Annotated in this window: 46 protein-coding genes and 1 pseudogene (2 of these 47 running past the window's edge); 34 read left to right on the top strand and 13 right to left on the bottom strand. The window is 71.0% G+C overall.

The features are described 5' to 3' along the window. Positions 1-544: the 5' portion of a 2-keto-3-deoxygluconate permease gene (locus ACPYN5_RS12575; RefSeq protein WP_424449454.1), read on the bottom strand. The gene continues 485 nt to the left of window position 1, outside the view; the window shows 544 of its 1,029 coding nt (coding positions 1-544); its start codon is at positions 542-544; its stop codon lies beyond the left edge, outside the window. 112 nt (positions 545-656) lie between these two features. Between ACPYN5_RS12575 and ACPYN5_RS12570 the strand changes: the two genes are divergently transcribed. Next, positions 657-1,454: a GntR family transcriptional regulator gene (locus tag ACPYN5_RS12570; protein ID WP_424449327.1), complete on the top strand. Its 798-nt coding sequence runs from the start codon at positions 657-659 to the stop codon at positions 1,452-1,454. A gap of 34 nt (positions 1,455-1,488) precedes the next feature. On the opposite strand, the gene ACPYN5_RS12565 is transcribed toward ACPYN5_RS12570, so the two are convergent. After that, positions 1,489-2,031 carry an ECF transporter S component gene (locus tag ACPYN5_RS12565; RefSeq protein ID WP_424449326.1) on the bottom strand — a complete coding sequence of 181 codons (543 nt, stop codon included), beginning with the start codon at positions 2,029-2,031 and terminating at the stop codon, positions 1,489-1,491. A 192-nt stretch (positions 2,032-2,223) separates the two neighbouring features. Here ACPYN5_RS12565 and ACPYN5_RS12560 point away from each other — a divergent pair, with 192 nt between their 5' ends. Continuing rightward, positions 2,224-5,835, top strand: a complete 3,612-nt coding sequence (locus ACPYN5_RS12560) for a S8 family serine peptidase (RefSeq protein WP_424449325.1) — start codon at positions 2,224-2,226, stop codon at positions 5,833-5,835. 108 nt (positions 5,836-5,943) lie between these two features. Here the strand turns inward: ACPYN5_RS12560 and ACPYN5_RS12555 are convergent, their stop codons facing one another. Continuing rightward, on the bottom strand, positions 5,944-6,591 hold the full coding sequence (locus tag ACPYN5_RS12555) for an FMN-dependent NADH-azoreductase (RefSeq protein WP_424449324.1): 648 nt from the start codon (positions 6,589-6,591) through the stop codon (positions 5,944-5,946). Between the two features lie 72 nt (positions 6,592-6,663). On the opposite strand from ACPYN5_RS12555, the gene ACPYN5_RS12550 reads away from it, so the two are divergent. Continuing rightward, positions 6,664-6,993: a winged helix-turn-helix transcriptional regulator gene (locus tag ACPYN5_RS12550; RefSeq protein ID WP_424449323.1), complete on the top strand. Its 330-nt coding sequence runs from the start codon at positions 6,664-6,666 to the stop codon at positions 6,991-6,993. Positions 6,994-7,297: 304 nt separating this feature from the next. Further along, the gene (locus tag ACPYN5_RS12545) at positions 7,298-7,834 is read left to right on the top strand and encodes a GNAT family N-acetyltransferase (protein ID WP_424449322.1); all 537 of its coding nucleotides are present in this window, start codon (positions 7,298-7,300) and stop codon (positions 7,832-7,834) included. Here ACPYN5_RS12545 and ACPYN5_RS12540 read toward each other — a convergent pair. The 3 genes from ACPYN5_RS12540 to ACPYN5_RS12530 all read right to left on the bottom strand — a co-directional run bounded on the left by ACPYN5_RS12540 (position 7,811) and on the right by ACPYN5_RS12530 (position 9,474). After that, positions 7,811-8,653, bottom strand: coding sequence for an acyl-CoA thioester hydrolase/BAAT C-terminal domain-containing protein (locus ACPYN5_RS12540; protein WP_424449321.1), 843 nt, complete (start codon positions 8,651-8,653; stop codon positions 7,811-7,813). The two genes, ACPYN5_RS12545 and ACPYN5_RS12540, sit on opposite strands and share 24 nt — an antisense overlap. A 118-nt stretch (positions 8,654-8,771) precedes the next feature. Further along, on the bottom strand, positions 8,772-9,176 hold the full coding sequence (locus tag ACPYN5_RS12535; protein ID WP_424449320.1) for a hypothetical protein: 405 nt from the start codon (positions 9,174-9,176) through the stop codon (positions 8,772-8,774). A 43-nt stretch (positions 9,177-9,219) separates the two neighbouring features. Next, complete coding sequence (locus ACPYN5_RS12530; RefSeq protein WP_424449319.1) at positions 9,220-9,474, bottom strand: hypothetical protein; 255 nt, start codon at positions 9,472-9,474, stop codon at positions 9,220-9,222. 170 nt (positions 9,475-9,644) lie between these two features. Here ACPYN5_RS12530 and ACPYN5_RS12525 point away from each other — a divergent pair, with 170 nt between their 5' ends. Further along, the gene (locus ACPYN5_RS12525; RefSeq protein ID WP_424449318.1) at positions 9,645-10,520 is read left to right on the top strand and encodes an AraC family transcriptional regulator; all 876 of its coding nucleotides are present in this window, start codon (positions 9,645-9,647) and stop codon (positions 10,518-10,520) included. Positions 10,521-10,607: 87 nt separating this feature from the next. Here ACPYN5_RS12525 and ACPYN5_RS12520 read toward each other — a convergent pair whose 3' ends face one another. The 3 genes from ACPYN5_RS12520 to ACPYN5_RS12510 all read right to left on the bottom strand — a co-directional run bounded on the left by ACPYN5_RS12520 (position 10,608) and on the right by ACPYN5_RS12510 (position 12,482). Further along, positions 10,608-11,045 (bottom strand): hypothetical protein, encoded by a 438-nt coding sequence (locus ACPYN5_RS12520; protein WP_424449317.1) that lies wholly within the window; start codon positions 11,043-11,045, stop codon positions 10,608-10,610. Positions 11,046-11,136: 91 nt separating this feature from the next. After that, the gene (locus tag ACPYN5_RS12515; protein ID WP_424449316.1) at positions 11,137-12,135 is read right to left on the bottom strand and encodes a pirin family protein; all 999 of its coding nucleotides are present in this window, start codon (positions 12,133-12,135) and stop codon (positions 11,137-11,139) included. Next, positions 12,132-12,482 carry a GNAT family N-acetyltransferase gene (locus ACPYN5_RS12510; protein WP_424449315.1) on the bottom strand — a complete coding sequence of 117 codons (351 nt, stop codon included), beginning with the start codon at positions 12,480-12,482 and terminating at the stop codon, positions 12,132-12,134. The genes ACPYN5_RS12515 and ACPYN5_RS12510 overlap by 4 nt, the downstream gene beginning before the upstream one ends. A gap of 129 nt (positions 12,483-12,611) precedes the next feature. Here ACPYN5_RS12510 and ACPYN5_RS12505 point away from each other — a divergent pair, with 129 nt between their 5' ends. From ACPYN5_RS12505 to ACPYN5_RS12425, 17 genes are all read left to right on the top strand, one after another. After that, the gene (locus tag ACPYN5_RS12505; RefSeq protein WP_424449314.1) at positions 12,612-14,867 is read left to right on the top strand and encodes a carbon starvation CstA family protein; all 2,256 of its coding nucleotides are present in this window, start codon (positions 12,612-12,614) and stop codon (positions 14,865-14,867) included. An 81-nt stretch (positions 14,868-14,948) separates the two neighbouring features. Next, entirely contained in the window at positions 14,949-15,164 is a 216-nt protein-coding gene (locus tag ACPYN5_RS12500) for a YbdD/YjiX family protein (RefSeq protein WP_424449453.1), read from the top strand. 18 nt (positions 15,165-15,182) lie between these two features. Continuing rightward, positions 15,183-16,409: a glycoside hydrolase family 3 N-terminal domain-containing protein gene (locus tag ACPYN5_RS12495; RefSeq protein WP_424449313.1), complete on the top strand. Its 1,227-nt coding sequence runs from the start codon at positions 15,183-15,185 to the stop codon at positions 16,407-16,409. Positions 16,410-16,423: 14 nt separating this feature from the next. Next, positions 16,424-18,931 carry a DEAD/DEAH box helicase gene (locus ACPYN5_RS12490; protein ID WP_424449312.1) on the top strand — a complete coding sequence of 836 codons (2,508 nt, stop codon included), beginning with the start codon at positions 16,424-16,426 and terminating at the stop codon, positions 18,929-18,931. 56 nt (positions 18,932-18,987) lie between these two features. Then, the gene (locus ACPYN5_RS12485) at positions 18,988-19,524 is read left to right on the top strand and encodes a DUF1697 domain-containing protein (protein ID WP_424449311.1); all 537 of its coding nucleotides are present in this window, start codon (positions 18,988-18,990) and stop codon (positions 19,522-19,524) included. Positions 19,525-19,567: 43 nt separating this feature from the next. Further along, a complete protein-coding gene (gene recQ, locus ACPYN5_RS12480) occupies positions 19,568-21,700 on the top strand; it encodes a DNA helicase RecQ (RefSeq protein WP_424449452.1) in 2,133 nt (710 codons plus the stop codon). A gap of 178 nt (positions 21,701-21,878) precedes the next feature. Further along, positions 21,879-23,999 (top strand): acyl-CoA dehydrogenase family protein, encoded by a 2,121-nt coding sequence (locus ACPYN5_RS12475; RefSeq protein ID WP_424449310.1) that lies wholly within the window; start codon positions 21,879-21,881, stop codon positions 23,997-23,999. 51 nt (positions 24,000-24,050) lie between these two features. Continuing rightward, entirely contained in the window at positions 24,051-24,698 is a 648-nt protein-coding gene (locus ACPYN5_RS12470) for a DNA-3-methyladenine glycosylase I (RefSeq protein WP_424449309.1), read from the top strand. Continuing rightward, the gene (locus ACPYN5_RS12465) at positions 24,679-27,036 is read left to right on the top strand and encodes an ATP-binding cassette domain-containing protein (RefSeq protein ID WP_424449308.1); all 2,358 of its coding nucleotides are present in this window, start codon (positions 24,679-24,681) and stop codon (positions 27,034-27,036) included. Before ACPYN5_RS12470 ends, ACPYN5_RS12465 begins: the two co-directional genes overlap by 20 nt. A gap of 170 nt (positions 27,037-27,206) precedes the next feature. Continuing rightward, positions 27,207-33,278 carry an Ig-like domain-containing protein gene (locus ACPYN5_RS12460; protein WP_424449307.1) on the top strand — a complete coding sequence of 2,024 codons (6,072 nt, stop codon included), beginning with the start codon at positions 27,207-27,209 and terminating at the stop codon, positions 33,276-33,278. A gap of 52 nt (positions 33,279-33,330) precedes the next feature. Then, positions 33,331-34,302, top strand: coding sequence for an AAA family ATPase (locus ACPYN5_RS12455; protein WP_424449306.1), 972 nt, complete (start codon positions 33,331-33,333; stop codon positions 34,300-34,302). After that, positions 34,302-35,735: a DUF58 domain-containing protein gene (locus ACPYN5_RS12450; protein WP_424449305.1), complete on the top strand. Its 1,434-nt coding sequence runs from the start codon at positions 34,302-34,304 to the stop codon at positions 35,733-35,735. The genes ACPYN5_RS12455 and ACPYN5_RS12450 overlap by 1 nt, the downstream gene beginning before the upstream one ends. Further along, positions 35,732-38,026, top strand: coding sequence for a transglutaminase-like domain-containing protein (locus ACPYN5_RS12445; protein WP_424449304.1), 2,295 nt, complete (start codon positions 35,732-35,734; stop codon positions 38,024-38,026). The genes ACPYN5_RS12450 and ACPYN5_RS12445 overlap by 4 nt, the downstream gene beginning before the upstream one ends. Continuing rightward, on the top strand, positions 38,023-38,412 hold the full coding sequence (locus ACPYN5_RS12440) for an FHA domain-containing protein (RefSeq protein WP_424449303.1): 390 nt from the start codon (positions 38,023-38,025) through the stop codon (positions 38,410-38,412). Before ACPYN5_RS12445 ends, ACPYN5_RS12440 begins: the two co-directional genes overlap by 4 nt. Then, positions 38,409-39,233 carry a PP2C family protein-serine/threonine phosphatase gene (locus ACPYN5_RS12435; protein ID WP_424449302.1) on the top strand — a complete coding sequence of 275 codons (825 nt, stop codon included), beginning with the start codon at positions 38,409-38,411 and terminating at the stop codon, positions 39,231-39,233. The genes ACPYN5_RS12440 and ACPYN5_RS12435 overlap by 4 nt, the downstream gene beginning before the upstream one ends. After that, on the top strand, positions 39,233-40,615 hold the full coding sequence (locus ACPYN5_RS12430; RefSeq protein WP_424449301.1) for an FHA domain-containing protein: 1,383 nt from the start codon (positions 39,233-39,235) through the stop codon (positions 40,613-40,615). The genes ACPYN5_RS12435 and ACPYN5_RS12430 overlap by 1 nt, the downstream gene beginning before the upstream one ends. Continuing rightward, positions 40,612-42,282 carry a serine/threonine-protein kinase gene (locus ACPYN5_RS12425; RefSeq protein ID WP_424449300.1) on the top strand — a complete coding sequence of 557 codons (1,671 nt, stop codon included), beginning with the start codon at positions 40,612-40,614 and terminating at the stop codon, positions 42,280-42,282. The genes ACPYN5_RS12430 and ACPYN5_RS12425 overlap by 4 nt, the downstream gene beginning before the upstream one ends. Positions 42,283-42,343: 61 nt before the next feature. Here ACPYN5_RS12425 and ACPYN5_RS12420 read toward each other — a convergent pair whose 3' ends face one another. From ACPYN5_RS12420 to ACPYN5_RS12410, 3 genes are read right to left on the bottom strand one after another with little or no spacing between them, the layout of a single operon-like run. Then, the gene (locus ACPYN5_RS12420; RefSeq protein ID WP_424449299.1) at positions 42,344-42,799 is read right to left on the bottom strand and encodes a recombinase family protein; all 456 of its coding nucleotides are present in this window, start codon (positions 42,797-42,799) and stop codon (positions 42,344-42,346) included. 46 nt (positions 42,800-42,845) lie between these two features. After that, a complete protein-coding gene (locus ACPYN5_RS12415; protein ID WP_424449298.1) occupies positions 42,846-44,546 on the bottom strand; it encodes a cation:proton antiporter in 1,701 nt (566 codons plus the stop codon). Between the two features lie 16 nt (positions 44,547-44,562). Next, complete coding sequence (locus ACPYN5_RS12410; protein WP_424449297.1) at positions 44,563-45,567, bottom strand: malate dehydrogenase; 1,005 nt, start codon at positions 45,565-45,567, stop codon at positions 44,563-44,565. Between the two features lie 111 nt (positions 45,568-45,678). On the opposite strand from ACPYN5_RS12410, the gene ACPYN5_RS12405 reads away from it, so the two are divergent. From ACPYN5_RS12405 to pip, 8 genes and pseudogenes are all read left to right on the top strand, one after another. Further along, the gene (locus tag ACPYN5_RS12405) at positions 45,679-46,506 is read left to right on the top strand and encodes a MurR/RpiR family transcriptional regulator (RefSeq protein ID WP_424449296.1); all 828 of its coding nucleotides are present in this window, start codon (positions 45,679-45,681) and stop codon (positions 46,504-46,506) included. A 176-nt stretch (positions 46,507-46,682) separates the two neighbouring features. Next, a complete protein-coding gene (locus ACPYN5_RS12400) occupies positions 46,683-47,354 on the top strand; it encodes a tyrosine-protein phosphatase (protein WP_424449295.1) in 672 nt (223 codons plus the stop codon). Next, complete coding sequence (locus ACPYN5_RS12395) at positions 47,351-48,139, top strand: metallophosphoesterase family protein (RefSeq protein ID WP_424449294.1); 789 nt, start codon at positions 47,351-47,353, stop codon at positions 48,137-48,139. The genes ACPYN5_RS12400 and ACPYN5_RS12395 overlap by 4 nt, the downstream gene beginning before the upstream one ends. Positions 48,140-48,156: 17 nt before the next feature. Further along, complete coding sequence (locus tag ACPYN5_RS12390) at positions 48,157-49,194, top strand: ABC transporter substrate-binding protein (protein WP_424449293.1); 1,038 nt, start codon at positions 48,157-48,159, stop codon at positions 49,192-49,194. Beyond that, a complete protein-coding gene (locus tag ACPYN5_RS12385) occupies positions 49,191-50,858 on the top strand; it encodes an ABC transporter permease (RefSeq protein WP_424449292.1) in 1,668 nt (555 codons plus the stop codon). Before ACPYN5_RS12390 ends, ACPYN5_RS12385 begins: the two co-directional genes overlap by 4 nt. Before the next feature lie 101 nt (positions 50,859-50,959). Next, positions 50,960-51,943 (top strand): annotated as a pseudogene (locus ACPYN5_RS12380) (ABC transporter ATP-binding protein); the annotation flags it as partial. Continuing rightward, on the top strand, positions 51,940-52,479 hold the full coding sequence (locus ACPYN5_RS12375) for a histidine phosphatase family protein (protein WP_424449291.1): 540 nt from the start codon (positions 51,940-51,942) through the stop codon (positions 52,477-52,479). The pseudogene ACPYN5_RS12380 and the gene ACPYN5_RS12375, both read left to right, overlap by 4 nt. 111 nt (positions 52,480-52,590) lie before the next feature. Next, positions 52,591-53,568, top strand: a complete 978-nt coding sequence (pip, locus tag ACPYN5_RS12370) for a prolyl aminopeptidase (protein ID WP_424449451.1) — start codon at positions 52,591-52,593, stop codon at positions 53,566-53,568. 79 nt (positions 53,569-53,647) lie between these two features. Here pip and ACPYN5_RS12365 read toward each other — a convergent pair whose 3' ends face one another. After that, on the bottom strand, positions 53,648-54,634 hold the full coding sequence (locus ACPYN5_RS12365) for a LacI family DNA-binding transcriptional regulator (protein WP_424449290.1): 987 nt from the start codon (positions 54,632-54,634) through the stop codon (positions 53,648-53,650). Positions 54,635-54,839: 205 nt separating this feature from the next. Here ACPYN5_RS12365 and ACPYN5_RS12360 point away from each other — a divergent pair, with 205 nt between their 5' ends. From ACPYN5_RS12360 to ACPYN5_RS12345, 4 genes are all read left to right on the top strand, one after another. Further along, complete coding sequence (locus ACPYN5_RS12360) at positions 54,840-55,661, top strand: ABC transporter permease (protein WP_424449289.1); 822 nt, start codon at positions 54,840-54,842, stop codon at positions 55,659-55,661. Next, positions 55,658-56,455 carry an ABC transporter permease gene (locus tag ACPYN5_RS12355; RefSeq protein WP_424449288.1) on the top strand — a complete coding sequence of 266 codons (798 nt, stop codon included), beginning with the start codon at positions 55,658-55,660 and terminating at the stop codon, positions 56,453-56,455. Before ACPYN5_RS12360 ends, ACPYN5_RS12355 begins: the two co-directional genes overlap by 4 nt. Beyond that, positions 56,452-57,444: an ABC transporter ATP-binding protein gene (locus ACPYN5_RS12350; protein WP_424449287.1), complete on the top strand. Its 993-nt coding sequence runs from the start codon at positions 56,452-56,454 to the stop codon at positions 57,442-57,444. The genes ACPYN5_RS12355 and ACPYN5_RS12350 overlap by 4 nt, the downstream gene beginning before the upstream one ends. Before the next feature lie 118 nt (positions 57,445-57,562). Further along, positions 57,563-57,671: the 5' end (the start) of an extracellular solute-binding protein gene (locus ACPYN5_RS12345; protein WP_424449286.1), read on the top strand. 974 nt of this gene lie beyond the right edge of the window; only the first 109 of its 1,083 coding nucleotides appear in the window; the start codon lies at positions 57,563-57,565; its stop codon lies off the right edge, out of view.

The raw sequence follows: 57,671 nt of genomic DNA, 5'->3' as shown, positions 1-57,671 counted from the left end.
GGGCGGCGACGAAGGCGATGATCGGGATGTCGCCGAGGCCGGAGGCGCCGAGGAAGATGAGCGCGAGGAACGGGCCGTCGTCGAATGCGCTGGCCACGTATGCGCCGCGGTCGCGTTCATCGCCGTACTGTCCGGCGAAGGCGAGCCACAGCGCGCCGTTGCTGTTGCCGAAGATCGTGATGAGCGCGAGCACCGAGACGCCCAGGATGCCGTCGATGCCCACCGTCAGCCCGAGCGTCACCGCGAGGGTGATCGGGACGAGGGTCTTGGCGAAGAGGACCACGAGCGTCGTGCTGGCGGCCGCCTTGCCGCTGCGACTGCCGGTGATCTGCGCGCCGGTGGCGACGATCAGGACGGCGATGAGCGTGAGGGTGCCGTCGCGGAACAGGGCCGTCGTGAACCCGCCGATTCCGAGGGCGTCGGGGGCCAGGTTGCCGAAGGCGATGCCGAGTGCGAGGGGAATGAGCATGAGTCCGCCGGGGATGCGGCTCATGAAACCGAACATGGGGAACCGCGACTTTCCGCCGCCGTCGAAAGAGTGCATGGTCACATCTCCGTTGATGTCGTCCGTACGATTTGTACGTACCTTTTGTACTGGAAGATTCGCGCGTGGTCAAGGGAGAATGGTGAGACATCGAGCAGGAGAGGTGACGACGATGGCCGGGCCTCATACGACGGTGGACCGTCGCTCGGGCGAACCGCTGTACGCGCAGATCGCGGCCGACCTGCGCGAGCAGATCAGGACCGGGCTGCGCTCGCCCGGGTCACCGCTGCCGCCCGAGCAATCGCTGCAGGAGATCTACGGCGTCTCTCGGAGCGTCGTTCGTCAGGCGCTCGACCAGCTCGCCCAAGACAGGCTCATCAGCCGCGAGCGCGGCCGCGGCACGATCGTGCTGCCCTCCGACCACTACCGCAGGCAGGCGCGACGAGCCGGCGGGCTGAGTCAGCAGATCGCCGCGCTGGGCGGGGAGCTGTCGACGCGCATCGTCTCGCTGGAGTGCCTGCCCCCGTCGGCGGAGGTCATCGAGACGCTCGGCGAGCAGTCGGCATGGCGGCTGGAGCGCGTGCGCTTCGTCGACGGCGAACCGCTCATCCACATGGTGACGTGGATCCCCCTCGCGCTCGCGCCGACGCTCGACGAGCGCTCTCTCGACGGGGGCTCGCTGCACGACTGGATGCGGGCGCAGGGTCTCGACCCGCGGGGTGGTCCTCGTCAGCTGCGGGCCACGGCCGCGAGCGTCGAGACCGCGGGATTCCTCGGTGTCGAGCCGGGCAGCCCGGTGACGCTGCTGGAGGGCGTCACGCGCGACGAGTCCGGTCGCGCGATCGAGGTCTTCTCCGCCTGGCATCACCCTCGCACGGTCTTCGACCTCGACGCCGAGGTCGAGCAGCAGGCCGTGCCGACGCGCGCGGAGGAGCTGCTCCGCGAGATCCGCTCCATGCTGTCGGAGTGAGCGCTTCCGCCCCCCGCAATCCGGTGAGCGGGCCTCAGCGCCGCGCGACCCCGGCGCGGCGCAGGCCGACGCCGATCCACAGGCCGACCGCGGTCCACGCGACGGGACCGAGCAGCGCCAGAGCGAGGTAGGCGATCTGCGCCCACGGGGCCAGCGCGCCCAGGTCGGCGATGAAGAACACGGCCAGTGCGACCACGATGCCGATGACGACGCCCGAGACGAAGAACCGCCACGGGGCCCACGAACGGTAGCGGACGAGAGCCGCCACGCCTTCCTGCAGCGCACCGAACAGCAGCGCGGTGCCGAGGAACCGGAACGTGTAGGGCGGCGCGATGGCCGACGACGCCAGCGCCGCGACGAGGTGCGACACGAGCGCGACCCACGGCAGGCGCAGGGTCTCCTGCGCGATGATCCCCGGCAGCACATGGACGCCGAGCACGAACCCGTACAGGATCGGGACGGCCGCGATCACCGGAGCGGCGAGCCAGCCTTCGAGGCCGCCGAGCAGACCGGTCGCAACGCCGATCGCAGCGCAGACGAGCAGGACGCGCGTCGAGAGGCGGGATGCCGGGGCCACCCGACCAGCCTATGGGACGCCGCATCCGGGCCGCCCGCCCAGCCCCCGTGACAAATCGGAGAGTCACCCCTGTCGATGGCGACCTGAATGAAAGCCGAGGGTTCCTTGTGTCGGACCTGTGAGCTAGGTTGACTTCACCGCGCGCCGACGACGCCGCGCGGACTGCTCATCCATCCCCCCACTGGAGCGCATATGGTTCGCACCACCCTGCGAACAGTCGCGGCCGTATCCCTGGCCGCCCTGTTCACAAGCTCTGCCGCAACGGCATCGTTCGCTGCAACGGGAGAGGGGGTGAACATCCCGGTTCCGATCGAGAGCGAGAGCGGGCGCTACATCGTCCTGCTCGACGAGGCTCCCGTCGCGACCTACGAGGGCGGCGAGGCCGGACTCGCGCCGACCAAGCCCGATGAGGGCGAGCGTCTCGACGTGCAGTCGCGTGCGGTCACCGACTACTCCGGCTTCCTCGAGCAGCGTCAGGAGGAGATCGCGAGTGAGGTCGGCGCCACGCCCGACGCGAGCTACCAGACCACTCTCAACGGGTTCGCGGCGCAGCTGAGCGCCGATCAGGCGGGCAAGCTCGCCGCGAAGAAGGGCGTGCTCGGCGTCTTCCCCGATGAGATCCGGCACGTCGACGCTGTGCCGTCGACGGAGTTCCTCGGACTCGAGGGTGCCGGCGGGGTGTGGGACAAGGTCGGCGGCATCGACGCCGCGGGCGAGGGCGTCGTGGTGGGTGTCGTCGACACCGGCATCGCGCCCGAGAACCCCTCCTTCGCAGGCGACGCCCTGGGCACCTCGGCGGGCGATCAGCCCTACCGTGACGGTGACGAGGTCGTGTTCACCAAGAGTGACGGCGGCGAGTTCCGCAGCACGGTCGTCGATCAGGGTGCCGGCACGAAGGATGCCTGGGACCCGTCGCTCCTGAACACCAAGCTCATCGCCGCGCACTACTTCGGCGACGGCGCCGCGGCCAACGGCTTCTCGTTCGCCGACGACCACCTGTCGCCGCGTGACGGCGACGGCCACGGCTCGCACACGGCGAGCACCGCCGCCGGTAACAACGGCGTCGAGGCGAGCGTCGAGGGCGTCGATTTCGGCTCGATCTCGGGCGTCGCCCCGGCCGCCAAGGTCGCCTCGTACAAGGCGTGCTACGTCGGGCCCGACCCGCTCGTCACGACCGATGACATCTGCGCCCTGAGCGACCTGCTGGCCGCGATCGACCAGGCCGTCGCCGACGGCGTGGACGTCATCAACTATTCGATCGGCGGCGGCTCGGCCACGACCGTGCTCGCACCGGAGGACATCTCGTTCTTCAATGCGGCGGCGGCGGGCGTCTTCGTCGCCACGAGCGCCGGCAACTCCGGCCCCGACCCCGTCACGGCCGACCACGCCTCGCCCTGGTACGCCACGGTCGCGGCATCCACCATCCCGACGTGGGAGGGCACCGTGCGTCTCGGCGAGGAGGGCGACACCTCCGCCGCGCAGTTCGCCGGCGCATCCGTCTCGGTCGGCTTCGGCGACACGATCTCGGGGCCGTCGGTGTTCGCCGGCGACGCCGGGCTCGCCGGTGCTGAGACGCCGAACCTCTGCTTGCTCGGCTCGCTCGACCCGGCCGAGATCACCGGCAAGATCGTCGTCTGCGACCGCGGTTCGAACGCTCGTGTCGAGAAGTCGCAAGCGGTCGAAGAGGCCGGCGGCATCGGCATGATCCTGACGAACGTCACTCCCGCCTCGCTCGACAACGACTTCCACACGGTGCCCACCGTGCACGTGGCCGACACCGCCCGCGCGGCCGTGCTCGAGTACGTGCAGGGCGGCACCGACCGCGTGGTGACGCTGATCGGCGAGAACGTGACCGGCATCGAGACGCCCGTGCCCCAGGTCGCGGGCTTCTCGAGCCGCGGCCCGATGCTCGCCGACGGCAGCGACGTCATCAAGCCCGACATCACCGCTCCCGGTGTCGCGATCCTCGCGGCCACCGAGAACGGCATCGACGAGGACCCGACCTTCGGCATCCTCTCGGGCACCTCGATGTCGTCGCCGCACGTCGCCGGTCTCGCCGCGCTCTACCTCGGTGAGCACCCGCAGGCGACTCCCGCCGAGGTGAAGTCGGCCATGATGACCACCGCATACGACACCGTGGATGCAGCCGGCGACGCCGTCACCGACCCGTTCACGCAGGGTGCCGGTCACACCGATCCGACGAAGTACTTCGAGCCCGGTCTGCTGTACCTGAACGGCCCGGCCGACTGGGCCGCGTACCTGCAGGGTCTGGGGCTGCGCGACTTCGGCGTCGACCCGATCGACCCGAGCGACCTCAACCTGCCCTCCATCGGCGTCGGTGCGCTCGGCGCGCCGCAGACGGTGACCCGCACGATCACGGCCACCGAGGCCGGGACGTACGAGGCGCAGGCATCCGTTCCCGGTGTCGACGTGCAGGTCTCGCCGTCGTCGGTGACGCTCGCCGCGGGCGAGTCGGCCACGGTCGAGATCACGCTGTCGCGTGTCGATGCTCCGATGGGCGAGTGGGCCACCGGCTTCCTCACCTGGACGGGTGGCGCGAACGACGTGCGCTCGCCGATCGCGGTGTTCCCGGTGCCCGTCGATGCTCCCGCGACCGTGTCGGGAACGGGCACCACCGGCTCGGTCGACGTCACCGTCGCTCCGTCGCTGACGGGTGAGATCGACCTCGGTCTTTCGGGCCTCGTGCCGCAGGAGCTGCGCGTGAACCCGGACTTCCCCGAGGTGCCCGGCCACTCCGGCGACCAGGACTCGTTCTACGACGAGGGTGAGGCCGGCTTCAACACCTACGAGATCGTCGACGTTCCGGAGGGCACGGAGTACGCGCGCTTCGCCGTCGAGACCGAGGCGACCGAGACGACCGACCTCGACATGACCGTGTACCGCGTCGTCAGCCCCGACGACCTGCGTTACTACGAGCAGTGGTCGTCGGCGACGGCATCCGCCAACGAGGCCGTCTCGCTCACCGCACCTACCGCGGGCACCTATCTGGTCAAGGTCAACCGGTTCTCGTTCAGCGAGCCGTTCACCTACGACCTCACCACCGCGGTCGTCGCGGCGGGGGCGTCGGGTGGCGAGTTCACCGCCACCCCCGACCCGCTGCCGACGGTGCAGGGCGAGAAGGCGACGTACACCCTTTCGTGGGCGGGCCTCGAGCCCGAGACGTCGTACCTGGGCGTGGTCCGCTACGGCGACTCGTCGATCCGGACGGTCGTCGAGGTCGAGTCGGGTCAGGCAGCCCCGGTCGCGGTCGTCGCGCCCGAGGTCACCGGAAAGGCGAAGGTCGGCAGCACGCTGAAGGCCACGGCCGGCGAGTGGGATCCCGCAGAGGTGACCGTCGCGTACCAGTGGCTCCGCGGCGGCGAGCCCATCGAGGGTGCCACCTCGGCGTCGTACAAGGTGACGCGCGCCGATGCCGGCACGGCTCTGTCGGTGCGGGTCACCGCGACGGCGGAGGGAAACCCGCAGGCCGGCACCGCGGTGTCGAACGAGGTGTTCGTGAAGTTCGCCTCGGCCACGACCGTGTCGCTCAACCGCTACGTCGGAACGGCTTCGCAGCCCTACGTCGTGTCGGTGAAGGTCACCCCGACCGGCGGCGCCCCGGCGACGGGCACCGTCGACGTCTGGGTGAACTCGACCCGGTACAGCGCGGACGTCGTCGACGGCACCGCGCGTGTCGAACTGCCTCGGCAGTCGCGTGGGCTCAAGGTCGTCGTCGCCACGTACGGCGGCAGCGACAGCGTCGAGGGCTCCGTGGGCCTGAGTGGCTTCCTGGTGCTGTGGTGATGACCGGCTGACGCGCTCGCGGCGCGGACGCGCGGGGCGCTCGGACTTCGGTCCGGGCGCCCCGTCGTCGTCCGGCGCGGCAGCAGTGTGCCCGCGCCGCCGGGTCGGTCAGGCTGTCCGGGATGCCGCCAGGGTGCGGCCGGCATCGACGGCGGCCTGCTCGGCCCCCAGCTTGAACCCGGCGGCGGTGTCTGCGAAGGCATCGAGGGCCGGGTTCACGCCGACCAGCGTGAAGGGACGGTGGACCACCGTGAGGTCGAGGCCCCAGACGTCTTCGAAGACGCGACGAAGCCACCCGGTCGAGTGGTCCCAGCCTTCCTTGGGGCTGCCGGGCTCGTAGTTGCCGCCGAGGACCGTGACGAGGGTCGCCGGCTTGCCGCGCAGTGCGGTGCCCTGCGGGTCGATGCGCGGGTCGGTGTAAGAGAGGTCGAACCAGGTCTTCACATGCTGCGAGACGCCGTAGTTGTAGAGCGGAACCGTGAAGAGCAGGGCGTCGGCGTCGATCAGTTCGTCGGCCAGCCGGGTGCGCAGGGCGATCGCTTCACGCTGGCCCTCGCTCTGCTGCTCGGCGGGCGTGAACCCGGCCGTCACGGCATCCCGCCACGCGGTCGCCGGGACCGGGTCGGCGGCGATGTCGCGCCGGACGACGGCGCTGGTCGGGTGGGCGGCGAGCCATTCGGCCTCGACGAGGTCGCCCAGCTCGCGGCTGGCCGAGGTGGCGGGGAGGATGCTGGCATCCAGGCGGAACAGGGTCATTCGCTTCTCCGATCAGAGTGGCTATGAAAAACAAAGCGGCTTCGGGAACGCTAGCACACGTACGATGGAGGCATGGCCGACACCCACGACGCCCGACACTGCGATGCAGCGGTGTCGCACGCGTTCTCGGTGCTCGGCAAGCGGTGGAACGGAATGATCGTCGACGTTCTCGGGCAGGGCGAGCTGTCGTTCGTCGGCCTCCGTCGGGCCGTCGCCGGTATCAGCGACGCGGTTCTCTCCGACCGGCTCACCGAGCTCTCAGAGACCGGTCTGGTGATCAGACAGGTCGAGCCCGGCCCGCCGGTCGCCGTCACGTATGCGCTGACGGATGCCGGCGCGCGCCTCGTGCCGATCCTCAGCCAGCTCGGCGAGTGGGCCGACGGCAACCTCACGCGCCGCTGACCGCGTTCCGGAGCGGCCTCATGGTCGACGGGCAGTGACGCGCGCTCACGCGGCGGATGGTGGAGGCTGCGGCGGTCGAGTAGCAGTCCATCCTCATGGAGCTCGGCGCGGGTGGCAGAATCGCCGAGGTGGGTCGACGGCGAGCGACCCGCCGACTCAGCGGGCAGTGGAGATGATCATGACGAGTGCCTGGGTAGACCGATGGGTGACGGGTTGGTGCGGTTCCCGGCAGATGCCTCGGCGTCGCGACGGCGACAGCTGGCTCGTCGGTGTGGGGTCAGAGGACCGATCCCAGGAACGCGTCGTGCCGGCGACCGCGTCGGTCGCGGAAGTCCGCCGCCTCGTCACAGCGACGACCGCTCCCGATGTGTGGCTGACGCTCGTCGGTGAGCTCGACGCGTCGACGCGTGACGCGGTCGCGGTTCTCGATCCTGCGAACACCAGTGAGTGCATGATGAGCACGGATATCCGGCCGGGCATCGTGCCGACCGAGGTTGCGATCGAGCAGGACGGTTCGGTCGCATACGCACGAATCCACGTGGATGGGGAACTGGCCGCTCGCGGGCAGGTCGCGGTGAACGCAGACGACGCTGTGTTCGATCGAATCAGGACGACGTCGGCATTCCAACGCCGAGGGCTCGGACGCCTGGTCATGACCGGCCTTGCTGCGTGGGCAGCGGAGAAGCAGGCGACGACGGGAATCCTCGTGGCAAGCGCCAGCGGACGCAAGCTCTACGAGAACCTCGGGTGGATTCAGGTCGCTCCGATCGCGATGTTCCGCGGACGGGGCGAGCGGGAGAGCGCTACACGGCACAACTCAGCCGTGGTCTCCCGCGCGTGAATAGCGATCTCTGAGTCCGAGTGCATCCGAGATCGCCGCCCAAGCTCGCGCTCCCAGCCGTCGGTCGGCCGCTTCGGAACCACCGCGCCGCATCGTTGCGCCTCCCGCGACCGCAGGCTCTCCTGGCATGAGCGGGCGGTGGCCGGCGTCGGGCGAAGTGACCACCGTGGTCGGCAGGCCATGGCGAATGCGGCGCTCGCGTATCCGGTCAGCGCTCTCGACCGCGGGCCATACCTGGTCGTCTCCGCCGGCGACCGCGATGACGCGCGCGATGCGCTCGACGGGAATGGTCGCCGCTTCGACGCGTTCGGGGAAGGTCTCTCGTGATCGCTCGTAGACCGGCCTGAACCGTGCGGGCACTTCCGCCTCGTCACCGCCCCGATCGATCGGCACGAACGGCATCGGCGCACCCTCGAAGGTCCAATGCGATGTCTCGCGGCCGGCGTCGTTGCCCGCCCACACGACATCGGAGGGTGCGAAAGCGACCACGCCGGCGACACAGCGCGACAACGCTCCGCAAAGGAGCGCAGCTTCCGAACCGAACGAGCTGCCCACCATCCAGACGCTGCTGCAGTCGCGCTGCAGATCCTCGACGCGCCGCAGGAACGTTTCGAGCGCAATCTCCCACGGCGCCGGATGCTGCCCGGGGCCCCTGAACCACCGAACCGACTCGGCCACGGCGCCGTGTCTGGCGAATAGCCGCGCGCGAGCGTCGTCGACACGACCACTGGACCCGGCGATGGTCAGGACACCGACGCCGGTCGGTGCGTCCGGGATCCAGCGGACACCCTCGATGGAGGTCAGCTCAAGGCGGCGCATGACCCAAGTCTGTCGTTCCCCGTCGTTGCCCGCAGTGCTGAGAGTCAACACTGCGATCGAGTAGGCGGTGATTCCACCGGTTTCATCGACCACGCCCGTTGACGGGTGACCCGATCCGTCAGGAGCGTGTCGCCTTGAAGGGCCAGTCTTCGGCATGCGTATGCGGCAGGGCCACCACCTGAACAGAGTCCTCGTAGAGGATCGTCCCTGGCCGGGTCGTCCGGAGCTCGTGCCAGGGGACTTCGTAGCGGTCGAGCAGATCGAGGTACCCCGCCGTCAGCGCGAGGACGTCGCGCGCTTCGGATTTGAACCATGACCGCCCGCCCGGGGGTGCACTCGGTCCGTAGGCGTCGGCGGGTGCGTCGTAGAGGCTGTTGGAGCGGTCGTTCGCAGCCCGCCACCAGGCGTGGTCCGCGGGTGTGAGTACCCCGCCGTGGGCCAACCCGTTCACCAGGGCGAAGACACCGGGGAAGCGGCCGTTCCGGTTCGGCACCGCGCTCTGGAACCGGACGAATCGCTGCACGCCGCGACGATACCGCCTTCAGGATCAGGCACCGGCGCGCATGTCAGCCACACATCGACCTCGTCCTCGCCGTCGAGGACGAGGTCGATGCCGCTCGTACCGGCGTCGCGCGGCGCTCCTGCAATACGTTGAGGCGCGTGAGCCCCTCGTGCGCTTCGGCGATGACCGAACGCAGGACGGACCCTCCGATACCTCGCCACTGCGGAGACGCCGGCAGGTAGAACTGCTCGATCCAGCGGGTGGTGCCCTCAGGCCGGGTGGTGATGCAACCGGCAGCCGCCCCATCGACGACGCTCACACGGATCCACTCCGGGCGGAAGCCGCGCGCATCCGCTCGCGCACCCGACCCTCATCGAAGCGGTCAAGCCGCTCGCCGCGTCGCCAACCTCGGCGAGGCGATCCGATCGGACCGCGATAGTAGGGTGCCGACCGTGACGACCCGGAAGTGTGGGTGTCGAAGGAGGCGCCATGATCGCGGAGCTGAACAGGTTGGTCGAGGTGGTCGAGGACCATCTGCACGACGACCTGGACGTGACGTCGTTGGCGACGGAACTGGGTACGACGGAGTATCACCTCCGGCGGATGTTCTCGTCGCTTGCCGGCATGCCGCTGTCGGAGTACATCCGTCGTCGCCGCATGTCAGTCGCGGCCGCGGACGTTCTCGGAGACGGGGACTTGCTGAGCATCGCAGTGCGCTACGGATACGGCTCAACCGAGGCCTTCGGCCGAGCGTTCCGATCGGTGCACGGCGTGAGCGTCGGCGACGTCAAGCGAACCGGTGGCCCCCTTCGATCGCAACCGCAGCTCAGGTTCCGCCTGACCGTTGAAGGGAACATCACCATGGACACCCGAATCACCGATCGACCGGCCTTCCGGCTCGTCGGGCACGCCATCCGCGTGCCCCTCATCCACGAGGGAATCAACCCGCACATCCAAGCCCACATCGCCGCCATCCCGGCGGCAGAGCACGCGCGCCTCAAAGCCCTGGGCGACACCGAACCTGCTGGCCTGCTTCAGGTCAGCGCCGACGTCGACCCTGACTACACCGAGGGAAGTCAGCTGACCTATCTGCACGGTGTCGCCGTCACGGACACGGTCCGACTCGTCGATGATCTCGACGTCGTCGAGGTTCCCGCCGGCACGTGGGCGGTGTTCCGCACCGAGGGTGAATATCCCGCGGCGCTGCAGGAGGCGTGGGCGGCGACCGCGACCGACTGGTTCCCGTCGAACCCGTGGCGGCTCCGCCCGGGGCCGTCCATCGTCGCGATACTCGACCGCGCGGATGACTTCAGCACCGCCACGAGCGAGCTGTGGCTCCCCATCGAGCGTGCCGAGACAACCTGATGTGCGGGCCGCACCGAGCGCCGGCATGCCGGGTTCCCGGCTGAGGGACCGGCTTCCGGCATCCGGCCCGCCATGCCCGCGTGCAGGTCACGGCGTCTCGGCCTCTTTCGCGGGCGTCCACGCGTAGTACGTGCCGTCGCTCTCCGCCACGGCCCACTCGTCGCACGCGGCGACGCGATCGATCGCGTATACGTCGGGGCCGTCCGTGACCTCCATCGTGGGAGCCGAGATGCGTTCCACGTCCTCGCATCCCGTGAGGCCATCGTCGCTCCGGAACACCAGCGAAGCCGTGTCCTCGGCGCGGGTGGACGACACGCGCGTGATCTCGGTCGCATCAGCGGGAAGCCAGAGCGGCGCGCCACTGCCAGACTCCGACAGCTCGTAGGCGTTGGCGAAGCTGGACTCCGCCCGTCCGTAGGCGATGTTGTCGACGGCGGCGCAGCCGGACAGGGTCAGCAGGATGGCGGCCATGCCGAGGGCGGCGGCACCGGGCGGGATCTCACGGGGAAGGCGGGGCTTCGTCATGACTTCGACGCTACGAACCGCCCCGGTTCACGGCATCGCTCGCCCGGATGAGGAGTGTCAGCCTCGCGGATGACCTTGTGCCCGGACCGGGTCAGAGTCGCCGTCGGCGCGGGGTCAGCCGCACGTGCGGCAGCGGCGGGGCGGGGATGCGCTCGTCGCCGTGACCGACGACATGGCCGAACCGATCGGATGCCGCTTCCCACTCCTCGCGGGCGAGCTCGATCTCGTCGTGGCTGCGGCCGACGAAGTTCCACCACATGACGATCTCGTCGCCGAACGGCTCGCCTCCCAGCAGGAAGACCGTCGCGTCCTCGCCGCCGGCAGTCAGACGGATGCCGTTGCGACCGTCACCGAGGTAGAGCAGGGCGCCCGGGGCGACGGCATCCTGTGTCCCGGCATCCGCGTCAGCGTCCACGTCCCCGGCGACCCGAACCGACCCGAACACCGGCACGAGCGCGTACTCCCACGCGGTTTCGAGGGGCAGGTCGATGACCGCGCCGGCGGGCAGTCGCAGCTCGGCGCCGACGATCGGGGTGTGCATCGTCGCGGGTGAGACGGCTCCCGCGAGCTCACCGACGACGACGGTCGCCGACGCCCCGCCGCCGAGGTCGAGCTCGGGCAAGTCGTCGTGCCGCTCGAAGTCGGGGGCGCCGTGCCGACGCCCCTCGGGGAGGGCCACCCACAGCTGCAGGGCGTCGAGGGGAATCGGTTCGTCACCGACGGAGTACTCGGAGTGCGAGATGCCCGCGCCGCTGGTCATGATGTTCAGCGCGCCCCGCTCGATCACGACGTCGCTGCCCAGCATGTCGCGATGGTGCACCTCGCCGGCGAGCGGCCACGTCACCGTCTGCAGCCCGATGTGCGGGTGCGGTTCGACGCGCATCAGGGTGCGCTGCGGGCCGAAGCGGTCGAGGAAGCACCAAGCGCCCACGAGCGGCAGGTCGCGCTGCGGCAGGAAGCGGAACACCGACATCGCGCGCACCCCGCCGAGCGGTACCTCGCGCGCCTCGAGAAGCGTTCGCCGGGGGCCGGGGGCACCCGCGCCCGGGTCTTCGTCGACGGGCGCCGTCTCGGCGTCGAAGCGGGTCACGCCGAGGGTTTCGCGGGGGCCGCGGAGTCGCCCGCGTCGGCGGCATCCTCATCGCGCCAGTCGACCTGCAGGCCGGGAACTTCGTTCTCGCGCAGGAACTTCACGATGAAGGGGCATTCGGGAACGACGGTCTCGCTGCGACGCGCGACGTCGGCGAGCGCGTCGCGTGCCAGCGTCTTGCCGAGGCCTCGCCCGCCGAACTCCTTCTCGACCACGGTGTGATCGAACACCAGTCGGCCCTCGTCGTCGCGTCGGAATGCGGCGTATCCCGCGGCCGCGCCGCCGACCGTGAGGTCGTATCGGTCGTTCGCATCGTCACGGGTGACGGTGATGGTCTCGTCGGTCATGGGATTCTCCTCATCGCTCCCCTCCACGGTAGAGCCGCACGAGACCATTACGACCGAATTCCGGCAACGGTTCGGAGCATCCGCCTAAGCTGGGAGAACGCAATGAAGCGCCTTCCCCCAGGAGAACCGATGCCTCGATCATCGTCCGGGATCGTCACCGATCCGAAACTGCCGCCGGTCGCCGTCTCCGACGAGCAGCATCGCACCGCCGCCCGGTGGACACCGCTGAAGGTCGTGATCTGGATCGCGATCGCCCTGCTCGGCGGGCTCGCGTGGGTCATGCTCGCGGTGGTCCGCGGTGAGACGGTCAATGCGATCTGGTTCGTCTTCGCCGCCGTCTGCACTTACCTCATCGGCTACCGCTTCTACTCGAAGGTCATCGAGCGCTACCTGCTGCGTCCCGACGACCGTCGTGCGACGCCCGCCGAGGTCAAGCAGGACGGCAAGGACTACGTGCCGACCGACCGGCGGGTGCTCTACGGACACCACTTCGCCGCCATCGCCGGTGCCGGTCCGCTCGTGGGTCCCGTGCTCGCGGCGCAGATGGGGTTCCTCCCCGGCACCATCTGGATCATCGTCGGCGTCGTCGTCGCGGGCGCCGTGCAGGACTACACCGTGCTGTTCTTCTCGATGCGCCGCGGCGGCCGCACGATCGGTCAGATGGCACGCCAGGAGCTCGGTCGCATCGGCGGAACCGCCGCGATCGTGGCATCCCTGCTCATCATGCTGATCATCGTCGCGATCCTCGCGCTCGTCGTGGTGAACGCTCTCGGCGAGAGCCCGTGGGGCGTCTTCTCGGTCTCGATGACGATCCCGATCGCCCTCTTCATGGGCGTCTACCTCCGCTACCTTCGTCCCGGCAAGGTGACGGAGGTCTCGATCATCGGCTTCGTGCTGCTGATGGGCGCGATCATCGCCGGCGGCTGGGTCGCCGACACCGCGTGGGGCCAGGAGATCTTCCACCTCGACCGCACCGTCATCGCCTGGGGCATCATCGTCTACGGCTTCATCGCCGCCGTGCTGCCGGTGTGGCTGCTGCTCGCCCCGCGCGACTACCTGTCGACCTTCATGAAGATCGGCGTCATCGTCATGCTCGCCGGAGCGATCGTGCTCGTGCGGCCCGAGATCTCGGTGCCGGCCGTCACGATCTTCGGGGAGAACGGGCTGGGGCCGGTCTTCGCGGGGCCGCTGTTCCCCTTCCTCTTCGTCACGATCGCGTGTGGTGCGCTGTCGGGATTCCATGCTCTGATCGCCTCGGGGACGACCCCGAAGCTCGTCGAGAAGGAGCGCCAGACGCGCTTCATCGGCTACGGCGGCATGCTCATGGAGTCGTTCGTCGCGATCATGGCCCTCGTCGCCGCCATCTCGATCGATCAGGGCATCTACTTCGCGATGAACGCTCCGTCGGCCGCGACGGGCGGCACCGTCGAGGGCGCGGTCGCCTTCGTCAACTCGCTCGGTCTCGCGGGCGTCGAGATCACCCCCGACCTGCTGATCTCGACCGCAGCCGACGTCGGCGAGGAGTCGATCGTCTCGCGCACGGGTGGCGCGCCGACCCTCGCGCTCGGGCTCGCGCACATCATGCAGCAGGCGCTCGGCGGCCAGGCGATGATGTCGTTCTGGTACCACTTCGCGATCATGTTCGAGGCGCTGTTCATCCTCACCGCCGTGGATGCCGGAACCCGCGTGGCCCGCTTCATGCTGCAGGACTCCATCGGCGCCTGGATCCCGAAGTTCCGTGACGTGTCGTGGCGCCCGGGCGTGTGGATCACGACGGCGATCATGGTCGCCGGCTGGGGTGCCATCCTCATCCTCGGCGTCACCGACCCGCTCGGCGGCATCAACACCTTCTTCCCGCTGTTCGGCATCGCCAACCAGCTGCTCGCGGCGATCGCGCTCGCCGTCGTCCTCGCGATCGTCGCCAAGCGTGGCCGGTCGTACGTGAAGTGGATCTGGATCATCGCGGTGCCGCTGGCCTTCACCGCCGTCGTGACGATCACCGCCTCGGCGTACAAGATCTTCTCGCCGGTGCCCGCGATCGGTTACTGGGCGAACCACTTCCGCTACCGCGACGCCCTCGCGTCGGGCGACGAGAGCCTCGGCCCCGTCGCCACGGTCGAAGCGGTCATCCGCAACACGGGGGTGCAGGGCACGCTGTCGATCGTGTTCGTGGTCCTCGCCATCGTCGTGATCGTCTCAGCCGTCGTCGTGGCGGTGCGGGCGATCATGCGCGGCGGGGGAGAGGACACCGAAGACCCCGCGGTGCCATCGCGCCGCTTCGCACCCGCCGGATTCATCGCCACCGGGCCCGAGCGCGAGCTCGAGAAGGAGTGGGAGCCCCTGCTCGCCGAAGAGCGGGCCGCGACGGCCCACCGGGGGCACTGACCGATGGCGCTCGTGCACAACTCCTCGAGAACGGGGCCGTCGGCGCCGGAAACCGGCGAACCGGCGCCTCCGCGCCCCGGATTGGAGGAGTTGTGCGCGGGCGTCGGCCGGGCCCTGCTGCGAGCGGCTCGCGCGGTGCACTGGTACATCACCTCGCTCATGGGCGACAACGCCTACGCGACGTATCTCGCGCACCAGCGCCGGACCCATCCGGGCGTCGAGCCGCTGACCGAGCGGCAGTTCTGGCGCCAGCGCATGGACGATCAGGACCGCAACCCGGGTGCGCGCTGCTGCTGAGCGGGTCACGATGGTGGGGTGACCCGCAGCCGCTCCGTCTCGGCCCCCTTCTGGGCCCCCGCCCGACCCCCGCTCGCCTCCCTCGTCGTGGCGGGCCTGCTGGTGCTCGCGACCGGATGCGCCCCCGAGCCCGGCCCCGCTGACCCCTCGACCACGACGCCGACGCCGGCGCCCACCGCGAGCCCGACGCCCACCCCCACGACGTCACCGGATGCCGCCGCCGCGCTGGGTCTCGAGGCCTGCGTCGGGCAAGTGCTCATGGTCGGCACTCCCGTCGACACGGTCTCGCCCGATGCGGCCGCCGCGATCCGCGACCGCGGCGTGGGCGGTCTGTTCCTGCACGGTCGCTCGACGGCGGGTGTCGATGCCACCGCGGGCCTCGTCGCGCAGTTCCGAGCCCTGCCGGCCGCCGGCTCGCCGCGACTCTGGGTCGCCACCGACCAGGAGGGGGGCGAGGTGCAGGTGCTGAGCGGCCCCGGTTTCGACGAGATGCCCTACGCCGTCAGACAAGCCGACCTGGGTCCCCACGCCCTGCGCGCCGCCGCCGCCACGTGGGGCGGGCAGCTGGCTGCCGCCGGCATCGACGTCAATCTCGCGCCCGTCGCCGACATCGTCACCAGTGCGGAGACCCGACTCGACAATCCGCCCATCGGCGCCCTCGGCCGCCAGTACGGCTACGACGAGCGGGCCGTCGCCGCCGGAGCCGGCGCGTTCGCCGACGGCATGCGCGCCTCGGGCGTGCTCCCGACCTTCAAGCACTTCCCGGGGCTCGGCCGGGTCGACGCGAACACCGACTACACCGCCGAGGTGCTCGATACCGCCGTCTCGGCGGACTCTCCCGACATCGACGTGTACCGCGAGCTCACGGCATCCGGTCCCGCGCTCGTGATGGTCGGCACGGCGCGCTATCAGAACATCGATCCCGATCGCCCGGCGGCCTTCTCTTCTGCCGTGCTCGACCTCCTGCGCGAGCGCGTCGGCTTCGACGGCGTCGTGATCACCGACGACCTCTCGGCCGCGGCCGCCGCGGAGATCGTGACGCCCGGCGACCGGGCCGTCGAGGCGCTTGCCGCGGGAGCGGACCTCGTGCTGGCGTCGGCCGACCCGACGGTGCTGCCTGCGATGTACGACGCGGTCCTGACCCGAGCGCAGGCCGAACCGGCGTTCGCCGAGAGGGTCGACGAGTCATGCGGAAGGGTGCTCGCGGCGAAGGATGCCGGCGCGACCGCCGGCCCGCGCGGGTAGGGCAGACTCGAAGGATGACCTCCGCGCCGCTGCTCGACCTCATCGGCCCGGAGCCCTCCGACGACGCGATCTACGACGCGTTCACCACCTGGGCCGAGGGGCGCGGCCTCACCCTCTACCCCGCCCAGGACGAAGCCGTCATCGAGCTCGTCTCGGGCGCCAACGTCGTGCTGGCGACCCCCACCGGCACGGGCAAGTCGCTCGTCGCGGTCGCGGCGCACGCGACATCCGTGGCTCGCGGCGGACGCACGTACTATACGGCTCCGATCAAGGCGCTCGTCAGCGAGAAGTTCTTCGCGCTCGTCGAGATCTTCGGGGCGGAGCGCGTCGGCATGGTCACGGGGGATTCGTCGGTCAATCCCGAGGCCCCGATCATCTGCTGCACGGCCGAGATCCTCGCGAACCTGGCGCTGCGGCAGGGAGCCGAGGCCCAGGTCGACCAGGTCGTCATGGACGAATTCCACTTCTACGGCGACCCCGACCGCGGCTGGGCGTGGCAGGTGCCATTGCTGCTGTTGCCGCGCGCGCAGTTCCTGCTCATGTCGGCGACCCTCGGCGATGTCACGGACCTCGCCGGCGACCTCTCGCGGCGCACCGGGCGCCGGACCGCGCTCGTCACCGGAGTGGAACGACCGGTGCCGCTGCACTTCTCGTACGAGCGGCGTCCTGTCCACGACGTGCTCGAGCGGCTGCTCGAAGAGCGCGAGACGCCGGTGTACATCGTGCACTTCTCGCAGGCTGCCGCCCTCGAGCGGGCGCAGGCCCTGTCGAGCGTGAAGATCACGACGCGCGAGCAGCGGGATGCCATCGCCGAGGCGATCGGCGGATTCCGCTTCACGACCGGCTTCGGCAAGACCCTGTCGCGCCTCGTGCGCGCGGGCATCGGGGTGCACCACGCCGGGATGCTGCCGCGCTACCGCCGCCTCGTCGAGACGCTCGCCCAGCGCGGGCTGCTCAAGGTCATCTGCGGCACCGACACGCTCGGAGTCGGCATCAACGTCCCGATCCGCACGGTCGTCATCACCGCGCTGTCGAAGTACGACGGAACCCGGATGCGGCAGCTCACCGCCCGCGAGTTCCACCAGGTCGCCGGTCGCGCGGGCCGCGCCGGATACGACCCCCACGGCAACGTCGTCGTCATGGCGCCGGAGTGGGAGATCGAGAACGCCGTCGCCCTCGCCAAGGCCGGTGACGACGCCGCGAAGCGGAAGAAGATCGTGCGCAAGAAGGCGCCGACCGGGGTCGTGAACTGGGGCGAGGGCTCGTTCGAGCGCCTCGTCGACGCGCAGCCCGAGCCGCTGACGCCGCAGCTGCAGCTGACGGCGGCGATGCTGCTGAACGTCATCGGGCGCGGCGGCGACGTATTCGGCAACGTGCGCTCGCTCGTCTTCGACAACCACGAGCCGCGCGCGCGGAAGTACGCCCTGGCCCGCCGCGCGCTCGCGATCTTCCGCACGCTGGTCGCCGCCGGCATCGTCGAGGTCGTGCGTCCCGAGTCGACGATCAGGCTCACCGTCGACCTGCAGCCGAACTTCGCGCTCAACCAGCCGTTGTCGCCGTTCGCGCTCGCCGCGATCGAGCTGCTGTCGCCGGATGACGCCGAGACCGGCACGGGTCACTACGCGCTCGACGTCGTCAGCGTGATCGAGGCGACACTCGACGACCCGCGGGCGATCCTGTCGCAGCAGGAGTACAAGGCTCGCGGCGAGGCCGTCGGCGCGATGAAGCGCGACGGCATCGAGTACGACGAGCGGATGGCGCTGCTCGAGGAGATCACCTGGCCGAAGCCTCTCGCCGACCTGCTCGCCCAGGCGTTCGAGACCTTCGCCTCGAGCCAGCCGTGGGTGCGCGACTTCGAGCTGTCGCCGAAGTCCGTCGTTCGTGACATGTTCGAGCGGGCGATGTCGTTCGGCGAGTTCGTCTCGTTCTACCAGCTCGGCCGCAGCGAAGGGCTCGTGCTGCGCTACTTGAGCGACGCGTATCGCGCGATCCGCCAGACCGTGCCGGCGGAAGCCCGTACCGACGACCTCATGGACCTCATCGAGTGGCTCGGAGAGCTCGTGCGTCAGGTCGATTCCAGCCTCGTCGACGAGTGGGAGTCGCTGGCCCACCCCACCGACGACCCCGATGCCCCGGTCGTGCCCCCGGCGCCGCCGTCGGTGCTGACGAACCGCCGCGCGTTCACGGTGCTCGTGCGCAACGAGCTGTTCCGCCGCGTGCAGCTCGCGGCGCTGCAGGACGACGAGGCGCTCGAAGCCCTCGACCCCGAGGTCGATTGGCCGGCAGTGCTCGACCGCTACTACGACGACCACGACGAGGTCCTCACCGGCGGTCCAGCGCGCTCACCCTCGCTGTGCGTCATCGACGAGTCCGCGGCTCGCGACGGCCTCTGGCGCGTCGAGCAGATCATCGACGACCCCGCGGGCGACCACGACTGGCGCATCCGGGCCGAGGTCGACCTCGACGCGTCGGTCGAGGCGGGCACCGCCGTGGTCCGGGTGACCGAGGTCGTCCGGCTCTAGCCCTGCGGTCCGGGGCTGGGTCATCGGATGTCGGCGGGTAACGCCACACTGGAAACGTGACGACACACCTCGGCTTTCTGCGGGCGATCAACCTCGGCGCGAAGCGCGTCTTCCCGAAGGACGACATCCGGCGTGTGACGGAGGCCGCGGGCTTCGAGAACGTGCAGACGCACATCAACACCGGCAACATCCGCTTCGACAGCCGGATGCGCTCCCGCGCCAGAATCGAGCAGACGCTCGAGCGCGCCTACCTCGCCGATCGCGGGTTCGAGGTTCCGACCATCACGTTCCGCGCCGACGAGTTCGCCGCCCTCGCCGCCGACGCCGCGGCGCTCAGCGAGGAGAATCCCGGGCTCGCGCGTCACTACGTCTACCTGCTCAAGGACGAGCTCGACGCCCCGGCCGCCGCGCTCGTCGAGGCGGGGGCGACCGGCGCCGGACGCATGGTGGTCCGCGGCCGCGCCGTCCATGCGCTGCTGCAGCCGGGCTACCAGGACGGCGTGGTCGACCCCCTCGGTGCCGCGAAAGTGCTCGGCACAGCAACCAACCGCAACCTCAGCGTCGTGACGACGCTGGCCGAGCGCTGGTGCTGATCCGCCGCGCATCGCCCTCCCGCCTGTGAGCGCACGGAGCGGGATGTCGGATGCCGCGGCTATCGTCGATGGAGTGAGTCGAGAGCAGCAGCCCTGGGATGCCGATCCCTACGCCGATCTCGACTGGAATCCCGACGAGTTCGCGCCGCCCGAGGATTTCGACGCGCCGCCGCCGCCCGAGTTCGACGGCTACGGCGCTGCGGTCGCGCGCGCCACCCGCGACGGCGCGGAGAGCCGCGCAGGCTCCGGGCCCGCGGCCCCCACCCGTCGTAACTCGGCACCGGCCCGGGCCACGGCTGCGCCGACCCGAGCGGCCGCGACGCCGGCATCCGTTCTCTCGCTCGAACGCCGCGACTTCACCGACGCCGACCCGCGAGCGGTGCTGAAGGAGGTCTTCGGCTACGACGACTTCCGCGGCGATCAGGGCGACATCGTCTCGCACGTCGTCGGCGGCGGGGATGCCGTCGTGCTCATGCCCACCGGTGGCGGCAAGTCCATCACCTACCAGGTGCCGGCTCTCGTGCGTCCGGGCACCGGTCTCGTCGTCAGCCCGCTCATCGCGCTCATGCACGACCAGGTCGACGCCCTCATCGCCAACGGCGTACGCGCGGCCTACCTCAACTCGACGCAGTCGCCCGGTGAACGCGCGGGGGTCGAACAGGCCTACCTCGCTGGCGAGCTCGACCTGCTCTACGTCGCACCCGAGCGGCTGAGCGTGCCGCAGACGACCCAGCTGCTCCAGCGCGGCACGATCAGCGTGATCGCGATCGACGAGGCCCACTGCGTCTCGCAGTGGGGGCACGACTTCCGTCCCGACTACCTCGCGCTCGGCGACCTCGACGAGCGGTTCCCCGGGGTGCCGCGCATGGCGCTCACCGCCACGGCCACCCGCGCGACGCACCAGGAGCTCACCGAGCGGCTGCGCCTGCCCCAGGCCCGTCACTTCGTCGCGAGCTTCGACCGTCCCAACATCCAGTACCGCATCGAGCCGAAGGTCGATCCGAGGCGGCAGCTCGTCACCTTCATCCGGTCGATGCCGGAGGGGTCGGCGGGCATCGTCTACGCCCTCAGCCGCAAGTCGGTCGAGCAGACGGCCGACTACCTCGCCGCTCAGGGCCTTGACGCGTTGCCCTACCACGCGGGCCTGCCGGCCGAGATGCGGGCGAAGCACCAGTCCCGCTTCCTGCGTGAGGATGGCGTCGTCATGGTCGCCACGATCGCCTTCGGCATGGGCATCGACAAGCCCGACGTACGCTTCGTCGCGCACATCGACCTGCCGAAATCCGTCGAGGGCTACTACCAGGAGACCGGTCGCGCCGGTCGCGACGGCGAGGCCTCGATCGCGTGGATGGCGTACGGGCTCGGTGATGTCGTGCAGCAGCGCCGCCTCATCGACCAGAGCCCCGGCGACCGCACTTTCAAGATGCGGATGGGTCAGCACCTCGACGCGATGCTGGCCCTGTGCGAGACCGTCGCGTGCCGCCGGCAGAACCTGCTCGGCTACTTCGGGCAGGAGTCCGAGCCCTGCGGCAACTGCGACACCTGCCTGACGCCGCCCGACACCTGGGACGGCCTGGTCCCGGCGCAGAAACTCCTGTCGACGATCGTCCGCCTGCAGCGCGAGCGCAACCAGTCGTTCGGCGCCGGGCACCTCGTCGACATCCTCCGCGGCGCCTCGACCGAGCGCATCCGCCAGCAGCGGCACGACGAGCTGGCGACGTACGGCCTCGGCTCCGACCTCTCCGACCAGGACTGGCGCAGCGTCATCCGGCAGCTGCTCGCCCGCGGCATCCTCGTCGCGCGCGGGGAGTACGGCGTGCTCGCGGTCGGGGATGCCGGCGCTCCCGTGTTGCGGGGCGAATCGGGCGTTCCCCTGCGCCGCGACGTGCTCGGGCGCGGTCAGAACAGCGGCGGCTCGCGCGTGCGCAAGTCGGCGGCGGTCGAGCAGGTCGCGGAGGGCGACCGCGACCTGTTCGAGGCGCTGCGGGCGTGGCGCGCCGAGCAGGCGCGCGAGCAAGGCGTACCCGCCTACATCGTGTTCGGCGACGCCACGCTGCGGGCGCTCGCCGACCGTCGCCCCCGCACGCCCGCCGACCTCGAGGGCATCACCGGCATCGGCGCCAAGAAGCGCGAGGCGTACGGCGACGCGGTGCTCGCGGTCGTGGCATCCCACTGACGTCGAGCACTGCCCCGACCACCCGACGCTTGCACGGGCCGGATGTCGCCGTCACACAACGCAGGTCGCCGCCGTGCCGACACTCGGTTGTGGTGATCGGCTAACCCGCTTGGCGAGGTGTTGTGGAAGTCCTACCGTGAATATCGACTCCGATCCTTCCGACGTCGAAAGGCACGCGATGACCGACGCCGCTGTTCGTCCCCACAAGCCCGCTACCGCAGACCGCACCCCCGCCGGGGGAGCCCCGACCGCGCCCCACACCGCGGGCGAGGCGCACGAGGCGCGCATCGACATCGAAGCGGTCACCGACCTGCTGCTCGGCACGTGGGCGCACACACGCCGCGAGGCGCGCGAGATGATCAAGGACCCCGTGTTCTGGCAGATCCCGGGTGAGCCGATGGCGGAGCACCGCGAACGCGTGCTCAAGCAGCTCCACCTGCTGGTCGAGCGCGGCGCATCGGGGCGCGCCTACCCGAAGGAGTACGGCGGCGGCGGCGACAACGGCGCGAACCTCGCCGGCTTCCAGGAGCTCGTGCTCGCCGACCCCAGCCTGCAGATCAAGTCCGGCGTGCAGTGGGGCCTGTTCGGATCCGCCATCCACCAGCTCGGCACCAAGCCGCACCACGACGCGTGGCTGCGCGATGCGATGGAGATGCGCCTGCCCGGCGCCTTCGCCATGACCGAGACCGGACACGGATCGGATGTCGCCGCCATCGGCACCACCGCGACCTACGACCCCGACACCGAGGAGTTCGTCATCCACACGCCCTTCCGCGGCGCGTGGAAGGACTACCTCGGCAACGCCGCGGTGCACGGCAAGGCGGCGACTCTGTTCGCCCAGCTGATCACGGGCGGCGTCAACTACGGCGTGCACTGCTTCTTCGTGCCGCTGCGCGACGACGAGGGCGAGTTCCTCCCGGGCATCGGCGGTGAGGACGACGGCGTCAAGGGCGGGCTCAACGGCATCGACAACGGCCGGCTGCACTTCGACCACGTCCGCATCCCGCGCACGAACCTGCTCAACCGCTACGGCGACGTCGCACCCGACGGCACGTACTCCTCCGAGATCTCGAGCCCTGGTCGCCGGTTCTTCACGATGCTCGGCGCACTCGTGCAGGGACGCGTGTCGCTCGACGGCTCGGCCACGACGGCCTCCGCGCTGTCCGAGTACATCGCCGTGACCTACGCCAACCAGCGCCGGCAGTTCGACTCGGGCGCCGGCACCGACGAGGTGACGCTGCTCGACTACGGCCGGCACCAGCGGCGCCTCCTGCCGCGCATCGCACAGACGTACGCGCAGTACTTCGCGCACGACGAGCTGCTGCGGGCCTTCGACGGTGTGTTCTCAGGACGCACGGACACCCCCGAGGGCCGCGAGAACCTCGAGACCCTCGCCGCGGCGCTCAAGCCGCTGTCGACGTGGAACGCGCTCGACACGATCCAGGAGTGCCGCGAGGCCTGCGGCGGGCAGGGCTTCCTCGCCGAGAACCGCATGGTCGACCTGCATCACGACCTCGACGTCTACGTCACCTTCGAGGGCGACAACAACGTGCTCCTGCAGCTCGTCGGCAAGCGTCTGCTCAGCGACTACGCGAAGCAGTTCAAGGGCGCGGATGCCAAGGCCTTGGCCAAGTTCGCGGCCGTCGCCACGGCCGAGCGCGTCTTCCACGGCGCGGGCCTTCGCCGCCTCGGGCAGTCGGTGGCCGACTTCGGCCAGACGGCGCGATCGGTCGAGCTGGGGCTGCGCGCCGAGCAGCAGCACGAACTCCTGACCGGGCGCGTCGAGCACATGATCGCCCAGATCGCTGCCGCGCTGCGTCCCGCGGCGAAGATGTCGCAGGCGGATGCCGCCGACGTGTTCAACCGGCACCAGTCGGAGCTCATCGAGGCCGCGCGAGCGCACGGCGAGCTCCTGCAGTGGGAGGCCTTCGCCGAGGGCATCAAGTCGGTCGACGACGAGGGCACCCGGCAGGTGCTCGTGTGGCTGCGCGACCTCTTCGGGCTGTGCCTCATCGAGCGCCACCTCGCCTGGTACCTCATCAACGGGCGGCTCTCCACTCAGCGCGCGGCAGCCGTCACGAGCTACATCGACCGGCTCTGCGGGCGCCTGCGGCCGCACGCCCAGGACCTCGTCGACGCCTTCGGCTTCGCTCCCGAACACGTGCGCGCACCCATCGCGTCGGGCGCGGAGTCCGAGCGGCAGCGAGAGGCACGCGACTACTTCGCCGAGCTCGCCGCCTCGGGCTCGGCTCCCGTGTCGGAGAAGGCGCTCAAGAAGTCGGAAAAGACCCGGTCGTAGGGCAAGGCCCGCGCAGACGGGTGTGTCCGATGGGGTCGCTAGCCTGACGGGATGGCTCGCGACCTCATCACCGGACCCGACAGCCTCGACCGTTGCGCCTGGGTCGGCGATGACGCGGAATACCGCCGATACCACGACGAGGAGTGGGGCCGGCCGCTGCACGGTGATCGCGCGCTCTTCGAGAAGATGAGCCTCGAGGGGTTCCAAGCGGGGCTCAGCTGGATCACGATCCTCCGCAAGCGCCCGCGGTTCCGCGAGGTCTTCGCCGGGTTCGAGCCGGTGCGCGTAGCCGCGTTCGGCGCGACGGAGATCGAAGCGCTCATGGCGGATGCCGGCATCATCCGCAATCGCGCGAAGATCGAGGCCACGATCTCGAACGCGAGGCTGCTGCTGGAGTTCGCCGACGGCGGGTTCGACGAGTTCATGTGGTCGTTCGCTCCCGCCGGCTCGCGGCCGCGACCGTCGACGCTCGCGGAGGTGCCCGCGGTCACGGCGGAGTCCGAAGCCCTCAGCAAGGCGCTGCGGCGACGCGGCTTCCGTTTCGTCGGGCCGACCACGATGTACGCCCTGATGCAGTCCGCGGGCATGGTCGACGACCACGTCGGCGGATGCCACCGGGCACTCGCCGCCGACGGCGCGAGGCCCGACAATGAGGAAGTCCGCAACGAAGGGGTATCCGATGTCCGCAGCATCCGGTGAGTACGTCGCCGACTCGCACGAGGTCATCCGCGTCCGCGGGGCCCGGGAGAACAACCTCACCGGCGTCGACGTCGACATCCCCAAGCGGCGCCTGACGGTGTTCACCGGCGTGAGCGGATCGGGCAAGTCGTCGCTCGTGTTCGGGACGATCGCCGCGGAGTCGCGCCGCCTCATCAACGAGACGTACCCGACCTTCGTGCAGCAGTTCATGGCGCAGATCTCCCGCCCGGACGTCGACGCGCTGGAGAACATCAGCCCGGCCATCATCGTCGACCAGGAGCGCATGGGGGCGAACGCCCGCTCGACCGTGGGCACCGCGACCGACGTGCACGCCATGCTGCGCGTGCTGTTCAGCCGCATCGGCCAGCCGTTCGTCGGCTCGCCGCAGGCGTTCTCGTTCAATGTTCCGTCGGTGTCGGGCGCCGGCGCGATCACGATCGCCGTCGGAGGTGACGCGGGGCGCGAGGAGCGGCGCTCGTTCCAGGTGACGGGCGGGATGTGCCCCGAGTGCGAGGGGCTGGGCGAGGTGAGCGACATCGACATCGACGAACTGGTCGATCGGTCGAAGTCGCTGAACGAGGGCGCGATCCGGGTTCCCGGCTACAACGCCGACGGATGGATGGTGCGGGGATACAGCGAGTCGGGGCTCCTCGATCCCGACAAGCCGATCGCCGAGTACACCGAGACCGAGCTCGCCGACTTCCTCCACAAGGAGCCGACGAAGGTCAAGATCCAGAACATCAACATGACGTACGAGGGCCTCGTCCCGCGCGTCACGAAGTCGATGCTGCAGAAGGACCGCGACGCGTTGCAGCCGCACGTCCGGGCGTTCGTCGACCGCGCGGTGAAGTTCATGCCGTGTCCCGCATGCGCGGGCACGAGACTCAACGCGGGCGCGCGGTCGGCGAAGATCGGCGGCGCGAGCATCGCCGACGTGGCCGCGATGCAGATCACCGACCTCGCGGACTGGCTCGCCGCGATCGACGATCCGTCGGTCGAGCCGCTCGTCGGCGGTCTTCGCAGCACCGTGCAGTCGTTCATCGACATCGGCCTGGGGTATCTCTCGCTCGACCGCTCGTCGGGCACGCTCTCGGGCGGCGAGGCTCAGCGGACCAAAATGATCCGCCATCTCGGGTCGAGCCTGACCGACGTGACCTACGTCTTCGACGAGCCCACGGCGGGGCTGCACCCGCACGACGTGCAGCGCATGAACGAGCTGCTGCGCGGGCTGCGCGACAAGGGCAACACGGTGCTCGTCGTCGAGCACAAACCCGAGGTGATCGACGTGGCCGATCACGTCATCGACCTCGGGCCCGGAGCGGGTCGGCACGGCGGCCGCATCCAGTTCACCGGGTCGGTCGCGTCGCTGCGGGCATCCGAGACCCTCACGGGTCGTCATCTCGACCACCGCGCCTCGCTGAAGCCGGACGTCCGCGCCGGCGCCGGCGTGCTCGAGATCCGGGGAGCCACCGCCAACAACCTGCGGTCGGTGGATGTCGACATCCCGCTCGGCACTCTCACGGTCGTCACGGGCGTCGCCGGCTCGGGCAAGTCGTCGCTCGTCCACGGCAGTCTGGCCGGGCGCGAGGGAGTCGTCGTGGTCGATCAGTCGCCCATCCGGGGCAATCGGCGCAGCAGCCCCGCGACCTACACGGGCCTGCTCGACCCGATCCGCGCGGCTTTCGCGAAGGCCAACGGGGTCAAGCCCGCCCTCTTCAGCGCGAACTCGCAGGGGGCGTGCCCGGCGTGCAAAGGTCTCGGTGTCATCGTCACGAAGCTCGGCATCACGGCATCCGTCGAGACCGAATGCGACGTCTGCCGCGGCTCGGGCTTCAGTCCCGAGGTGCTCGAATACACCCTCGACGGTCGCAACATCGCCGAGGTGCTCTCCCTCAGCGCCGCCGAGGCGGTCGAGGCTCTTCCGGCGCGGGTGGCGGGCGGCGTGCTGCCCCGTCTCATCGACGTCGGACTCGGCTACATCACCCTCGGCCAGTCACTGAGCACCCTTTCGGGCGGCGAGCGGCAGCGGCTGAAGCTCGCCATCTCGATGGCGACGACGGGGGCGGTGTACATCCTCGACGAGCCGACGACCGGGCTGCACCTCGCCGACGTCGACAACCTGCTCGCCCTGCTCGACCGTCTCGTCGATGCCGGCAACTCGGTGATCGTGATCGAGCACCACCAGGCGGTCATGGCCCACGCGGATCACCTCATCGACATCGGGCCCGGAGCGGGCCGCGACGGCGGGCTGGTGGTGTTCACGGGAAGCCCTGCCGAGCTCGTCGCGAGCGCCGACACTCTCACGGCGCAACACCTGCGCCGGTACGTCGGTCGGTGAGGGCGGCCGCACCCCCCGAAGCACACCTCGCGGCGGTCGCACATGGGGAGAACTCCCCATGTCAACCAACAAATCCGGCCGGTCGTCTGGCATAGGGTGGTTCCGCAGTTCAACCAGTGCGCGCCCGTCTGTCGGGCCGATGATCGTCGCCCCGGGGGGAGCCGAGCCCAATGAAGTCGACCTCGTGGCTGCGGGCGCGCCCGCGCACGCTCCTCTCCGCCGGCGTCGTGACGATCGCGGCGCTGACGATCGGCACGCTCGCCGTCGCCTACGAGGGTGAGCCCACCACCGAGGTCGACCTGCACGACGGCGGCGTGTGGGTGACGAAGCAGTCGAGCCTGCTCGTGGGCCACTACAACAACGAATCGCGCGTGCTCGACGGCAGCCTGCGGACGACCTCGGCCGAGTACGACGTCCTCCAGTCGGGCCCCCGAGTGGTCGTCGTCGACGCCGACGGCTCGGCGATGTCGGCGGTCGACCCCGCGAAGGTCGTGCTCTCGGGTACCGCCGAGGTGCAGCCGGGCGCGCAGATCGCCCTCGGATCCGACACCGTCTCGGTGCTCGATGCGGCCGGAGCCCTGCGCACCGTGCAGTTCGCGGGCGTCAACGGCTTCAGCTTCGAAGCGAACGAGCCGATCGCGGAACTCGGTGAGAAGGCGACCGCGACCGTCGGCACCGACGGCACCATCTACGCCGCTTCGGCCGGCGGAGCCTCGCTCTACGCCTACGCGCCGATCGGCGACGGCACCGTCGCGCAGACGGCTGAGCGAAGCCTCGAGGGCATCGCCGAAGACCACGAGCTCGCGATCACCTCGCTGGGCCAGACGCCCTTCGTCCTCGACCGCGACACGGGCGTCCTCTACGGCGGCGACGGGTCTCAGACGACGCTGCCCGACGACGCACTCCTGCAGCGTCCGTCGAACGCGGCCGAGACACTCACCGTGAGCACCTCGACGGGACTGCTGCGGGTGAGCCCGGGCGGCGAGACGACGACGATCGAGGCCGGCGGCGAGGGGACGCCGGCGGAACCGGTCTTCGTCGGCGGATGCTCCTACGGTGCGTGGTCGGGGTCGGGCATGTTCGTGCGCGACTGCGCGAACGACGCCGACGACGTCGTGCAGGAGATCGAGGGCATCGACCCCGCCGCCCAGCTCGAGTTCCGCGTGAACCGGGATGTCGTCGTCCTCAACGACGTGTTCGGCGGTGCGGCCTGGCTCGCGAGCGAGAACATGCAGCGCGTCGACAACTGGACCGACATCACCCCGCCCGAGGGCACCGGCGACGAGGAGCAGGAGACCACGGAGGAGACCGTCGAGACGGCTCTGCCCGAGCGCACGGAGGAGAACACCCCGCCGATCGCCGTCGACGACTCGTTCGGCGTGCGACCCGGCCGTACGACCGTGCTGCCGGTGCTCTTCAACGACACCGACGCCGACGGCGACGTGCTCGTCGCCGAGGCGACCAGCGAACCCGCCTTCGGCGAGATCTCCCAGATCCAGAACGGTGGGGCGCTGCAGATCGCCGTTCCCGAGGACGCATCCGGATCGACGTCGTTCACCTACACGGCCGACGACGGCCGCGGCGGCGAGGCATCCGCGACGGTGCGACTCGCGGTGCGCGGCGACGACGAGAACTCACCCCCCGTGCAGCAGCGCGTGACACCCGTCACCGTCGAAGCCGGCGGCACCACCTCGTACAACGTCCTGACGGAGTGGATCGATCCCGACGGCGACGACATCTTCCTCAAGTCGGTCCAGCCCGACGGCGGCGATGAGGCCGACTTCACCTCCGACGGTCAGATCACGTACCGCGCGATCGGCGCCGTTCAGGGGCGCAAGGACGTCCCCATCGTCGTCTCCGACGGGACGGATGACGGCGCCGGAGTGCTCCGCATCGACGTGCGGCCTCCCGGGACGACGGTGCCCGTCACCAACGCCGACCACGTCGTGACCCGGGTGGGCCAGTCGGTCACCGTGTCGCCGCTGACCAACGACACGAGCGCGGGACGCGAGCCCCTGCGGATGACGCGCGTCGACGAGGTCGAGGGCGCGACGATCCAGCCCGACTTCGCCGAGCAGACCTTCACCTTCACCTCCGACGTCGTGAACACGTACTACGTCGACTACCTCGTCTCGGCGGGGCCGAACAGCGTTCCCGGGCTCGTGCGGGTCGATGTCCTGCCCGCGGCCGACACGAACCTGCCCCCGGTCGCGGTCCGCGACGTCGCCCTGCTGCCGACGGGCGGCGACGTGCTCGTGAACGTGCTGGGCAACGACACCGATCCCGCCGGCGGCATCCTCGTCGTCCAGTCCGTGACGGCCGACCCCGACGGCGGAGTCACCGCTGCCGTGCTCGGTCACGAGACGGTGCGCATCACCGATCAGGGGTCGCTCAGCGAGCAGACGAGGGTGTCGTACACCATCTCGAACGGCGATCAGTCGGCCACCGGCGAGATCGTCGTCATCCCGATCCCCGCTCCCGACCGCCTGCGCCCACCCGTCGCGAACAACGACACCGCGGTCGTCCGCGTCGGCGACGTCGTGACGATCGATGTGCTCGCCAACGACACCCACCCCAACGGCGACACGCTTCACGTCTCGCCCGACCTCGTGCCGCCGCTCGTCGACGAGGCCGACGGCCAGGTCTTCGTCTCCGAGGACAAGCTGCGTTTCCGCGCCGGGGACGAGCCCAAGACCGTCAACGCCACCTACGAGGCGGTCGACAGCTCCGGGCAGCGCGCCGGCGCCTACGTGACGATCCAGATCCTGCCCCGCCAGGATGACGCCAACGCCGCGCCCCGCCCGCGCGACCTCACCGCGCGGACGCTCAGCGGGTCGGAGGTCACCATCCCGGTGCCCCTCGACGGCATCGACGAAGACGGCGACTCGGTCGAGCTGATCGGCATCGCGAGCTCCCCGAGCAAGGGCCGCATCGTCGAGACGGGATCGAACACCTTCGTCTACGAGGCGTTCGACACCAGCGTCGGCTCGGACTCGTTCTCCTACCGGGTGCGCGACCGCCTCGGCAAGGAGGGCACCGCCCGCATCCAGGTCGGCATCGCCCCGCCCGAGACCACCAACCAGGCTCCCTACGCGGTCAAGGATGCCGTCATCATGCGGCCCGGGCGTCAGGTCGCCGTCTCGGTGCTCGAGAACGACTCCGACCCCGACGGCGACCAGTTCGGCTTCGCCGCCGACGCGCTCGAGGTGCCCAACGTCGACGGACTCGCCGCAGAGGTGTCGGGGGAGCAGATCATCATCACCGCCCCCGATGCGGCGATGAACACCAGCATCCAGTACACGATCGAGGATGCGCGCGGCCTGACGTCGACCGCCCCGGTGCAGATCACGATCGACCCCGAGGTTCCGCTGCAGCGACCCATCGCCCGCGACGACCGGGTGCGCGCCGAGGACGTCGACGAGAGCGGCGCAGCCGAGGTCGCGGTGCTCGACAACGACGACGACCCCGACGGAACCCGTGCGGCCCTGCGCGTCACGCTCGGCGCCGGCGGCGAGAACGCCACGGTGCGCCCGAACGGAACCGTCTCGGTGCCGTTGACCGATCAGCGCCAGCTCATCACGTACTTCATCACCGACGAGGACGAGCTCACCGCAGCGGCCTTCGTCCACGTCCCCGCGCTCGCCGAGCTGCCGCCGAGCCTCATCTCGACCGAGGCGCTCGTGGTCAAGAGCGGCGAGACCGTCGAGCTTCCGTTGTCGGAGTACGTGCGCGCGTCGGGCGGCCGCGAGGTCGTGGTGACCGAGGCCGAGAAGGTCACGGCGACCCACTCCGACGGCGGCTCCCTGATCAAGGACGAGCGGACCCTTCAATACACGTCCGCCGCCGAGTACTTCGGCCAGGACGCGCTGACCTTCGAGGTCACCGACGGGACAGGCCCCGACGACCCCGCGGGGCGCAAAGCGACCCTCATGATCCCCATCACCGTCACCCCGCCCGACAACCGGCCGCCGACGATGATCGGTGCGCAGATGGAGGTCGCACAGGGCGAGGATGCGCGCACCCTCGATCTCGCCGCGCTGGCGACCGACCCCGACCCGGGCGACGCCGAGCAGCTGCGTTTCGCGATCGCCGGTGGCGCGCCCGACGGGCTGACTGCGCGCGTCGAGGGCTCGGTGCTCTCGGTGTCCGCGAGCACCGATGTCGCGAAGGGCACCTCGCTCCCGGTCCAGGTGAGCGTCACCGACGGCGAGTCCGATCCGGTGACCGCGGCGATCACGGTCACGGTGACCGCGTCGACCCGGCCGCTCGCGACGGCGAACGCCGATGTCATCGAGCAGGCCGACCAGGGCGCGACGATCTCGGTGCGGGTGCTCGAGAACGACGTCAACCCGTTCCCGGGAACGCCGCTCACGGTGGTGGGCGCGTTCAGCGAGACGACGGGCGGTGACGCGAGGGTCGCCGGCGACCGTGTCGAGGTGACAAGCCGCTCCGACTTCGTGGGCACGCTCGTCGTGCGCTACCGCATCGCCGACGCGACGGACGATGCCGATCGTCAGGTCGACGGTCAGATCCGCATCACGGTGCAGGGGCGCCCCGACGCACCGGGCAAGCCGACCGTCACGAGCGTCGAGAGCCGCACCGTCGTCCTCGCGTGGTCGCCGCCGATCGACAACGGCGCCTCGATCACGGGCTACACCGTGCGGACGACCTCGGGCGGGTACTCCCGCGAATGCCGTTCGACGACGTGCACCCTCGACGGACTGACCAACAACGTCGAGTACAACTTCGTCGTGACGGCCACGAACCGCGTCGGCGAGTCCGACCCCTCGCTGCCGTCGGAGACCGCGCGTCCCGACCAGCGCCCCGACACCCCGAACCCGCCGAGCCTCGCCTTCGGCGACCGCAGCCTCGACGTGACGTGGACGGTGCCGCGCACCGAGGGCTCGCCGGTCGAGAGCTACAGCCTGCAGATCTCGCCCGCACCGCCCTCGGGCGTCGCCGAGAAGGCCGGCGTCACCGGCACCCGCATCACCTGGGACGGCCTGCAGAACGGCGTGCAGTACCAAGTGCGCGTGCGGGCCCACAACCGCGCGCCGGAGCCCTCGAGCTGGAGCGTCTGGTCGCAGTCGATGGTGCCCGCAGGCAAGCCCGACGCCCCTGCCGCCCCATCGACGCAGCGCCTGAACCCGGTGGGCAACCGCGCGCAGATGCAGGTGAGCTGGAACCAGCCGGCCAACAACGGCGACGCCATCGCCGGGTACCAGCTGCAGGTGCGCCGCGGCGGCACCGTCGTGCAGGACATCTCGGTGCCCGCGGGGCAGACGAGCCAGGCCGTCACCGTCGACACCTCGACGAGCGACTACACCTTCATCGTCCGAGCCCAGAACAAGGCCGGGTGGGGCGAGTGGAGCGCGTCGTCGGCGCCGCGCCGTGCCTTCACGCCACCGGGTGCGCCGACCGGCGTCAGCGCGGCCGAGGGCGACAACCGCGTCACCGTCTCGTGGACGGCCGGCGCCCTCAACGGAGCGAACCCCGGCGAGGTCACGTACCAGTACTCCGTCAACAACGGCGGCTGGCGCAGCGACTGGGTCGGCGGCGGCAACGGCGGATCGGGCACCATCGGCAACGGGCAGGTGAACAACAACGGCGCCTACTCGGTCCGGGTGCGCGCCGTCGCGAGCGCCGATGGCTCGACGTACGAGGGCGAGGCCTCCGCGGCATCCAACCAGGTGGCGCCCTACGGTCAGATCGGCAACCCGACCGCGAACGCCACGCGCGACGGCAACCGGGTCACCCTCTCATGGACGTCGCCGGCCCGGAACGGTCGCGACGTCGTCACCGAGATCAGCATCAACGGCGGCGGCTGGCAGCGCGTCGACGCGAGCGGCTCGAGTCAGCGAGGCGACGTCGGTTACAGCAGCACGCAGACGATCGACGTGCGCACCTCCGCGGCGGGGAGCAACACCACGACGGCGCGCGCGCAGGTCCGCACGCCCGACGCGCCGCCGCCCCCGCAGCCGCGGGCGTGGATCGAGAAGGGCACGCCGAAGTCGGGCTGCGCGAACGGGTGCTACTACTTCCGGCTGCACACCTCGGACTTCCCCGCCGGCAGCTACCGCATCGACTGCTACTCCAACGGCAGCAAGTTCAACAGCTACGACGGCCCGTTCAACGTGCCCGCCAACGGCTCGGTCGAGCTCACCTGCTACCTGGGCTCGGACGGGTACGACGCCTTCGTCCGCATCAAGGGCTGGGGCGACAGCGAGCACACGCGCTGGTAGCGCACCGCATCCGACCGGCTCCCCATTCATCACGAGGAACGAGAACGAACGAATGAGCATGACACCCGAGCAGGCAGCGTGGTTCCGCGACACCTTCGCGCGTCTGATCGACAACGTCGACGCGGCGCTCCTGGGCAAGCGCGAGGTCGTCGCCCTCGTGCTCTCGGCGATGATCGCCGAGGGTCACGTGCTGCTCGAGGACGCGCCGGGAACGGGAAAGACGAGCCTCGCCAAGGCGATCGCGGCCAGCGTGCAGGGGACGTCGAACCGCATCCAGTTCACCCCCGACCTGCTGCCCTCGGATGTCACGGGTGTGACCATCTACGACCAGGCGAACAAGCGCTTCGAGTTCCACCGCGGGCCCGTCTTCGCCTCGATCGTGCTCGCCGACGAGATCAACCGAGCCTCGCCCAAGACGCAGTCGGCGCTACTGGAGGTCATGGAGGAGTCGCGCATCACCGTCGACGGCGTGGCGCACGAGGTCGGCCGCCCGTTCCTCGTCATCGCGACGCAGAACCCCATCGAGCAGGCCGGTACGTACAAGCTGCCCGAGGCCCAGCTCGACCGGTTCATGATCAAGACGTCGATCGGATACCCCAGCCTGGCAGTGTCGGAGCGCATCCTCGTCGGCGCGGTCGACCGCAACCCGTCGGCGAGTCTCAAGCCGGTCATCACGACCCGGGCCGTGGGCGAGATGGCCGACCTGGCCGCGACCGTGCACATCGACCCGGTCGTCGCGCGCTACGCGGCCCAGATCGTCGAGGCCACGCGCGAGGCGTCGGCGACGCGGCTGGGGGTCTCGGTGCGCGGTGCGATCGCGATGATCCGCATCGCGAAGGTCTACGCCGCGGCGCAGGGGCGTCACTACGTCGTGCCCGACGACATCAAGCTGCTCGCGCTGCCGGTGTGGGCGCACCGCCTCGTGCTCGACCCCGAGGCCGAGTTCACCGGCACGACCGCCGAGGCGGTCATGAACAACGCCCTCGCCGATGTCGAGGCGCCGCTCGCGCGGGCGGACGCTTGATGGCCACACCCCCTTCCGCTCCGACCTCGACGCGTCCCACGCGCCGGGGCCGTGGCGCTGCCGGTCGCGCGGCAGCGACGCCCGCAGCGGGGGAAGCGACGGCGGATGCCCGCACCGTGGGCGACACGACGCGCGACGCCGACGCGACCGTCCAGGTCGGCACGACGACCCTCGCGGCCGGTGCCGCCCCCGTCAACGCCGAGGCGCCCTCGCGGCTGGAGGCGTGGCGCGAGCGGCTCGAAGCATGGTGGACGGTCGCGCGCCGCATCATCCGGCTGATCACCCGAACCGTGCGCCCGCTCGGCTGGGTGCTGCTCTTCGCGACCGTTCTGCTGTGGATCCTCGCCCTCAGCTTCGGCTGGCAGGAGATGGTGATCGCGGCGGTCATCCTCACCGCGATCATCGTCCTCAGCATCCCGTTCCTCTTCGGCGGCACCGCGTACGACGTCGACCTCGATCTGACGCGCACGCACGTCGTCGTCGGTGAGCGCGCGATCGGCGGACTCACCCTCGCCAACGGCACGTCTCGCTCGATCCTGCCGTCGCGTGTCGTGCTGCCCGTCGGCTCGGGTCGCGGCGAGTTCGACGTCCCCCGCCTCGCGCCCGAGGCCGTTCACGAGGAGCTGTTCGCCATCCCCACGACGGCGCGCGGCGTGCTCGCGGTCGGCCCGGTCAGCGTGCTGCGCGGCGACCCGCTCGGACTCTTCGAGCGCAGCAGCGACCGCCGTCAGGCCGTCGACCTCTACGTGCACCCGCGCACGGTCCCCCTCGAGGGCCTGTCGCTCGGCCGGTTGCGCGACCTCGAAGGACTGCCCTCGTCGGATCTCGCCAGCGACGACGTGTCGTTCCACGCGCTGCGGGAGTATCAGCCGGGCGACGACCTCCGCCACGTGCACTGGAAATCCACCGCCCGCGTCGGTGAGCTGATGATGCGCCAGTACGAGGAGACCCGCCGCTCGCACTTCGTGCTCGGCCTCTCGACCTACGCCGGCGATTACGCCGACGCCGACGAGTTCGAGCTCGCGATCTCAGCCGCCGGCTCGATCGGCCTGCGGGCACTGCGTGACTCGCGGATGCTCGAAGCCCGCACCCAGCGCGGTCCGCTGCGCACGCAGGGATCGCGCCGGCTGCTCGACAACCTGTCGGCCCTCGACTACTCGCGCCAGCGCGACGGCGGCATCGTCGCGCTCGCCGGCACCATCGCGATCAACTCCCACGGCATCGCCATCGTGGTGCTGTTCTGCGGCTCCGGCGCCGACTCGGCCGAGCTCAAGCTCGCCTGCTCGCGGCTCCCTCAGGGCGTGCGCGCGCTCGCCGTGGTCGCCGACCGCTCGGTCGAGGTGCCTCTGCTGCGCCGTGTCGGCGATGCCGACGTCATCTCGATCAGCGCGCTCGACCAGTTGGCGCCGGCGATGCGGAAGGTGCTCTCGTGAGGTCGCCCGCCGTCCGCCGCCTCATCCTCGACCTCGTCGCGGTCGTGCTGCTGCTGGCCGTCGCGGTCGTCGGCTTCGGGCCGACCTTCGACGGCGGCGCGTACCTCCTGGCGGGGTTCGGCGCGATCGCCCTCGGCATCGGCATCGCCTGGCTCTGCGCCCGCCGCCGCTGGGGCATCCTGCCGACGGCCGGACTCACCGTCGCGGCCTACTTCCTCTTCGGCGGTGCGCTCGCGCTGCCGCACACCGCCCTGCTGGGCGTCATCCCCACGCTCGACACCTGGGCGCAGCTCGCGCTCGGCTCGGTGCAATCGTGGAAGCGCCTGCTCACGACCGTGGCCCCCGTCGCCCCGTACGACGGACACCTCATCGTCCCGTTCCTGCTGACGCTCGTGGCCGCCGTGCTCACGGCGTCGCTCGCCCTGCGGCTGCGGCAGGCGGCGTGGTCGCTCATCCCCGTCACCGCCTTCCTCGTCGCCCAGATCCTGCTCGGCATGACCGAGCCCGCGGTGCCGATCGCCCAGGGCGTCGTCTTCGCCGTCGTCGCCTCGGTCTGGCTCGCGCTTCGTCAGGCATGGGATCCCGACAACGCGGCGGTCCGCATCGAGCCGGCGGGCACCTCGGATGCCGCGGCCCTCAAGCACACGCGGCTGCGCCGCCTCATCTCCGGTGCCGCCGTGGTCGCCGTCGCCGTCAGCGCGGGCGTCGCGACCGCGGCGGTGGCAAGCCCGCCGTCGACGCGCTACGTGCTGCGCGACGTCGTCATCCCGCCGTTCGACGTGAAGCAGTACCCGAGCCCGCTGCAGTCGTTCCGCGGGCTCGTGCGCGACGATGCGGAGACGACGCTGTTCACGGTTCGCGGGCTGCCGGAAGACGGGCGCATACGGCTCGCGACGATGGATGCCTACAACGGCATCGTCTTCAACGTGTCCGATGAGGGTGCCGGCTCGTCGAGCTCGTTCACGCCGTTGCGCTCGAACATGTCCCCCGACGCCGAGGGCGTACCGGGCCGACTGCAGATCGAGATCGACGAGCTGCGCGGCGTGTGGCTTCCCGACGCCGGAGCCGTGCGGTCGATCGAGTTCGAGGGCGATCGTGCCGACGAGTTGCGTCGCACCGCCCACTACAACGACGCCACCGGAACGGCTGCGGTCACGGCGGGACTCGCCCCCGGAACGACCTACACCGTCGACACCGTGTTCCCGGTGATCCCGACCGACGAAGCGCTCGCCGACGTCGCCTTCGCCCCGATCAAGATGCCGAAGCAGGAGGGCATCCCCGACGGACTGTCGCAGTTCGCGACCGACGCGGTCGGCGACGCCGACACACCGATCGAGCAGGTTCGCGCCCTGACGGACTGGCTGTCGACCGACGGCTACTTCAGCCATGGCCTCGAAGACGACCCCTACTCGCCGTCGGGCCACGGCGCCGCGCGCATCACCAGCTTCTTCGGGGGTGACGAGATCATCGGCGACGACGAGCAGTACGCCGTGGCGATGGCGCTGCTGTCGGCGCAGCTGGGCATCCCCGCGCGGGTCGTCATGGGATGGCATCCCGACGAGGGCGACACTCCGGGTGAGTTCACCGCCACCGGCGACAACGTCCACGCGTGGGTCGAGGTCGCCTTCGACGGTTACGGCTGGGTTCCCTTCGACCCGACCCCCGACGAGGACAACGAGCCGAACGAGCAGACGACGACACCGCGGGCCAATCCCAAGCCGCAGGTGCTCCAGCCGCCGCCGCCCGCGCAGGAGCCGGCGGAGCTGCCGCCGGCGATCGCCAACGACCGCGACCAGGAAGAGGAGGAGGACCCGGGCTTCGATTGGATCGGCGCGATCCTCGCCCCGATCGGCATCGGCATCGGCGTGCTCGCGATCATCTTCGCCCCGTTCGTGATCATGGGTGCGGTGAAGACCGCTCGGCGAACGAAGCGGCGCAATGCCGACAAACCCGCCGATCGCATCTCGGGCGGATGGGACGAGCTCATCGACCGCGCCGTCGACCTGAACGCTCCCGTGGCAGCCGGTGCGACGCGGAGCGAGAGCGCGCAGGTGGTCGCCGCGACGATGGAGCAGCCGGACGTGACGGCTCTCGCGACATCCGCCGATGCCCGGGTGTTCGGGCCGGGGGAGCCGACGGCCGAGGACATCGACGCGTTCTGGCACGAGGTCGACGCGATCGTGGTGGGCATGAGCGGTCGTGTGTCGGTGTGGCGCCGGCTGCGCGCTCGTCTCAGCCTGCGCTCGCTTCTGCGCGGTCGTCGCCGCCGCGACGGGGGAGGTGCGGCATGAGCGCGATGGTCTTCGACACCGAACCGTTGACCGGCGTCCCCGAGATCCGCAGCGGCGTCTGCGCGCTGCTCACGTGGGATGACGGGTCGCGAACGGCCGTCTACGGTCGCACGGTGTTCGGCCGAGACCCCTCCCGCGCCGCCGGCGCCGACGCGATCGTGCTGCGCGATGAGACGCTGACCCTCTCGCGCACCCACTTCGAGCTCGTTCCCCTCGCGGCCGGTGGCCTCGCCGTCATCGATCGCGCGTCGACGAACGGCGTGACCGTTCGCCGCGGGGCCGGCGGCGACGACGTCGCCGTGGCGCCCGGAGCGCAGACGATTCTCCGCAGCGGTGACCGGCTCGATCTCGGGGACCGGTGGCTCGTCGTCGAGGTGCTCCGGTGACACCGGTGCCGCTGCGGATCGGACACGGCGCAGCGACGCACGCCGGGCTGCGAGGCCGAGCGAACGAGGATTCCTACCTCGCCGCGGTCCCGGTCTTCGTCGTCGCGGACGGGATGGGCGGACACGAGGCGGGCGCACGGGCGAGCGCCGCGGCCGTCGCCGAGTTCCAGCAGTTCGTCGGCGCCCCCGACGTCTCCAATCGCGACGTGCGCTCGGCCATCGAGCGCGCCCGCACGAGCATCGACGCCCTGGCGACGGGGCAGCGGGCCGCCGGTACGACCCTCACCGGCGTCGTGCTGACCCGGGTGGGGGATGCCGGATACTGGCTGGCGCTGAACATCGGCGACTCGCGGACGTACCGGTGGGCGCGCGGGCGACTCGAGCAGATCAGCGTCGATCACTCCGTCGTCCAGGAGCTCGTCGATTCGGGTCGGATGGACGCCGTCACGGCGGCCCACCACGCGCGGCGCAACGAGATCACGCGGGCCCTGGGCGCCGGCAGCGTCGGGCAGGCGGACTTCTGGATGCTGCCGGCCGAGAGCGGCGACCGCATCCTGGTCTGCTCGGACGGTCTGTCGACAGAGCTCGACGACGAGCGGATCGCCCGTATCCTCGACGAGGAGGCCGAACCGCAGGACGCGGCCCAGCGGCTCGTGCACGAAGCGCTGCTGCACGGTGGCCGCGACAACGTCACGGTCATCGTGGTCGACGCGCTGGGAGAGGACGCCGACGACGTGTACGACACGGTCCCGTCCGCACAGCCGGACGACGCCGACATAGACACCCGGCCGCGCACCGCGGCCGCAGGGGGGAGAACCTGATGGTCGAGGTCCGTTACGTCCCCGCGACGACCGCGGAGCACTGGCGTGTCGCCCTCGCGCCCGCTGCGGCCGTCGCGTTGCCCGCGAACGTCTCGATCCCCACCGTCGAGGCGGTCTGGCGGCGCCTCGAAGAGCGCGGCATCGGCGCCGTCATCGAGGCCCTGACCGGTGCTTTCGGCACGTCGCTCGCGGCGATCCCCGACTTCGTCCTGGCGATCGTCGAGGGCGACGGTCTCCGCGTCGCCGTGCGCGGGCCCGTCGAACTCGTCGTCGAGACCGAGACGGGGCCACTGTCGGTGTCGGGCCAGGGCGTCTCGACGTGGGTCGAGCGTCTCATCCCGGGCGTGCGGCGCGCATCGGCCCTCTTCGCCGAGGCCGCCGACGAGGCGACGGCGCTTCCCTTCGTCGAGGGAGTCGTGGCCGCGGATGCCGTGACGGTGGATCTGACCGGAGCGCGACCGGGTGCCCGACCGGCGAGCCCGTTCGTCGCGTCGACACCTTCTGCTGCGGCAACGCCCGCCGCATCGGCACCCGTCGCCACCTCGCCGTCGTCGGCGCCCGAGCCGGCACTCGCGCCCGCTCCTGTGCCCGAGCCGGCTCCGGACCCCGCTCCTGTGCCCGAGCCGGCCCCGGAACCCGAGCCTGCTTCGTCTTCCGCGTCGGTGCCCCTGTTCGAGCCGGCCGGTCGTGCGGAGACGCCGGTCGCGCCGGCGACAGGCGACTCCGACATCCCCTTCGACGAGTCGTCGGGCGCCGAGACCTTCGTCCCGCTCGGCGACACCGCCGCCGCCGACGAGCACGCGATGATCTGGGGCGAGACAGTCGTGCGGCCGACACTCCCCGCGAGCCCGGCCGAGCAGGTCGAGCCCGCAGAGCAGGGCGAGCAGGTCGAGCCCGCCGACGACGCCACCGTGGTGTCGGCGACGGCCCCGGCCGGAGATCACGACGGGGAGACCATCGCGGTGGCCGACATCCGCAGCGCCCGGCGCGGCGAACCCGCCATCTACGAGTCCACGGAGATCGTGCCCGCCCGGCGCCTCTCGCGCGGACGCATCCGCGTATCGGACGGTCAGGTCGTCGAGCTCGAGAACACCGTCATCGTCGGTCGTCGCCCCCGCTCCTCGCGCTCGACGGGCGACACGCTGCCCACGCTGGTCGCCGTGGAGAGTCCCGAGCAGGACATCTCCCGGAACCACGTCGAGATCCGGGCCGAGGGGGAGCACGTTCTCGTGGTCGACCTCGACACGACCAACGGCTCGGTCCTGCTGCGCGGCGGCAACGATCCGGTGCGGCTGCATCCGAACGAGCCGACGATGGTCGTCTCCGGCGACGTGCTCGACATCGGCGACGGTGTGACGATCGCCTTCGAGGATCTGCCGTGAGCGCGAAGCGTCCGCCCGCGCCACCGCCCGAGCTGCCCGGCTTCACCTACCTCGAACTGCTCGGCTCGGGCGGATTCGCCGACGTCTACCTGTACGAGCAGCAGCTGCCGCGGCGCAAGGTCGCCGTGAAGGTGCTGCTTCCCGACCGCATGGCGGGCGGCTCCGTCGAGCAGTTCACCGCCGAGGCCAACGTCATGGCGATGCTCTCGACGCATCCGGCGATCGTGACGATCTACCAGGCCGGCCTGGCCGAGGACCAGCGGCCGTACCTCGTGATGGAGAACTGCCCCCGTCCGAACCTGCAGGTGCGCTACCGCGCCGCCGCGTTCTCGGTCGCCGAGGCGCTGCGCGTCGGCGTCCAGGTCGCCGCGGCCGTCGAGACCGCTCACCGTGCCGGCATCCTTCATCGCGACATCAAACCGGCCAACATCCTGGTGACGGAGTACAACCGCCCGGCACTCACCGACTTCGGGATCGCGACGACGACCGACGGCGGCGACGAGACCGCGGGCATGTCGATTCCGTGGTCGCCGCCCGAGGCGTTCGCGGACGGCGCCGACTCAGGCGTTCGCTCGGACGTGTACGCACTGGGGGCGACGATCTACACGCTCCTCGCGGGGCGATCGCCGTTCGAGCAGCCCGGCGGGCGCAACGGCGCGGCGGATCTCATCCAGCGCATCGAGACCGCGCCGCTCGCTCCGCTCGACCGTGCCGACGTGCCGCCGTCGCTGCAGCAGGTGCTGGCGCGCGCGATGTCGAAGAGCCCTGCGGCGCGCTTCGACAGCGCCGTCGCTTTCGCCCGGGCCTTGCAGCGCGTGCAGATCGAGCTCGCGCACTCGGTCACGCCCATCGACATCCTCGACGACTCTCCCGACGCCGAGCAGGAGGAGGATGCCGACGGCGAGCTGACCCGGGTGCGGGGCATCGTGAGCATCGAGCCGACGACCGCTCCGCCGGCGGGATCGACACGTCGCAAGGACGCCCCGGAGGCGTCGTCGCCGTTCGCTCCGGCCGCGACCGGATCGCCCTTCGCGCCGAGCGCGCCCGACGAGACCGTGCTGCGCCCGTCGGCTCGCACCGAGCAGGATGCCACCGTGCGCCGGCCGCGCACGGTCGAGCCCGTCGCCGACCAGACGATGCGGCGGGCAGCGGCGGCGCCGGCCGTTGCCGCGGGCGAAGCGAGCCCGGAGGTCGCACCGGCGGCGCCCGCGGACGCCGTGACGGACGACCCCGGGGCGACCAGGTCGCCGGCCCGCTCGCGTCCATGGCTGTGGATCGCCCTCGGCGGGGTGGCGGCGGCGCTCGTCGTGGCCGTCGTCGTGGTGGCCAGTCTGCTGCAGCCGACCGCCCCCGCCGAGCCTGCGGCGAGCGAGACGCCGTCGAGTGCTCCGCAGGACCCTCTGGCAGGGTTCGTCCCGCGCGTCGGCGATCTGGTGGGGGCCGTGGCGGGAACCGACATCGTCTTCACGTGGACGAACCCGGATCCGGCCGAGGGTGACTCATACCTCTGGTACCCCGTCACGCTCGAGGGGACGAGCGCGCCGCAGCGCGTGGAGGGCGAGACGGTCACGATTCCCGCGGATCCGTCCGGCCGTACCTGCATCGAGGTGCAGCTCGTGCGCGCCAACGGCGGCGCCGGTGACGCGGTTCGCGGCTGCACGCCCTAGCCTGCGCGTTCGTCGGCCTCTTGGTGGTGTCCTCGGGCTCCGTGGCCGCGTCTGACGACCCTCAGATCAGGCGCGAGCCGAGCACCTTGACGATCACGGAGCGGCGCCGCAGCTCGGCGATCGTGCGGGTCTCCTCGTCGGCGTCGCGCCCCAGCGCGTGCGCATCAGACACGACGACGACATCGCCCGCCGTCAGGTGACCGAACAGGCGCGATAGACGCTCCTGCCAGCTTTCGCCCGTCTCGGGGGCGGGATGCCGGAAGCCCTCGATCGGGACGCCGAACTGCGCGAGCGCGTCGCGCTGGGCGACGATGCTCGGCATGTCGTCGCGCGAGACGACGAGACCGACCAGGCGCGCACCCGCGGGACGGGCGGCCCACCACTCCGGGCTCGGCTGCAGGGCCGCGAAGCTGTCGGGCAGCTCGTCGACGGGCGAGTCGGGCAGCGCGATCGTGCGGGTCTCGGCGTAGTCCGCCGCCGGGAGGGTCGTCCGGTCGTCCTCGGTCGGAGTTGTCACCCTCTCATTCTCGCCGACGCGAGAACCGTTTTCACCACGAGTTCGCTCAGACGTCGTTGCGGCGCATCTCGAGGCTCACCTGCTGCGCATCCAAGCGTCGCTGCGACTCGCGCAGCACCTCGGAGGAGTACGCGCCTTCGCTCGAGAGTTCGAGCAGTCGCGCGCGCATCGCGCCGATCAGCAGCAGCTGCAGCTCGCGCGTGAGGGTGCCGGCATCCTCGTCGGCTGCACGCTCCAGACGGCGCCGTGCGATCGTCAGCGTCCGTTCGTCCCACCTGCCGCCCTTCTCGACGGCGAGCGCCGGGTCGGCGAGGCGGCCGAGCGCTGCGGTGCGCAGCTCGGCATCCAGCGCGTCCTCCTCTCGACGCACGAGCGACGCATCGGCGGCCGCGCGCGGGATCCGCAGCGCGCGGACGAGAGCCGGGAGCGTGAGCCCCTGCAGCAGCAGACTGATGACCGCGACGAGGAAGGCCGTCAGGATGAGCAGCTCCCGCTCCGGGGTGTCGCGGGGGAGAGTCTGGGCCGCGGCGAGGGTTACGACGCCGCGCATCCCCGCCCACACGATGATCGTGCCGTGCTTCCAGCCGAGCGGTGAGGCCTCGTAGTAGTCGAGGTCGTTGAACGCTCGGGTCACTCGGGTGCGCATGCTGGTCAGGCGGCGCCGCGTGGCGCCCGGATCCCGCCCCCGCCCCGGGAAATCGGACGGCAGGCTGTCGAGGCGCTCCGAGATCTGCTCGAGCCTGTCGCGTTGGCGACCGCGGGCTCGGCGGCCCTGCACGAAGATGAGGCCGGCGACATAGACGGCGCGGATGGCGAGCAGGATCACCAGCGACCCCAGGGCGAGCAGGATCGCCTTTCCGGGTCCGCTCTGCTGTTCGACGTTGGCGTCGAGGATGCCGCGCAGCTCGAGCCCCATGACCAGGAACACGCCACCCTCGAGGACGAGCTCGACGGTGCGCCAGTTGATCTCGTCCGACACCCGCTGCTCGGCGGTGAATCGGCGCGCGGCGCCCTGGCCTGTCGTGATGCCGGCGGCCACGGCGGCGACAAGTCCCGAGCCGCCGAGATGCTCGGTGGGGAGGAACGCCACGAAGGGCACGATGAACCCGAGCGCCGTGGCCGCGACCGTGTTCATGCGCGCTCGGATGCGCAGGTTGAGCGTGCCGACGACCACCCCGACGATCACGGCCGCGACGATGCCCCAGACGAACGTGCCGACGGTGTCGGCGAAGGCGAAGCCGCCCGCGACGGCCGCGATGGCGCTGCGCAGCAGCACGAGGGCCGTGGCGTCGTTGATGAGGCTCTCGCCCTCGAGGATCGTGACGACGCGCGGCGAGATGCCGAGACGCTTCACGATCGAGGTGGCCACGGCGTCGCTCGGGCTCAGCACCGCCCCCAGCGCGACCGCCAGAGGGAAGCCGAGCTGCGGCAGCACGAGGACGAGGAATCCGCCGACCGCGAGGGCGCTGACGACGACGAGGGCGACGGCGAGCCCCGAGATCGAGGGGAGGTCGCGCCGGAACTCGACAGCGGGCAGGCGCACCGCCGCGGCGTAGAGCAGGGGTGGCAGAACCCCGACGAGGATCAGCTCGGGGTCGACTTCGAAGTCGTCGAGGATCGGCAGCCACGAGGCGGCCAGGCCGACGGCGACGAGGATCAGCGGTCCCGCGACCCCCAGGCGTTTCGACAGCGACGTCGAGAGCGCGATCGCGACGACGCCGAGGATGAGTCCGGGCAGCAGCTCCACGGGTCCGGACGCCGCGTCAGAGGATGCCGAGGGCCCGGACGGCCTCGCGCTCGTCGATGAGCTCCGCGACTGACGCGTCGAGCCGTGATCGGCCGCGCTCGTCGAGGTCGAGCCCCGTCACGACCCGGTAGCCCGACCCGTCGCTCGTCACGGGGAAGGAGCAGACCAGTCCCTCCGGCACGCCGTACTCGCCCCGTGAGACGACGGCGGCGGAGGTGCGCCGACCGTCGGTGCCGAGCACGTCGTCGCGCACGTGACGCAGCGCGGCGTTGGCCGCCGACGCCGCCGACGACGCGCCCCGCACGGCGATGATCTCGGCGCCCCGCTTCGCCACGCGCGGCACGAACTCGTCGTCGAGCCAGGCGCGTGCGGCATCCGCCCCGCCCAGCCGTTCGGCGAGCGCGTCGATCGCGGGCCGCCCGGCGACGGTGGCGGAGGTGATGTCGGGGAACTGCGTCGCGGAGTGGTTGCCCCAGATGACGACGCCCTCGACGTCGGTGACGGGAACCCCGAGGCGCGCGGCGAGCTGAGCCACGGCGCGTTCGTGATCGAGACGAGTCATCGCGCTGAAGCGCTCGGCCGGCACGCCCTCGGCGGCCGACGCCGCGATGAGCGCGTTCGTGTTCGCGGGATTGCCCACGACGAGCACGCGGACATCGGATGCCGCCGCCGCGGCGATCGCCGCACCCTGCGGGCCGAAGATGCCCGCGTTGGCGGCGAGGAGATCGCTGCGCTCCATGCCGGCCGACCGAGGGCGCGCGCCCACGAGCATCGCGATGTTGGCGCCCGAGAAGCCCGTGCGCGCGTCATCGGTGACATCGACCGACCCCAGCAGCGGGAACGCGCCGTCCTGCAGCTCGAGTGCGATGCCCTCCGCGGCGCGGACGCCGTCGGGGATCTCGAGCAGGCGGAGGTTCACGGGCCGGTCGGGGCCGAGCATCTCGCCCGAGGCGATGCGGAACAGCAGCGCGTATCCGATCTGGCCGGCCGCGCCGGTGACGGTGACGGTGGTGGCGTCCATGCGCCGAGCCTATTCCTGCCGCGCCGCGGCGTGCGGAGCGAGGGGCCGGGGATGTTTCCGTTGAGGCGCTACATTCGGGTCGAGCCACGATCTCTTCGCGCAAGGACGGTCATGACCCTTTCCCGCCCCGAACTGAGCGTGCTGGCGCGCATCCGTTCGTCTGCATCGCTCCTCGGTCCGAGCGAGTCGAAGGTCGCGACCCTGATCCTCGAGCGATCTCACGAGGTCGTGGAATGGTCGACGGCGGAGCTCGCCCAGGCTGCCGGAACATCGACGGCCACAGTCATCCGGGCTTGCCAGAGTCTCGGGTTCCGGGGTTTCCAGCACCTCCGGCTCGAGCTGGCCCGTTCTACTCCGATGAAGACGCGCGAACGCGATGACGTCGCCTCGAGCACGTTCGATGACGCCGTCGAGGCGTTGCGCCTGGCGCAGGAGAGCGTGAGCCCGGCGCGGGTGAACGAGGTCGCGGCCGCGCTTCGAGACGCGCGGCGGGTCGTGCTGGTGAGCAACGGCTTCTCCGGGCCGCCGCTGCAGGACTTCGCCATGCGGCTCAGCACGCTGGGGCGCGCCGTCGAGGCGCCGATCGATCCCTTGGCTCAGCAGTTCGCGGTGAACTCGCTCGACGAGCGCGACCTCTGCTTCGCGTTGAGCTACTCCGGCGCGAACATCCAGACGCTGCGCGCATGCTCCGCCGCACGTGATCGCGGCGCGCGGGTCGCCGCAGTGACGAGCTTCGCCCGCTCGCCGATCGGGCGCGCCGCCCATCTCGTCATCGCGACCGGGCCGGCGGCGGAGTCGCACGATGTCGACCCGTTCCTCGCGCGCATCGGGCACACGGTCGTCCTGCATGCGCTCCACTCCGCCCTCTCCCAGGGGATGGCGCCCGGGGATGCCGCGGGCATGCGACACGTGGTCGCCGACGCCATCGCCGACGAGTAGACCCGAGCGTTCACCCGTTCGTCGACGCCGCGTCACCGGCGTGCCAGCAGCCGGAGACCTCGGGCGACTGTAATCACGTTTCGTGAGTGATGTAACGCCCGTAACGCGCGGCGGAGAACGCGGCTGCCGAGGACCGGGCCGCCGTGAAGTGCACGGCCCGGGAGCGCGAGGTTGTGATGCGCGCGATTGAGGTCGACGGCCTGTTCAACGTCCGCGTGAGCCGGGGCGGAGCCCCCTGGCTCGTTCGCTCCGGCGCTCCGGAGACGCTCACGGATGCCGGAGCCGCGGCTCTGACGGAGCTCGGGGTGTCGGTGATCCTCGACCTGCGCGAGCCCTCCGAGCACGGACCCGTGCGTCACGACATCCCCGTGAGCTCGGTGCCGGTCTACGGCGCCGAGCCACCCGTGATCGGCGGCCTCGAGGAGATCTACGAGAACCTCCTCCGTCAGCGCGGCGACGCCCTCGCCCGCGCCGTCGGCGTCGTCGCAGATGCCGACGGCGCCGTGCTCGTGCACTGCACCGCCGGTAAGGACCGCACCGGGCTCGTCGTCGCGCTCGCGCGCTCGGCTGCCGGAGAGACGGCCGACGCGATCGTCGCGGATTACGTCCTGTCGGCCCCGGAGGTGCGGCCCGTCCGCCAGGCGCACGCCGATCGGATCGTGCGCGACCTCGCCGGTTCCGACCGTGCGGGCGTCCTCCGCCTGCACCTCGAGAGCCCGCCCGAGGCGATCGTGCACGCGCTCTCGATCGTCGACGCTCTCGGCGGAGCGGAGCAGTACCTCCGCACGCACGGGCTCACCGACGCCCAGCTCGGCGCGCTGCGGCGCAAGAACGCGGGTGCCGCGTGAGCCGCGCCACGGGGAGACTGACGGTGCTGCACCTGAGTGATGTGCACGCGACGTCGGGGGAGCTGCTCTACGACGCCGTGGACGGCATCGAGCGGCTGCGCCGGGTGGAGACCTACATCCGCGACGCGGGGATCACGCCCGAGGCGATCGTCGTCACCGGCGACCTCGCGCAGCGCGGTCATCCCGACGCGTACCCCCGGCTGCGCGACGCTTTCGACCGTCTCGCGGACGCTGCCGGCGTGCCCGTGCTCACCGCGCTGGGCAACCACGACCACCCGGAGGCGGCGCGGGTGCTCCGAGGGCACCGCGAGAGTCACCACCGCGTCGAGATCGTCGACGACCTGCGCTTCGTCGTGCTCGACTCCTCGTCGGGCGAGCTGGGCCGGCCGCAGCTCGACTGGCTGCGGCTGGTGCTGCGCTCTTCGCACGGCATCGGCACCATCGTCGCTCTCCACCACGCCCCGCTCGGGTCTCCGCTGCCGACGCTCGCCAAGGCGGGCCTGCGCGACTCCGCCGCCTTCCTCGACGCCGTCGAGGGCACCGATGTCCGCGTCGTGCTGGCCGGGCACTTCCACCATCCGCTCTCGGCGACCCTCCGCGGCATCCCGATCTCCGTCGGACCCTCACTGGCCTATCACCAGGTCATGGATGCCGGGCCCGACCGAGTCAGCGGCCACGACCTGGCGATGTTCTCCCTCGTGCATCTGCTGCCCGAGGGTGTCACGGTCACCAACGTCGGCCTCGATTCGCCCGCACCGATCTTCTCCTCCCTCCTCACCCGATGACACCCGATTGGACCCCCATGTCACGCATGCGCACGACCGTCCCCGTCGCCCTTCTCGGCCTCGCCGCCGTCGCCCTGGCCGGGTGCTCGTCGAGCTCGGCTCCCGCCGCCTCGACCGAGACCGCAAGCGGCGCCGCCGAGCCCGCAACCATCACGCTCTACACCTCGGAGCCGCAGGAGAAGGCCGACGAACTCGTCGCCGCCTTCAACGAGATCCACCCGGAGATCACGGTCGAGGTGTTCCGCGCCGGCACCGGCGACCTCACCACACGCGTCGCCACGGAGCGCGAGTCGGGCGGCATCCAGGCCGACGTCTTCCTCGCCGCCGACGCGGGCACCTTCGAGGGATACGCGGCCGAAGACCTGCTGCTGCAGTACACCCCCGCGGGCGCCGACGAGCTCAACCCCGACGTCGTCGACGCCGAGGGCTACTACACCGGCACGCGCATCATCCCCACCGTCATCGCCTACAACACCGGCATCGTCACCGAGGCGCCCGAGTCGTGGGCCGACCTGACCGACCCGGCGTGGGCCGATCAGATCGTGATGCCGAACCCCGACGTCTCCGGCGCAGCCGCCTACAACGCGGCGGTCTGGCTCGACGAGCCGCAGCTGGGCGAGGAGTGGATGACCGCGCTCGCGGAGAACCGTCCGGTCATCGCCGACAGCAACGGTCCGGTCTCGCAGGCCGTCGCGACGGGCGCCCAGCCGGTCGGCGTCGTGGTGGACTACCTGGTCCGCGAGCTCGCCGACCAGGGGTCGCCGATCGCGGTGTCGTACCCCAGCGAGGGCGTTCCCTACGTCTCGCAGCCCGTCGGCATCTTCGCCGACACCGATCAGGTCGAGGCATCGCAGGCCTTCGTCGACTTCCTCGTCAGCGCCGAGGGGCAGAAGCTGGCCGTCGAGCAGTCGTACCTTCCCGTGCGCTCCGACGTCGGCACTCCCGAGGGAGCCCCGGCCATGGACGAGATCACCATCCTCTCGCCCGACCTCGAGACGATCCGCAGCAGCCAGGATGCCGCGGTCGAGACGTTCCGGTCGCTCTTCCTTCGATGACCTCGACCACGATCATCCCCGCGGGCTCGGGCAACCGGGCCCGCGGGGGCCGTCTGCGCCGGCTCGACGGCGCAGACGCGCTGGTCGCGGCCCTCTGGCTCGCGTGCGGCGGGCTGATCCTCGTCCCGATCGGCGCCCTCCTCGTCCTCGCGGCGCGCGGCGAACATCTGTCCGTCCTGCTTCAGGGCGACGTCCTGCAGGCGGGTGCGAACAGCCTCGTCTCGGCGATCGCCTCAGCGCTCGCGGCCGTCGTGATCGGGACGGTCTTCTCCGTCCTCCTCGAACGCACCGATCTGCGCGGCCGCGGGGCGCTGCGCCTGCTCGCCCTCAGTCCGCTCCTCATGCCGCCGTTCGTCGGAGCCATCGCCTGGCTCGGGGTGGCGGGGCCGACCAGTCCGCTCAATCTCTGGTGGCGCGACGTCTTCGGCGCACCGCTCTGGTCGATCTACGGCGCCGACGGCGTCATCCTGCTGCTGACGATCCACAGCTACCCGATCGCGATGATCATCGTCTCAGCGGCCCTCCGCCGCATTCCCAGCGACCTCGAGCAGGCCGCACGCATCGGCGGCGCCGGACCGATCCGGGCGTTGACCTCGGTCACCGTCCCGCTGCTCCGCCCCGCTCTCGTGTCGTCGTTCGTGCTCATCGCCGTGGGGAATCTCGCCGACTTCGGCATCCCGTCGATCATCGGCCTGCCCGAGCGGTTCGTCACCCTCGCGACCCTCGTCTACCGCTACCTCCAATCGGGCACCGTCGACGACCCGCTCGCCGTCGTCGCCACCATCGGCGTCGTGCTGCTCGTCCTGGCTGTGCTCGCGCTCGTCGCCGACGCCGCGCTCGCACGCCGCGGCTGGGAGCTCGATTCGTCGAATGCCGTTCCCGAGCGCACACCGCTCGGGCGGGCGCGCATGCCGATCGGCGTGACGCTCTGGGCTGTGGTGCTGGTCATCACGGTTCTCCCGCTCCTCGCGCTGCTCACGCAGACCCTGCTCCGCGCCCCCGGGGTGCCGCTGACCTGGGAGAACCTCACGCTCGATCACTTCGTCCGGGCCGTCACGACCCCCAGCGCCCTCGCGGGGGCGGCGAACTCGGTCATGCTCGCGACCCTGGCGGCGGTGATCTGCGGTGTGCTCGGGCTGGCCATCGGCGTCGTGGTCGCGCGTACGCGCGGCCGCGCATCGCGGGGTCTCGGCGCGGTGGCGACGGTGCCCCAGGCCATCCCCGGCATCGTCATCGCCGTGGCGTGGCTGATCCTCGCGCCCACCCTCGGCCTGTTCAACACCCCGTGGCTGATCCTCGTCGCCTACGTCACCTCGTTCACGGCGCTCGTCGTGCAGGCCGTCGCCGCGCCGCTGTCGGCGACCCCGACGAGTGCCGAGGAGGCGGCGCGCGTGGCCGGCGCCGGTCGCCTGCGCGCGCTCGTCGACATCTCCTGCAGGATGGCCGCGCCCGCGGCCGTCGCAGGAGCCGTCGTGGTCGCTGTCACCGCCGTGCGAGAGCTCACCCTCTCGGTGCTGCTGCTCTCGCCGGGGTCCCAGACCCTCGGGGTGGCGATCTTCAACTTCCAGCAGGCCGGAGCCTTCAACACGGCATCGGCGTGGTCGCTCATCGTCGCCCTCGTGGGTCTGTCCGTGATCGGGCTCGCGACCCGTCGCCCTCGCTAGTCAGAAAGGCCGTCATGGCATCCGTCACCCTCGAACACGTCTCGCTCCGCTACCGCAACGGCACGCTCGGCCTCGCCGACGTCGACCTCGCCGTCGCGGACGGTGAGTTCATCGCGCTGGTCGGCCCCTCCGGCTCGGGCAAGACGACGCTGCTCCGCAGCATCGCCGGCTTCCTCGAGCCCACGGCGGGACGCATCCTCATCGGCGACCGGCAGCTCGCCGGCGGCGCAGCATCGGTACCGCCGGAGCAGCGTCAGCTGGGAATGGTGTTCCAGCAGCACGCCGTCTGGCCGCACTGGAACGTCGCCCGCAACGTCGAATATCCCCTTCGACGCGCTCGCGTGCCCCGTGGTGAGCGCCTGCGCCGGGTCGGGGAAGCGCTCGACCTCGTGGGACTGTCCGGTTACGAGCGCCGTGACCCCGCGACCCTCTCGGGCGGGCAGCGGCAACGCGTCGCGCTGGCCCGCGCGCTCGTCGGTCGCCCGCGCGTGCTCCTCCTCGACGAAGCGCTCTCGGCCCTCGATGAGCCTCTCCGCGATCGGCTGCGACTCGAACTCCACACGCTGACGCGCGAGCTCGGGCTCACCGTCATCCATGTGACCCACGACCGGTCGGAGGCGCTCGCGCTCGCCGACCGGGTCGCCGTTCTCGATGCCGGCCGCATCCGCCAGGTGGCGTCGCCGCAGACACTGCTCTCGCATCCCGAGAGCGCGTTCGTCGCACGTTTCCTCTCCGACGCGACGCTCGTCGAGGGCTCTGTCAGGGGTGGCCGGTTCCGCGCCGACGGGCATCCGCTCGATCTCGCCTGCGACTCCGCCGTTCGAGACGCCGGTCGGGCCACGGCGGCGATCCTGCCGTCGTCGGTCGCGCTGCGCGCCGGCGGCGACGCCGTCGTCCGCTCGGCGCTGTTCACGCCGGAGGGCAGCGATGTCATCGTGGAGTGGCAGGGGCTCCGGCTGCGCGCGCGAACCCTCGGCATGCGTCCCCGCGTCGGCGACAGCGTCGGCATCGAGGTGACGAAAGCCGTCGTGTATCCCGAGGCCGCGACCCTTCCGGCGCCCGACGCGGTCGCGACGTCGTCATGACGCTCGCCCTCGTGCGTCACGGCCGGACGCTGTGGAATCGGGAACGCCGGATGCAGGGTTCCGCCGACATCGCGCTCGACGGCGTGGGCGAGGAGCAGGCCGCCGCGGCGGGCCGACTCCTCGCCGGGGCGGTGTGGACCCGCGTCGTGTCGTCGCCGCTTCGACGGGCGGTGCAGTCCGCGGAGATCATCGCCGCCCACCTGCCGGACGCGCGGCTCGACCGGATCGCCGAACTCGCCGAGCGGCACTACGGCGAGGCCGAGGGGCTGCCCGTCGCGGAGGTCCGCGAGCGCTGGCCCGACGAGGACTACCCGGGCGCGGAGCCGGTCGAGGCCACGCGTGATCGCGGCGTCGGCGTACTCCGCCGGCTCCTGCTCGAGGGCGAGAACACCGTCGCGGTCGCCCACGGAACGCTCCTCCGCGTGGCGATCGACGGGCTGACGGGCGCCAGCTGTCCCCGGATCCTGAACGGCGAGGTCATCCTCCTCGACGCGGACGGTGCGGGCGGGTTCCAGACGAGACGGCTCGGCGGATGACGCGGCGCAGCGCGCTCGTGGGTCCGGTTCCGCGCCGCGGCGACGCCGGAGACCAGGCACCGGTACGGTGAATCGCATGAACGAACGCGACCGCGGAGCCGCACGGTGAGCGTGTCGGCCGCCCTGGCCGGCATCCTGTATCCCGAGATCGAGCCCTACGAGACGGGCTTCCTCCTCGCCGGCGACGGCCAGCGCGTGTACTGGGAGCAGTCGGGCAATCCCGAGGGCAAGCCGGTCGTGTTCCTCCACGGCGGTCCCGGCGGCGGCACCTCGCCGTGGCACCGTCGCTTCTTCGACCCCGAGGCCTACCGGATCATCCTGTTCGACCAGCGCGGCTGCGGGAAGTCCACCCCGCACGCGAGCGACCCGGCCGCGGACCTCCGCTACAACACCACGTGGCACCTCGTCGCCGACATCGAGCTGCTGCGACGCAACCTCGGCATCGACCGGTGGCAGGTCTTCGGCGGCTCGTGGGGCTCGACGCTCGCGCTCGCCTATGCGCAGTCGCACCCGGATGCCGTCTCCGAGCTGGTGCTGCGCGGCATCTTCACGCTGCGACGCCACGAGCTCGAATGGTTCTACGAGGGCGGCGCAGCGGCGCTGTTCCCCGACCTGTGGGAGGACTACCTCGCACCGGTCCCGGTCATCGAGCGGAGCCGACTGATCGAGGCGTACCACCGGCTGCTGACCGACCCGGATCCGGCGGTGCATGTTCCCGCGGCGCAGGCCTGGACACGCTGGGAGGCCTCGACGGTGACCCTCCGTCCCGACCCGGAGCTGGTCGCCGGAATGACCGCGCCGGAGTCGGCGACGGCGTTCGCGCGGATCGAGAACCACTACTTCATCAACGGCGGATGGCTGCGCGAGGGGCAGTTGATCGAGGATGCCGCAGCGGGGCGGCTCCGCGGCATCCCGGGGGTGATCGTGCAGGGTCGCTACGACGCGTGCACGCCGCCCATGACCGCGTGGGACCTGCACCGGGCCTGGCCCGAGGCCGAGTTCGTCATGGTCGACGACGCCGGTCACTCGGCCGGCGAGCCCGGCATCGCCGCGGCCCTCGTCGCCGCGACCGACCGCTTCGCCCGCTGACCCGGCGCCGCCGTGCAGCGCCGCGCCGCCGCGCGCCGAGAACGCACCGTTGCCGTGAGAACGCACCGGGGAGGGTGCGTTATCGCGACGAGAGTGCGTTCTCGGCGGGTCGAGCCGGGGGCCAGTGCACCGACACGTCGAGGCGTCGGCGGGTGGGACCGGACGGCGGGGTGACGAGCATCGGAATGAGCGCGGCCATGGCCTCGCGGCCGAGCTCGTCGCCGTCGACGTCGATCGCGGGCACGTCGTCGGCCCCGATCGCCTCGGCCACCAGGCGTTCCGCGCTGACGAGGATCTCGCCGGGGGAGGCGACGCCGCGGGCGCGGAGGGCGAAGACGAGCCCGAGCCCGATCGACGTGGCGTAGGGGACGACGGCCGTCGCGCCCGACGCGATCACCGCGTCGGCGGTCGCGACACCCGCCGCGAACGTCGCGGGGAAGGGGCCCAGCGCGGTCAGCTCGGCGCGCTCGCCGACGGCGGCCTCGATCGCGGCGGAGCGCTGCCGGTCCTGCCACGACCCGTCGGGACCGCCGAGGTAGACGATTCCTCGGTGACCGGCGTCGGCGAGGCGCGTCGCGAGCTCGGCGAACGCGCTCGCGGTGTCGGCCACGATCGAGGTCATGCCGTCGATCTCGCGGTCGACGAGGACCGTCGGCCCGAAGGCGCCGGCGGCACGGACGATGTCATCGGGACCACGCGGTGCGACGAGGATGCATCCGTCGACCTGCCGGGCGAGGCGTTCGAATTCGGCGAGTCCGTCGACGTCGTCGAGCCGGTGGACCGCGATCGTGAGCTGCAGATCGGACTCGCGGGCGCGATCCTGGGCGCCCGCGATGATCGGCGTGAAGAAGGCGTTGTCGAGGGTCGGGACGACGAGCGCGACGATGCCGCTGCGACCCCGGGCGAGGTGGCTCGCCGCGCGGTTCGGGATGAAGCCGAGTGTCTCGGCAGCTGCGCGCACCCGCGCGACCGTCTCGGGTGCGACGAGGTCGGGGCGGCTGAGCGCCCGGGATGCCGTCGACTTCGACACACCCGCGTGCGCGGCGACATCGGCGAGTGTCGTCACCGTGCCCCCTTCATCGCGACGCCGCATGCCGCGCCGGTCCGCTCATCCTACTGAGCGGGAGCAACCGGTTGCGCCGCCGTCGAACGGCGGTTTTACACGGTGTTAACACGAATGGTCGCGACTCCCTCCTCTCGGCCTCTACGGTAGGAGCAACCGGTTGCGCAACCGGTTGCGCCCGCACCCCTCGCACGAACGGAGTTCGCTCGTGGTTTCACGCCGCACCGGACTGCTGGCCCTCCCCGGGCTCGCACTCCTGCTGGCGGGGTTCCTCATCCCGTCGATCGCGATGCTGTTCGCCCCTCCGGGTGTCAGCCCGGTCGACATCTTCGAACGGCTCGGCGGGATGCTGACCGACCCGTTCGATCTCGCGATCATCGGCCGAACGGTCGGTCTCGGTCTCATCGTGACCGTCATCTGCATCGTGCTGGGGTTCCCGATCGCCTACCTGCTCGCCCGATCGACCTCGCGCTGGGCGGGCGTGCTGCTGGCCCTGGCGATCTTCCCGCTGCTCCTGAGCAACGTCGTCCGCACCTTCGGCTGGCTCGTGCTGCTGGGCTCGAACGGGGCGATCGGACAGCTGCTGACCGGGCTCGGGCTCGTCGACCGTGCGCCGCAGCTGCTCTACACCGAGCTCGCGATCGTGCTCGGCCTCACGCAGCTGTTCCTGCCGCTGGCGATCATCTCGTGCTACTCCGCCGTCGCCCAGGTCGACCCGGGCCTCGACGATGCCGCCCGCGGCCTCGGCGCGAGCCGCACCCGCACCTTCTGGGGCATCGTCGTCCCGCTCTCGGCGCCCGGCATGGTCGTCGCCGCGACCCTCGTCTTCGCGGGCAGCGTCACGGCGTATACGACGCCGTACCTGCTCGGCGGATCGAGCCAGCGGATGCTGTCCACGCAGCTCTACTCGTACTCGAGCGTCACGATCGACTGGGCCGCGGCGAGTGCGACGGCGATCATCATGACGGTGCTCGTCTTCGCCGTGTCGGGCCTGTCTGCCATCGTCGGACGACGGGGGGCCACCGCGTGAAGACGAGTCGTCCCGTCGCGGCATCCCTCGCCGTCGCCGGCTACATCATCATGATCGTGCCGATCCTGTTCGTGGTCGCCACGGCGTTCACGGGAGGCAGCACCCTCCGCTTCCCGCCCGAGGGATTCTCGCTGCGCTGGTTCGAGGCGGCGTTCAACTACGACCCGTTCATCAGCGCGCTGCTGTCGAGCATGCAGCTCGCGCTCGTCGCGACGGTGCTCGCGCTGCTGATCGGCGTGCCCGTCACGCTCGCGATCCATCGCGGCAAGCTGCCCGGCAAGGGCCTGGTCGAAGGACTGTTCCTCTCGCCGCTCATCGTGCCCGAGCTCGTGGTGGGTCTCGCGCTGTATCAGCAGCTGATGATCGGCCTGCGCCTCGACAACTTCCCGGTGCTGCTCATCGGCCACACCGTGCTGATGCTGCCCTACGCGGTGCGCGTCACCGGGGCCTCGCTGGCTCTCGCCGACCCCGGCATCGAGGAGGCCGCCCGGGGCCTCGGCGCCTCGCCGCTGCGGGCGTTCTTCACCGTGACGCTGCCGCTGCTGCGCCCCGGGATCTTCTCGGCGGGCCTGCTGAGCTTCGTCACGTCGTTCAACAACGTGCCGCTGTCGCTGCTGCTGCAGAGCCGCGACTTCCGCACGCTGCCCGTCACCATGCTCGATTACGTCCAGCAGAGCTACGACCCGATGGTCGCGGCCACCAGCACCATCATCCTCGCGGGCACCGTCGTCATCGCCGTCATCGCCGAGCGCACCGTCGGCTTCGCCCGCATCTTCGGAGGGATCAACCGATGACCACCGCAGCAGAGTTCGTCGGGGTGACCCAGCGCTTCGGCGACTTCACCGCCGTCGACGACATCGACCTCGCCATCCCGTCGGGGCAGCTCACGACCCTTCTCGGGCCCAGCGGATGCGGCAAGACCACGTCGCTGCGCATGCTCGCGGGGTACTCGCAGCCCACCTCGGGCCGCATCATGATCGCCGGCTCCGACGCCACGCGCACGCCGCCCGAGCGTCGCGGACTCGGCATGGTGTTCCAGTCGTACGCACTGTTCCCGCACATGACCGTCGCCGAGAACGTCGGATACGGCCTCAAGCTGCGGAAGGTCGCCACGGCCGAGCGTCGTCGTCGCGTCGAGGAGTCGCTGGATCTCGTCGGCCTCGGTCACCTCGCCGCGAGCCGCCCCAAGAAGCTCTCGGGCGGACAGCAGCAGCGTGTCGCGCTGGCCCGCGCGATCGCCATCCGGCCGACCCTGCTGCTGCTCGACGAGCCCCTGTCGAACCTCGACGCGCGCCTGCGCGTGCAGATGCGCGCCGAGATCCGCCGCATCCAGTCCGAGACCGGCCTCACGGTCGTCCTCGTCACGCACGACCAGGACGAGGCGCTCGAGATGTCCGACCGCATGGTCCTCATGCGCGACGGACGCATCATGCAGGAAGGCGCCCCGTCGGAGGTGTTCACCGCCCCCGCGAACCGCTTCGTCGCGGAGTTCCTCGGATACGAGAACTTCCTCGCCGCGCCCGACGGCTCGCCCACGACCGTGCGCCCCGAGCATCTCGCCATCGGTCGACCGGCGGACGGGACCGGCCTCGCGCTCGACGGCGTCGTGCAGGATGTCGCCTACCGCGGGGTCGACCGCCTGGTCACCGTCGCCGCGGTCGACGCGGCCGGCGACAGTGTGCGTCTGATCGCCGACGTCCGCGATGAGGCCGTCGCCGCCCGCCCGGGCGACCGCGTCACCGTGACGGCCCCCACCGCCCGCCTCATCCGCCTGGCCGCCTGACGGGCATCGCGGCGCTCCGCCTGCCTCACGCTCCGCCCCTCCCACGCTCCACCCGCACCCGCACCAGCACCAGCACCCGCATCCCTGCGGCCCGCCCGCAGCTCCGAGAGGAACCCGCATGATCCGCACCCGCACCAGCCGCGTCCTCGCGGCATCCGCCGCCGTCGCCGCCACGGCCCTCGTCGTCACCGGCTGTTCCGGTGGTTCCGACGACTCCGCCGAGGGCG

Origin of the sequence: Microbacterium arborescens (assembly GCF_049707515.1) — a bacterium.
GTDB classification, from domain to species: Bacteria; Actinomycetota; Actinomycetes; order Actinomycetales; family Microbacteriaceae; genus Microbacterium; species Microbacterium arborescens_B.
The sequence above is the reverse complement of the archived record's forward strand: the minus strand, read 5'-3'. Positions and strand labels throughout refer to the sequence as shown.

What these genes read in the sequence shown, in the direction of transcription:
- ACPYN5_RS12560 (WP_424449325.1), top strand. Translation starts at nt 2,224, where the DNA reads ATGGTTCGCACCACCCTGCGAACAGTCGCGGCCGTATCCCTGGCCGCC.
- ACPYN5_RS12375 (WP_424449291.1), top strand. Translation starts at nt 51,940, where the DNA reads ATGACGCTCGCCCTCGTGCGTCACGGCCGGACGCTGTGGAATCGGGAA.
- ACPYN5_RS12550 (WP_424449323.1), top strand. Translation starts at nt 6,664, where the DNA reads ATGGCCGACACCCACGACGCCCGACACTGCGATGCAGCGGTGTCGCAC.
- ACPYN5_RS12505 (WP_424449314.1), top strand. Translation starts at nt 12,612, where the DNA reads ATGCCTCGATCATCGTCCGGGATCGTCACCGATCCGAAACTGCCGCCG.
- ACPYN5_RS12405 (WP_424449296.1), top strand. Translation starts at nt 45,679, where the DNA reads ATGACCCTTTCCCGCCCCGAACTGAGCGTGCTGGCGCGCATCCGTTCG.
- ACPYN5_RS12490 (WP_424449312.1), top strand. Translation starts at nt 16,424, where the DNA reads ATGACCTCCGCGCCGCTGCTCGACCTCATCGGCCCGGAGCCCTCCGAC.
- ACPYN5_RS12450 (WP_424449305.1), top strand. Translation starts at nt 34,302, where the DNA reads ATGGCCACACCCCCTTCCGCTCCGACCTCGACGCGTCCCACGCGCCGG.
- ACPYN5_RS12525 (WP_424449318.1), top strand. Translation starts at nt 9,645, where the DNA reads ATGATCGCGGAGCTGAACAGGTTGGTCGAGGTGGTCGAGGACCATCTG.
- ACPYN5_RS12390 (WP_424449293.1), top strand. Translation starts at nt 48,157, where the DNA reads ATGTCACGCATGCGCACGACCGTCCCCGTCGCCCTTCTCGGCCTCGCC.
- ACPYN5_RS12410 (WP_424449297.1), bottom strand. Translation starts at nt 45,567, where the DNA reads ATGGACGCCACCACCGTCACCGTCACCGGCGCGGCCGGCCAGATCGGA.
- recQ (WP_424449452.1), top strand. Translation starts at nt 19,568, where the DNA reads ATGTCGGATGCCGCGGCTATCGTCGATGGAGTGAGTCGAGAGCAGCAG.
- ACPYN5_RS12475 (WP_424449310.1), top strand. Translation starts at nt 21,879, where the DNA reads ATGACCGACGCCGCTGTTCGTCCCCACAAGCCCGCTACCGCAGACCGC.
- ACPYN5_RS12540 (WP_424449321.1), bottom strand. Translation starts at nt 8,653, where the DNA reads ATGCGCCGCCTTGAGCTGACCTCCATCGAGGGTGTCCGCTGGATCCCG.
- ACPYN5_RS12465 (WP_424449308.1), top strand. Translation starts at nt 24,679, where the DNA reads ATGTCCGCAGCATCCGGTGAGTACGTCGCCGACTCGCACGAGGTCATC.
- ACPYN5_RS12350 (WP_424449287.1), top strand. Translation starts at nt 56,452, where the DNA reads ATGACCACCGCAGCAGAGTTCGTCGGGGTGACCCAGCGCTTCGGCGAC.
- ACPYN5_RS12455 (WP_424449306.1), top strand. Translation starts at nt 33,331, where the DNA reads ATGAGCATGACACCCGAGCAGGCAGCGTGGTTCCGCGACACCTTCGCG.
- ACPYN5_RS12510 (WP_424449315.1), bottom strand. Translation starts at nt 12,482, where the DNA reads ATGACCGACGAGACCATCACCGTCACCCGTGACGATGCGAACGACCGA.
- ACPYN5_RS12440 (WP_424449303.1), top strand. Translation starts at nt 38,023, where the DNA reads ATGAGCGCGATGGTCTTCGACACCGAACCGTTGACCGGCGTCCCCGAG.
- ACPYN5_RS12385 (WP_424449292.1), top strand. Translation starts at nt 49,191, where the DNA reads ATGACCTCGACCACGATCATCCCCGCGGGCTCGGGCAACCGGGCCCGC.
- ACPYN5_RS12555 (WP_424449324.1), bottom strand. Translation starts at nt 6,591, where the DNA reads ATGACCCTGTTCCGCCTGGATGCCAGCATCCTCCCCGCCACCTCGGCC.
- ACPYN5_RS12520 (WP_424449317.1), bottom strand. Translation starts at nt 11,045, where the DNA reads ATGACGAAGCCCCGCCTTCCCCGTGAGATCCCGCCCGGTGCCGCCGCC.
- ACPYN5_RS12570 (WP_424449327.1), top strand. Translation starts at nt 657, where the DNA reads ATGGCCGGGCCTCATACGACGGTGGACCGTCGCTCGGGCGAACCGCTG.
- ACPYN5_RS12430 (WP_424449301.1), top strand. Translation starts at nt 39,233, where the DNA reads ATGGTCGAGGTCCGTTACGTCCCCGCGACGACCGCGGAGCACTGGCGT.
- ACPYN5_RS12470 (WP_424449309.1), top strand. Translation starts at nt 24,051, where the DNA reads ATGGCTCGCGACCTCATCACCGGACCCGACAGCCTCGACCGTTGCGCC.
- ACPYN5_RS12400 (WP_424449295.1), top strand. Translation starts at nt 46,683, where the DNA reads ATGCGCGCGATTGAGGTCGACGGCCTGTTCAACGTCCGCGTGAGCCGG.
- ACPYN5_RS12460 (WP_424449307.1), top strand. Translation starts at nt 27,207, where the DNA reads ATGAAGTCGACCTCGTGGCTGCGGGCGCGCCCGCGCACGCTCCTCTCC.